Here is a 57671-nt window from a genome sequence, read left to right on the forward strand (position 1 = left end):
GAGGTCCATCGTAGGAACTCAACGCCTGCGTGGATCACCAGCGAACGCACAGCTTCTTTGCGTCTTTCGAAATGAAGGCCCTCGACTCGCTGCGCATCTTTGTGGCCACCCAGAGAAAGGGCAGCCTCTCGGCCGCGGCCCGCAGCCTCAGCCTCTCGCCCGCGACCATCTCGCGGCGCATCAGCGCACTGGAAGAAGAACTGGGCGTGCAACTGGTGGACCGCACCAGCCGCAACCTCAAGGTGACGGAAGCAGGCCAGGCCTTCCTGGAGCGGGCCGAGGCCATGCTCGAACTCATGAGCGAGGCCGAGCAGGCCGTGCACAACGCGCGCCAGCGACCAGAAGGCCGCCTGCGCGTGCATTCGCGCACGCACATCGGCCTGCGGGTGCTCGCGCCGCTGCTGCCGCGCTTCGCGGAGCTCTACCCCGACATCCGTGTCGAGCTCGAACTCTCCGAGCATCCCATCAACCTGGTGGAACACGACTTCGACGTCGACATTCGCACCGGAGAGTCCAACGATTCGGGCTTTGTCATCAAGCGGCTGCAGTCCAGCGACGAGGTGCTGGTGGCCAGCCCTGCCTTCGTGAAGACCTACTCGCGCATCCGCCATCCCAGCGACCTGCCGCACGTGCGCTGCCTCACCTACCGGCGCGAGCGCGAGGTCATCACCTGGAAGTACATCGACCCGGCGGGCGAACAGCAGGAGTTGGCCATCCAGGGCGTGCTCAGCGCTAACAACGGCGAGCTGTTGCGGCTGGCCGCCATCGGCGGCATGGGCGTGGCGCTGCTGTCCGAGGCCACCGTGCGGGACGACCTGCGCGACGGCACCCTGGTGCGGCTGCTGCCCGAATACCGCTTTGCCGTGCGGGCGTTCTCCAACGGCGTCTTCGCCGTCTTCCGGCAAAGCCGCGTGCTGCCGCTGAAGGTCCGGGCCTTCGTGGACTACGTGGCGGATGCGCTCAGAAGCGAGACCCGCTAGACGTCGGCGAAGTGATGGGGCAGACGCCCCGTGGCGGGCAGGCCGGTGATCACGAACAGCCCGCCATCCTGCGCCTGGTTGCCCTCCAGCCGCGCGCTGCGTGAAATGCTGGTCAGGTACATGTGCTCCAGGCGGGGCCCGCCGAAGCAGATGCTCGTGGGGTAGCTCACCGGCAACTCGACAAGGCGCTCCAGCGTGCCGTCCGGGGCATAGCGCGCCAGCTTGGCGGCGCGGGTCAGCACTGTCCAGAGGAACCCTTGTGAATCCACCGTCGCCCCGTCGGGCCCGGAGTCGAAGGCGTGCGTCTTTGCAAACAGGCGCTTGTTTCGCAAGGGGCCATCCGGGTCGTAGTCATAAACCCAAATGGTTCGCTCCAGGCTGTCGGCCAGGTACAGCACGCGGCCGTCGGGGCTGAAGCAAGGCCCGTTGGCAAAACCGATGTCGTCGGCCAGGTGCTCCACGCGAAGGTCGGGGCGCAGCCGGTAGAGCCCGCCCTTCACCGCCTCGCCGGCCTGGCGATCGACGTGCATGGTGCCCGCCAGGAAGTTGCCCGCCGGATCGCATTTGCCATCGTTGAAGCGGACCTTCGGATGGTCCACGGGAATGCGGGCCAGGTGCTCCAGTGTCCGCGTGGCGAAGTCATAGCGCGCAAAGGTGTTGCGCAGCGCCACCACGACGGCCTGACTGCGGCATGGCGCGATCGAGCCCACGGGCGCGTGCAATGGGTGCGGCTCGGGCAGCCCGGCCTCGGTGTTCAACCGCCACAGCGTGCCGGCCAGCGCGTCGATCCAGCTCAGCGCCTGTGCATCGGCATCCCAGCAGGGGCTCTCGCCCAGTTGATCTTTGGTCGTCCCGACCCGGGTGATCTTCACGGTCATCGGGTAAGTGTGCGGGCGCGCTGGCGCCCCTGTCGGCGCATCCCGCAAAGCTGCTTTTCATTCCTTGCAGATCACCACTGGGAGCTGCACCCTAGACTGAATCCAGCGTTCGATTCGAACCAGAACAGGAGACAAGAATGAGCTATCGAAAACTCGTCATGGGGTTGGCGCTGGGTGCCTGCGCCCTCGCCCCGGCCCTCGCCCTTGCGCAACAGGTGACCCGCCTCGTCGTGCCCTTTGCGGCCGGCGGCGGCACCGACCAGTACTGCCGCATCCTGGCCCAGGAACTCGGCAAGCAAGGGCTGAACGTCATTATCGAGAACAAGCCCGGCGCCAGCGGCATCCTTGCCGCCGACTACGTGGCCCGCGCCAAACCGGACGGGCAGACGGTGCTCGTGTCGTCGCTGGGCACGCTCGCGAACAACAGCGTGCTCTACGAGAAGCTGCCCTACGACCCCGTGAAGGACTTCGCGCCCGTCACGCAGATCGCCTACCAGCCTGCCATCGTCGTGGGTCGCACCGACCTGCCCTACAAGAACATCAAGGAAATGGTGGCCTACGCCAAGCAGAACCCCGGCAAGATCAACCGCGGTTCGCCCGGCGCAGCCATCCTGACCAACCTGGCACCCATCGCTTTCGAAAAGGAACAAGGCATCAGCACCTTGCACATTCCTTTCAACGGAGATGCCCCCGCGCTGCAGGCGCTGCTGGGCAACCAGATCGACATCCACGGCACGTCCATCACGGGATCGCTGCCCTACGTGAAATCGGGCAAGTTGCGCGTGCTCGGCGTGATGGATTCGCGGCGCCTGCCGCAGGTGCCCGACGCCCCCACGTTCAAGGAACAGGGCTTCGACATGGAAGCCACGCTGTGGTACTCCCTCTCGGTGCCTACCGGCACGCCCAGGTCGGCGATCGACCGGCTGAACAAGGCCGTGAACCAGGTGATCGCCGACCCCGACTTCGTGGCCCGCGCCCGCGCCATCGGCATGGAGCCGCGCGGCGGCACGCCCGAAGAGCTGGCCCGGTTCATCAAGGTCGAGGCGGACCGCTGGCTTCCGATCCTGCGTAGTTTGAATCTGCCGAAGCAATCGCACTGATCCTCAGGGCCCCATGCACAACGCCCCGGAACTCAAGCCTCAAAGGGCTTCGAGTTCCGGGGCGTTGCTGCGATGGCGCCGGCACCCGAGGGTGCCAACCCAAAATCAGATCGAGATGTCCTTCTGCGACGCCACCTTGTTCCAGCGCTCGAACTCGCTGGACATTCGCCGCTTCATGACTTCCGGCGGCTGGTAGGCGCTGAGCGCGCCGATGTTTTCGAGCCCGCGCTTCGTGTCCGCTTCGGCCAGGATGCGGTGCAGTTCCGAGTCGAGCCGGGTCACCACGCCGACCGGCGTGCCGTTCGGCACGATCAGGCCGCTCCAGCTGCTCACGTTGAAGCCGGCGAAACCCTGCTGCGCCATGGACGGTACCTCGGGCAAGAAGGCCCGGGCATCGGCGGAGCCAAGCGCCAGCGCCTTGAGGCGTCCGCTGCGGATGTGCGGCATGGCCGCGACCAGGTCCACGAACATGGCGCCGATCTGCCCACCCAGCAGGTCGGTGATGGCCGGCGCACTGCCCTTGTAGCCCACGTGCTGCATGGGAAAGCCGCCCATGTCCTTGAGCTGCTCCATCGCCAGGTGGCCGATGCTGCCCGATCCCGCGGTGGAGTAGTTGACAGGCTGCGCATTGGCGGCCGCGATGAAGCCCTTGAGATCGCTCACGCCCGGCAGCACCAGCGGGTTGATCATCAAGACCAGCGGCAAGTCGTAGACCGATGCCACGCAGGTGAAATCCTTGCGCACGTCGTACTGGTTGTTCCTGTAGACGATCGGTGCCACCAGCGCGGGCATGCCGAACATCGACACCGTGTAGCCGTCGGGCGCCGACTTGATCAGCGACGTGGTGCCGATGGACCCCGAGGCGCCGGGACGGTTGTCCACGATGACGGGCTGACCGAGCGCGCCGGTCAGCTTCTGCGCGACCAGGCGCGCGGTCGCATCGGTCGGGCCGCCGGCCGGAAAGGCCACGACCATGCGAACGGTTTTTTCGGGCCAGCGACTCGCCGCGTTGGCGCCGCCGGACAGCGACGCCAGCCAGGGCGCCGCGCCGGCCGCGAGGCACGACTTCAGCAGGAGCCGGCGCGGGGCGGCTGATTCGGTTTCGCGCATGCGGTGTTCGTTCATTTGATGACGCGTCTTTGGCTCAGGGAATCAAGTTGGCCGTCGCCCATGTCGAGCAGCTCACGCAGCACTTCGGCCGTGTGCTCCCCCAGGTGCGGCGGGTGGTGGCGCACGCCCGCGCGTGCGCCGTCGATGATGTAGGGCGGCGCGTGCACGGCCTGCGGCCCCGCCTGCGTGTCTTCGAAGCGGTGCCAGACCTGTGTCTGCGCCGTGCGGTCGGACTGCAGCGCGTCATAGAGGCCAAGCACCTCCCCGCAGGGAATGCCCGCCGTGTTCATGCGTGCGATGAGATCGGCGCGCGAAAACTGCCCGATCTTCGCGAGCAGCAGCGGCAGCAACTCGTGCCGGTGCTTCGAGCGTTCGGTGTTGGTGGCAAACTTCGGATCGACCGGCAGCTCGGGGGAAAAAATCACTTCGTAGCAGAACTTCCTGAACTGGCCGTTGTTGCCGACGGCGATCACCACCGGACCGTCCGCTGCCTCGAACACGCCGTAGGGCACGATCGACGGGTGCGAGTTGCCGAACTTGGCGGGGTCGCCCTTGTTGAGCCAGGCGGTGAGCCCGTAGTACGAGGTGATCATCATCCCACTGTCGTACAGCGACATCTGGATGTGGCGGCCCTCGCCGGTGCGCGTGCGTTCGTAGAGCACGGCCAGGATGGCCTGTGCCGAGTACATGCCGGTGAACATGTCGACCGCGGCAATGCCGAACTTCAGCGGGCCCTGGCCTTCTTCGCCGTTCATGGCCATCAGGCCGGTCTCGCCCTGGATCACGAGGTCGTAGCCCGGCCGCGCCTTTTCCTGGCTCAGCACCGAGTAGCCCGAGATCGAGCAGTAGATGAGCTTCGGGTTGAGCTTGCGCAGGTCTTCGTAGCCCAGGCCCATCTTCTGTGCCCCGCCGTACTTGAAGTTCTGGATGACCACGTCGCTCTGCGCGGCGAGCTGGCGCACGATGTCCTGGCCCTCCTTGTCCTGCAGGTCCACGCAGATGGAGCGCTTGTTGCGGTTGCAGCTGTTGAAGTAGGACGTGTTGTGACTGCCGATGCGCACGCCCCAGTCGCGCGTGTCGTCGCCGCGCTCAGGGTGTTCGACCTTGATCACGTCGGCGCCCAGGTCGGCCAGCGCCATGCCGCACAGCGGGCCGGCCATGACGCGGGACAGGTCCAGCACGCGCACGCCGGCAAGGGGTTGCATGAGAGTTTGGTTCATTCGATGGTTCTCGGGTCTTGTCTTCGATGCGGTTCGCCTGTTCGCCCAGGCGATCGCCGGACGAACGCGCACGGCGCAGCCGCGCGGCCTTCATCAGTTAGCGGTGTAGCCGCCGTCGACCGGCAGGATGGTTCCGGTGACGTAGCGCGCCTGCTCCGAGGCCAGGAACACCACGGGGCCCGCGATGTCCTGCGGATCGCCCGCACGACGCAGAAACGTGCGGCGCACCATCCGCTCGCGACGCTCCGCGTCATCGGCGATGTGGGCGGTCATCGGTGTCATGACCAGCCCGGGTGCGACGGCATTGACGCGCACGCCATGCGGTCCGAAGTCGCGCGCCAGAAACTTCGTGAGCTGACCGACCGCCCCTTTCGACGCGCCATAGGCCATGTGGGCCGAGGTCGCCACGAGCGAGGTGATGGACGCCACATTGACGATGGTGCCCCGCGTCTTGCGCAGGCCTTCGGTGCAGGCCACGGTGAGGTTGAGCACGCCCTTGACGTTCACAGCCATCACGTGGTCGATGTCGTCCGAGAGCGACTGCGCCTCGAACGCCGCGCTGCGGCCACCGACGCCCGCGTTGTTCACGAGCACGCCCACGGGGCCCCAGGCTTGCTGCAGGTCGGCGACCACGGCCTCGCATTGCGCGGCGTCGCGCACGTCCAGCGCGTACGGGCGCACGCGGTCCGCCGCATGGCCCGTGCGCGCGGCGGCCTCGCGCGTTTTGTCGGCGTCGATGTCGGTCAACGCGACGCGACAGCCGGCCTCCAGCAGGCGGGTCGCAATGGCGAAGCCGATGCCCTGGCTCGCCCCGCTGACCAGGGCCACCGTGTCATCGAACAACGGACGCATTCAATGCCCCTGCTTGGGCAGATCCAGGCGCTGAAGCAATGGAACCCAGCGCTCGGTCTCGGCCTTCACATAGGCGGCCAGCGCCTGCGGCGTTCCGCCTCGCGGCTCCATGCCGATCGCCTGGGAACGCGCGATGAAGTCCGGATCGACCAGCACCTGGTTGACGGCGCGATTGAGCTTGTCGATGGTGTCCGTGGGCGTGGCGGCTGGCGCGGACAGCGCGTACCACAGCAGTGCCTCGATGTCGTAGCCCTGCTCCTTGAACGTGGGCGCATCGGGCACCTGAGGCAGGCGCTTGGCGTCCATGACGCCCAGCACACGCATCTTGCCCGCCTTGATGTGCTGCAACGGGCCGGTGATGGAGGTCCCCTGAATGTCGATCTGGCTGCCCAGCAGCGCTTGCAAGCCGGGCGAGTCGCCATTGAACGGAATGTGCGTCGTGCGAATGCCGGCCATGCCCTCGAAGGCCAGCGGCGCCAGGTTGGTCAGGATGGAGGCGCCCGGCGACCCGCGGTTGATCTTGTCCGGATGGGTCTTGGCATAGGCCACCATTTCCTTGATGTTCTTGTAAGGCAGGTCCGAGCGCCCCACGATGATGGTCGGCTGGTAGGCGATCTGCGTGACCGGCGCGAAGCTCTTTACCGGGTCGTAGGGCAGCTTGTCGTACATCACGGTGTTGCTGGCCAGAATGCTCAGCGAGCTCATGAGCACGGTGGTGCCATCGGGCTTGGAGCGCGCAACGTTGTCGGCTGCCAAGATGCCACTGGCGCCTGGCTTGTTGTCGACGATGGTCTGGGTGCCGCGCCTGGTGAGCTCAGCGGCCAGCAGCCGCGCGTACTGGTCGGTGCCGCCGCCGGCCGCAAAGGGCACGACGATGCGAAGGGGTTGCTGGGCCTGTGCCACGCCAACGGCGAGGACGAGGCCGAGCAGAAAGCCGCCGAGGCGCTTCCGCGTTTGCATGGCGATGTCTCCTGAATGAGGTGCCGAGATGGCTTGCCTCAGTTTAGGAGCGGGCGCTTCGCGACATGCATCAAGGCATGAAAAGGTGCTTTGTAGTTTTGGGAGGGATTCGTTCCTCGTGAAGAAAATCTCCACGCATCAACCACGCGCTGTCTATCACCCGTTGAAGCGTCCCGAGCCGCGGAACCACCCGTTCCAGCGCCAGCGGCGCCGAGACGACGGAGCCCACCTGCTCAGTGTGCGCGTGTGGCTGGGGGCTGTCGTGCGCGGCTTGAGCGAACAGCGGACATCATCGGTCAGCATGCATCAAGGATGTTGCTTGGCGTAGCGGAAGAGAAATTTCTTGAAGTCGAGGGCCGCCTTACTCATCCCGTCACCCTTGGGGCTCAACACTCCGATGGATTGGAAGGGGGGCATGTCGACCACATCGAGCATCGCCAGCTGACCCTGCTCGACCAACTGGCGAAAGACGCTATACGGCGCAAGCCCGACAACCCGCTCGCTGCGAAGTTGCGCCATCGCGATAGAGAGCGAGAACGCGGTCACGTTTCCATACCTGGGGTTGATGCCGTGATGGTTCATGAGCATGTCGAGCACCTTGCGAGCCGGAATGGCTGGATGTATTGGCAACCACACCTCGTCGGACAGGTCCGCGAAGCCCAGTGATCGCCGGCGCACCAGCGGATGCTGCGGTCCGGTCACCACAACGAGCCGATCCGGCATCAGCTCCGCGAACTCCCATCCTTCGGGGAGTACTGCGGGCTCACGGCACAGCATCATGTCGATTTCCTGCCTGAGAATCAGCGAGGCAATTCGCGTCACGACCTCCTCCTGCACCTCGACCATCACGTCGGGCCTCGCGGCCACGAAAGGAGGCAATGCCCGTACCAGCAGACCATTCAATGCAGCCTCGATGCCGCCGACGCGCACGATGCTGCGCTCGCTCGTTCGGCGGAAGGTCACGAAGTCGGTCCCTCTTTCCAGCGAGGCCAGTGCGCGCCGCACGAAGGGCAGCAGTTCCTGCGCGATGTCCGTCATCTGCATGCCGCGCGCGTGGCGCAGGAATAGCGCGCACTCGAGCAGTTGCTCGAGGTCCGCGATAAGGCTCGTGACCGTGGGTTGAGATGCGCCGATGGATTCTCCGGCCCTCTTGGCGCTCCCCAACTCGGCGACGGCGACAAATGCCTGCAAGTGCCGAACACGGCCGCCAGACACGAGGCGCCCATAGAGGACTGCTGCTGATGGCGTCATGGCTGAATACCCTCACCGACAAAGAAGCTTTGGCACACATCGCACCGAAAGATGTGACGAGCCATGCAACGGCGCACGCGGCCGATTCAGCGCCTATCGCATCGGCTTTCTCGGCAGAGGCTACACCATGCAAAGCTCCGCCGCCACTTCCACCCTCGTGAGTGAGTGAGGGCGCGCGCTTTGCATCGCCGCTCTCAGGCTATCGCGTCGATGGAACCCGAAGCGATGAGTTGAGCTCCTTACGCATGCGGCCCCGCGGGGAGGATCTCTGTGGGAACTTCTGTGTGCATCGAGGGCGGCAGCGCGGCAATCAGCACCAGAGCGATCCCGAAGACGATGACAGTGATGGCGGTTTTCAAGTTTTTTCTTCTCTTCTTAGCAGGTGCATTCGCTGCGGGGCCGGGATGATATGCGTTGGCAACCATCAGAGTCACCGTTTCGCGTGAAAAATTTCCGCTTGTGAAGACCCCAAGAAAGACGCGACATAACGGCAATGGAAACTGTGAAGGATTTCGTCCCGTCGTGAGCCCTTCGCCACAGACCATGATATTTCCGTTTCGAAACGCTTCTGCGCCACAAGTCGTCCTTCGTCGTGCTTAGACTCGACCCTGTATCCATCCGCGTCGCTGAATCCTTATCAACCCATCCATTGAAAGAGCTCCCATTTTGAATAAGACCGACCTCGTCGCAGCCATCGCAGCAGATACCGATCTCAGCAAGATCGATGCAGCCCGAGCGCTAGATTCCGCCATCGAGAATCTCTCGCGCGCATTGGCGCGCGGCGACACCGTTCAGTTGATCGGCTTCGGCACCTTCTCGGTCTCGGACCGTCCGGAGCGCTCCGGCCGCAATCCGTCGACGGGTGAGCCGATGACGATCAAGGCGAGCAAGGCACCGAAGTTCTCTGCAGGCAAAGCGCTCAAGGACGCAATCAACAACGTCAGCTGAGAGCGGGTCTGGCACCGTCATGGCGGTCGGTCGAGAACAAAGACCTTGCGAGCGTGAATTTTCCTTGCCAGAGCGGAATTAGCTCCCGTGTCTTCGTCATGCCAAAGAGCATCAGGCTTCACAATATCCAGGCTGCTTCACATGGAGCAGCTCCTTGGTAGTTTTGATCGCTTCACCCGCTTCGGCGGGTTCTCTTTTTTTGGGCGCCCTACACGTCGCCCGTGCAGGATATCTAGATGACGATGGAATTTCTGCGGTACTTTGCCGGACAGAAGCTGCCCTGCGAAACGTTCGCCCTCCTGGAAATCAACGCTCTCAGAATGCTCAGGGACGCGGAACTTGTCATGGCATTCATCCCACCGCGCGATGCGGTTGACGACGATGGCCCGAACGACAAACCTGCCACGGTGCTCGCCATCACAAAGAAGGGCCGCCAAGCTCTGCGAGAGGCCTCCGAGCCGGCGCGCCAAAGCTGCGGCGCGTTGTCCGGTAGTGCGCATGGCCGTGTGCCGAACGCCTCGCAACGCCCCAGCACTCTCTGACCACCAGGACCGTCGCTACGGGTGTTGCTTGACGTAGCGGTAGAGGAACTCCTTGAGTCTGCGGGCTGCCTGGCTCATGTCGCCATCTTTGGGGCTGAGCACCCCCATGGGATGGAACGCAGGAATATCGATCACGTCGAGCACCGCCAATTGACCGAGATCGATCAATTGACGAAAGACGCTGTACGGGGAAAGGATCATCAGCCGCTCGCTGCGCAACTGCGCCAGCACCAGCGGGCTCGAGAGCGCCTCGATCTTCCGGAATTTCACAGTGACCCCATGGTGGTTCAGCAATTCGTCGAAGACGCGGCGCGCCTGGGTCGCGGGATGCATCAGTAGCCATGTCTCGTCGCTCAGTTCGGAGAAGCTCAGCGCGCGCTTCGCGACCCATGGATGCTGCGGCCCGACCACCACCACCAGCCGGTCCGGCATGAGTTCGGAGAACGTCCATCCTTCCGGCCGAGCTGCAGGTTCGCGGCACAGCATCATGTCGATCTCCTGCTTGAGGATCATCGTTGCAGTGCGTGGCGCGTTGGCCTCGTGGAGTTCGATCATGACGTCCGGTCTCACACTGGCAAATGCCGGCAGCGCACGCACCAGCAGGCCGCAGACCGCGCCGTGGATGGCGCCTATGCGCACGATGTCGTGTTCGCTCGTGTGCCGGAACGCCACGAACTCTGCGCCTCTTTCGAGAGACGCCAGCGCGCGCCGCACGAAAGGCAACAACTCCGCAGCCACCTCCGTCATCCGCATCCCGCGCGCATGACGCTGGAACAGCGTGCACTCCAGCAGTTGTTCGAGGTCGGCAATGAGGTTCGTCACGGCGGGCTGGGTCAGTCCGATGGCATCGCCCGCGCGCTTGACGCTGCCCAACTCTGCAACGGCCGCGTACGCCTGCAGGTGGCGGATGCGGGCACCCGTCATGAGCCGACCATAGAGCGTTGCCGCGGATGGCGTCATGAGAGATCAACCTCGTCCAAGATCTGACAGCCGCGCCCCACCATCCAGCACCGCCGCACGATCGATGCGCGATCCACGTCATGCATGGAAATTCCAGCCTCTTTTCAAAAAGGCCAAGTGGTCGACGATTGGATCGCACGCATGGCTTGGCCTCCATGCTGCAACGTAAATGACCGTAAATTGAAACGGAATTTTTCCTCGCGGTCCAGCCCTTTACCTGGCAGTTCCGACATAACTGCCCTGCGCAGGTGTAGAACATAGAGGCTGTCACGCACTCAAGTAAAACCTTCTGATCAATTGGATCTCTCGACCCGCTTCGGCGGGTCTTTTTTTGCCTCGCGAAGAACAATGAAGAACATTCGAATCTTCATGAATCCGAGGAACTGTTCGCGCATTTTTTTCGATTATTTCTCTATCAATACGCGCTGTCGTCCTTCATGCGACTTCGTGCGTTGGGCACTCCAATTTCCTCCGAAGGAGGCCGGAATGTCCAGAACCAATCAACGCACCAGTTTCGAGAAAATCAAGACCCAGTTCGGCAGATCGTTTCAGCGCGGCGATCGCGTTGTCTGTGAAGGCCGGACCGGCACGATCACGGGAATTACCTATCCGCATGTGCGCGTGCGCTTCGACGGGCAGCAGATTTCGGTGCCTTGCGATCCCCGCGAACTTCAGCTGAGCACGCTGCACTGAATGCTGCTGCAGCTACAGAGGGGGCAGGTCGAACTTTGCCACGTCGAGCGCGTTCAGCGCGCACACCCCGGCCAGCCACGCTTCGGCGGCGGTCTCGTGCGGCGTTTCATCGGTGAACAAGGGGCGATATGACAGACAGTCGACGGCGTCCGTGATGGCATCCAGCACCGTGAAATAGAACGCGCCCGGCGCCAGCTCATTGATGGTGAGCGCCCAACGCCCTTCCCAATTCATTTGCATCCTGTGGTTCATTCGTGATTTGTACGCCACGACTTCATGCCAGGGCGTAAATGAACATGAAGGAGAGTGGAAGTTTTTCTCGACCTCGCCTGCTTTGTGCATGGCATCGAACGCGGCATCCCGCGCGGCGCTTAAAACAACGGCGCTGCCTTGCTGTGGACGCGGGGCAGCTTTGTGATCGTTGACTGTTTAACCCGCTTCGGCGGGTTCTTTTTTACCCTCTGTCAATCGACCTTGATCTGGAACAGCACGCTACCTGTCGCCCCGGGGTTCAGCGTGCCGGAAAAGATCCAGCTCACAGGCCCTGATCCGCCAGCCGTCTGCGCCGCATTGCAGGCCACCGTGGCAGCGGGTGCCGGGTTGGCCGGCGTCGCCTTGCTGCAAGCCGTGAGCGTGGTGGGCGTCGTACCGGTCGTGCTCGACACGAAGGTGGTGTAGGCCGGCGTGGCGTCGTTCACCGTGAGGTTGCCGATCGGGGTAGTGCCGTTGTTAGTGTAGGTGACGCGGTATTCGAGCGTCTCTCCCGACTTGGCCTGGTTGTTGACGGTGAAGGCCGTGGCCCCCTGCGTCACGTTGCGCACTTCTTTCTTCAGTTCCAGCGCCGACGTGGAGACCGTCGTGATGTCATCCAGCGTGTAGCTGGCGCTGAGCGCCGGGGCCGGCAACGAGTTGGTGAGCGTGAAATTGGCCTGCACCTTCGCATCGTTCGAATAGCCCGGCTGCGCGGTAGCCGGAATGAACTCCTGCACGATCACGCACACGGTCTGACCTGCGGTCACGGTGATCGGTGCCGCCGGTGGGTACAACGTGGCGGCGCCCGGCTGGAGGCTGCCGCTGCAGGTCGGGTCCGCAAAGATCTTCTCGGCCCAACCGGTCAGCGTGGGCGTCGAGGTCGAGGCGTTGATTGCGAAGGTCACGCTTCCACCCGTGCCCGCCACGAAGGTGTGCGCATAGGTCACGGTATTGCCGGGCTGCCCGGTCTTGGCGCCGCTGGTCGCAAAGGTGCTGGGGTCGACGTCGCCGAAGTTGAGGTTGGCATGAGCGCCGCCGCTCCACGTGAACGCGATGCGGTCGGGGCTCCCTGCGCGCGAGTAGGTGTACGTCGTGCCGCCCGCGGCAGTGGTCGTGCCCGAAGGCAATGCAACGTTGCCTACCGACGCACCGGTGGAAATCCGTGCGCCTGTGTTGGTCTGTTCAACACACAGCGGACTGCCCACGGTCACCGAAGCGGGAATGGCCAAGGTGTAGGCGCCGGTGCCGTCGGTGGTCGTCGTGCCGTACACGGTGGCGGCGCAGTTGGTCAGCCGCACGGTGACGCCGGCAATGCCGGCTTCAACTCCATTCAAGACGCCGTCGTTGGCGACGGTGCCTGTGTCCAGGAAGACCCGACCGCTCACAGTGGCGGCCACCACGTTGGTGAAGGTACAAGCCACCGCCGCACCGTCGGCCAGACCGGCAGCGGGCAGCGTCACCGTGCGGGCCGTCACGTCGACCACGGCCGTCGCACCGCCTGCCAGGCCGCTGCACGTCGCACCGGCAAAGGTGAAGCCGGCCGGCATCGACCCGGCGAGCTCAGTGAGCACCGTCTGAGCGTTCGCCGCCAGCGTCTTCACAGCGCCAGCCACCGTGGCCCCGGCCGTCGTCACCTGGATGCTGTCGGTGCCGAAGCCGTTGTCGCCGCTGAACGCGAACGTGCCCGTGCCGCCCATTGCCTGCTTGCTGATCTGCACGGTCGGCAGTCGGCTGTTGGTGTACGTACAGACGATGGCCTTGCCGGCGTCGGCTGCGCCGATCAGCAGCGTGTTGGTGCTCTGGCCGTTGGTACCGCTCAACGCATTGGCCGTCGCACCGCCGTTCGCGGTACACGACAGCACGGTCGTGTAGCTGGTCAGCGTGCCTGTGGTCATCGTCTCCGCCGGGAACGTGAGGACATCGCCCACTGCAATGGCCACGGCCGTGCCGCTGTTGTTTGCCGCTGGCGCGGTCGCCGTAAATGTCGTGGTGTTGCTCGCGCCGCCCGTGCTCGCGCCGATGCGGGCCACATTGCCCGTCGTGCTGCCGACGCCCCAGGCCTTCGCCAGTTGCAGCGTCGCGGTCTTGCGCATGTTGACGTAGGTACAGGTCACCGCGCTGTCCTTGGGCATGACGAAGCCCCGGCTCAGGCCGCTGCCCGTCGTCACGGCCACGGCGCTACCGTCGAGATCCTTGGTACAGCTCAGCGTGGTGGTGTAGCTGGCCTCGTTGCCGCTGATGAAGACTTCGGCAATGGTCACCGCGCTGCCGCTGGCCGCGGTGGCCGTTGCATTGGTGGTAGTGGCGGGCGCGGTGGACGAGCCGGCGGTGATCGCCGTCACGTCGGTGGCGGTGCCGCTGATGGCAAGGCTGACCGCATCGCCTGCATTGGCGTTGGTCCAGGTCTTCGTCACCTTCACCGGGAACGTCTGGCGGGTGTTGGTGGTGATGCAGCTGACGGGGTACGTGAGGTCGCCCACCGTCACCGTGGCACCGCTCACGGTCCATGGGGAACACGAAGTCAGCACGCCGGTGTAGCCGCCGACGTTGCCTGGAGCCAGCGTCTCGGCCAGGGTCAGCGTTTCGCCGGCGAACACCTGCACCTGCGTGGCCGCCGCATCCGAATCGAAGTCGGTGGGCGAGGCCGCATCAGAAGCAAGGGTGTGGAACACCGTGCCGCCGCGCGTCACCGTCAGGGTAGCGTCGTCACCGGGCACCGCGCCCGCCCATTGCTTAGCCAGCCTCAGGAAGCCCGACTTGCGCGTGTTGGTGTAGGTGCAGACGATGGTCTTGCCGGCGTCGGCTGCGCCGATCAGCAGCGTGTTGGTGCTCTGGCCGTCAGTGCCGCTCAGCGCGTTGGCCGTGGCCCCGCCATCGGCGGTGCACGACAGCACCGTGCTGTAGTTCGTCAGCATGCCGGTGCTCATCGTCTCCGGCGGCAAGGTGATGGTGTTGCCCGCCGCGACGTTCACACCCGCACCGCTGTTGGCCGTCGAGGGCGCGGTCGCGGCGAACGCCGGCGTGTTGCTCGCCCCGCCCGCGCTGGCGCCGATGTTCGCCACGTTGCCCGCGATGCTGTTCGCGCCCCAGGCCTTCGCCAGTTGCAGCGTGGCGGTCTTCTTCGTGTTGATGTACGTACAGACGATGGCCGTGTCGGCCGCGCCGACCGTGAGCGTGCTACCCGACAAACCGCTGGTGCCGGTACAGCTCAGCGCGCTCGTGTAGTTGGCTGCACTGCCCGTGGTGAAGGTTTCGGCCAGGTTGATGATGCTGCCCACGGGCACGGCCTGCGGCGCACCGGTGTCGGTCTCGGCAGCCGTGTTGGCCACCGAGGCCAGCGTGGTCAGGCCCGTGCCCGTGATGCTCACCGCGTCATTGACGCTCGCACCCACCCAGGTCTTGGCCAGCGTGACGTTCGCCGTCTTCGCGGTATTGGTGATCTCGCACACGATCGGCAGGCCGGCATCGGCGATGCCCAAGGTCAGCTGGTTGCCGCTGAGCGAGCCACCGCCGGTGCAGCTCCAGGCACTGGCGGCGTAGGAGCCTGCGCTGGTGCCGAATGGCGTCTCCCCCAGCGTGACCGTGTCGCCCACGGCCACGCGTTGCGGACCGCCGGTATCGGTCTCGTTGGGCGTGTTGGCAATCGCCTGCAGATTGGAGGCATAGCCGATGTTGTGGTTCGGGTGCACGGTGCCTGTGGCGGTCAGAGTGAAGGCATCGTTGACCAGCGCGTTGACCCACTTCTTGCGCAGCTGCACGGTCGGCGCCTTGGCGTTGGTGACGGTACAAACGATGTTGGCCCCCGCCGACGTGGCCGCGGCATCCAGCGTGAACTGGTTCTTGTTTTGCGCGGTGCCGCGCGTCACCGTGCCGCCGCTGCCCATGCCGGTACAGCTGACGCCCGTGATGACGTAGTCGGGCACACCCGCGGCAGGCGTGTAGGTTTCGGTGACCGTTGTCGCAACGCCTGGCGCCGTCAGCGTCTGCACCGCCCCATTGACGGCGGTGCCGGCCACGGTGGTGGTGATGGTGTGCAACGCGACGCCGTTGGTGCCCGTGAACTCGAAAGCCGCCGTACCACCCAGCGAACGCTTGGCGATGGTCAGCGTCGGCGGCTTGCCGATGTTGGTGTAGGTACAGACGATGGCCTTGCCCGCATCGGCCGCGCCAATCAGCAGCGTGTTGGTTGCCTGGCCGTCTGTACCGCTCAGTGCGTTCGCTGTGGGGCCTCCATTGGCGGTACACGACAGCACCGTCGTGTAGTTGCTCAGCGTGCCCGTGGTCATCGCCTCCGCGGGCAGCGTGATGGTATTGCCCGCCACGACCATCACGGCCGCGCCGCTGTTGGCGACCGTGGGCGCCGTGGCGGTGAACGCGGTGGTGTTGTTCGTTCCACCCGTGCTCGCGCCGATGCTCGCCACGTTGCCGGCGATGCTGCCGACGCCCCAGGCCTTGGTCAATTGCAACGTCGCAGGCTGGACCACGGCGGTCGTCGCCGTGCTCGCATCGCAGGGTTGCCCCAGCGCCGTCGTACACAGCGGGTCACCACCGTCCGACACATTCACGACGTTGGTGGCACCCGACGGCCCCACCGCGCCCACGGCCACTGTGACCGGCACGGTGATGACGATATTGCCGTTGGCCACGCCCGTGGCGATCGTGCAGCCCGCCAGGTTTGTCGCACCTGCCGCCGGGCATCCGCTCAAGGTGCCACCCGTGGCCGTGACAGGACCACTGGTGGTGATGCCCGCAGGCAAAGGATCCGTCAGCGTGATCGGCGCCGTCGTCGGTCCGTTGGCCACCGTGATGGTGATGGTGTAGCTCTGCCCGCTCGCGCCCACCAGCAGCGGGTTCGCGCTGGCCGTCTTGGTCGTCGTGAGCTGGGGCAGCTTCTTCCGGTTGGTGAAGGTACAGGTGATGTCGTCGTTGCCCGTGGGCGTCACCGAGAAGCCAGTGGTGCCAGGACCACTCGGCAGCACAGTAGTGGAGCCCGCGGCCGCATTGGTACAGCTGAGGCTTGAGACGTACTGCGCCATCGTCGTCGTGAGGTTGCCTCGCGTTTCCGACAACGTGTAGGTGCCACCGGAGTTCGCAGGGAACAAGGCGTTGGTGTCGGCCAGACCCGTCGCCGTGGTGCCATTGCCGAGGGTGGTGAGCAGAACCGTCGAAGTGCTGGCCGTCGCCCCGCTCGGACCGACGATCGACAGGCTGAACTGGTCGGGCGTGAGCAGGCCGTCATTCACGCGCCCATCGGGCAGCAGCTTGGTCAGGCGAAGGCGCGGGCGGGCGTTGGTGAACACGCAGGTGAAGTCGGCACCGGCCTTCACGTTCACTGCGGGAATCGTCAGCGTGCTGCCCACCAGCGTGCCGATCGGGCCCACAGGGTTGCCGGTGGCCGTGCTGTTGGCATCGGTGCAGCTGGCGGAAACCAGCGCCCATCCGGTCAACAAACCGGTCAGCGGCGCTTCGGTCAGCGTCACGGCCGCGCCCGTCGTGGTCACGTTGATCGGCGTCGGCGACGAAGGCGTCGGTGTGTCGGCAGCGATCGTGATGACGCCCGTCGGTGCGCCCGCCAGGTTGGTCTGGCTGAAGTTGAACGTGCCGCCCGTTCCCCCTTGCGTGACCTTCTGCACCTTCACGGTCGGCGTCTTGGCGTTCGTGAACGTGCAGGTGACTGTCTCCCCCGCCCCCACGGTGATGGAGGCCGTGCCGCTCGCCACGCTGCCGCCGGTGGTGCAGCTCACATTGCTTTGCGTCCACCCGCTGGGAAGCGTCGCCTCCTTGACGGTATAGACGGTCGCGCCGGGCGTGACATAGAACGTGCGGCTGTTGGGCAGCGTGGCGTCCGTCGGGTCGTCGTCCAGGTCGAAGCTGGCAGGCAGGTTCGAGCCGCCCGTCGTGGTGAAGCTGAAGTCCTGCGCGTGGTCGGGCTGCGCGTCCTTGACGATGACGATGGTGCCCAGCACGGTGTCGGTATCAGTCGCCGTATTGGTCGCAGGCACGAGATCGGTGTATCCCGCCGGAGCCGTGAGGGTCGCGGTGTTCGCGACCGTGGCGATGCCCGTGCCCACCGTCGCGGTGACGGTGAGCGTCAAGGAGCTGTTCGGCGGAAACCGCGCAATCGTCGCGCCGCCCTGCAGCGCCGTCACGCGCAGCGCCTGGTCGGCCTGCGTCAGGCTGGCCGGGCACACCGCGGCGCCCGTGGTGACCGCGCAGGTCACGTTGGTGAGGGTCAGCCCCGGGGTGGCCGGGTCGGCCACCACGGCGCCGTCGGCAAAGTTGACGGACGGGTTGGTCACGACGATGGTGTACGTGGTGGTCGCGCCCGGCGCCACGGACGTCACGCCGTCGGTCTTGGTGAGCGTCAGGTCCATGCCCGCACGGGTCAGCGTGAACTTCGCCACCTGGCCGCCGGTGGTGAGCGTGGCCGAGCCGTTGCGCGACTGCATCACGACGTTGGGAGGCACCACGCCGTTGCGAAACTGGAACGACGTGCTGAAGCCGTCGGACTCAGTGTTCGTGGTGAAATTTGCCCCGGCGGCCGTGCCGGCGTCGAGGGTCGGGTCGGTATTGATGACCGCCGGATTCGCCACCTCGGTGTAGCCGGCCACCGTGTCGAAGCCCATCGCGCCGCTACCGGCGTAGCCGTTGAAGCCGAACAACAAAACGCCGTCCCCCGCCGCCGTCGGCGCCTGGCCTGCGTCATAGCCGGAGAGGCATTTCGTCCACGTTCCGGGCGTGAGACCCAGCGTCGTGCTGGCGCCTGTCGCGCAGTTCACGTCGGACGTGTCGGCCCCCGAACGAACAATGCCCGTGCCGGCAGTTCCGTCCTTGCGCTGGCTCACATTGTTGAACTGGAGGCCTGTCAGCATGGCCTCATCGCCAGCCCGATGGGGTGCTTGCACATTGGGCAGCGTGACAGTGATCGAACCGCTGCCCGTGCCGCCAAGCAAGGTGCGTAGATCGGCTTCATACAGTGCAAGGAAGTAGCTTTCCTGACTGTAGATCGTGCGGTCGATCGTGGTGGTACCGGGAAGGCCTATCCACCGGTTGGCGAAGCGAAGGTCTCCGTTCGGCGGTGCCAGTGGACTGGACAGCGTCATGGAGCCGCCCGGCCCGCTAGCCGTGAACTGGATCTGAACGTTCGCCCCGTTGTTGGCCACCATGGTGGGGCCGGCGAAGTTGCTGTTGGCCTGACTGGCCGGTTCATCGACGCAATCCGCAACGGTTTCGCTGCCGCCACTGATACAGTGATCCCGCTCAAAAGATGCAGAGAGAAGCACGACGCGGTTCTGCCCTGCCGCCACATTGAACACCAGCGTGGGGGTGCCGAACGCACCCGAGCCACTGGCCGTAGCCGTGGTCGTGCTGGCGAAAGTCACCGTTTGCGCTTGCGCCTGCATCGGTGCCAGGGCCACTGCGGCCAACGCAAGCAAACCGCTCGACAGGGCCGACGCAAATCGCGCGCACAAGGTTCTGGGCATCATTCTTCTCTTCTGTCGGTGAGGCGGCGTGACGACGGTGTGCGTCACGGGACGAGCGGGCGCAGTGCTCGCAGGCAAGAAAATCGGCCGGTAAACGGGCAGCACGGCATCGTGGGCAACCGACTCAGCCGGCCACTTCGATCTCGAGCGGCTGCTTGCGCGCACCGCCCTGGGGCACGGGCCGGTCGGCCTTGACGCGGGCCGAGCTCACGCCCTGCCCCACGAGGTAGGCGGCGACGGCTTCGGCGCGCTGTGCCGGCAGCTCCGGCGCGGCATCGGCCGCGCCTTCAGGCGCGGGGGCACCGATGATCTCGACCACGTCGTAGTGCTCGCTCTTGATGCGCGAGACGACCTCGTCCAGCACGGCGTGGGCGCCCGGCTTGAGCGTGTGTTGGCCGGCTTCGAACAAGGCCTGCGCCTGCAGCGTGATCTTTCCCGGCGCAAGCGCAGCCGCGGGCTCGCCTGTCTTGGCCACCGCCCCCGCGGAGACGAACCCCAGCGCGGTCTCGTCGAACTTGAAGCGCAGCCGCACGAACGCGCCCTTGCTCGTGTACTCGCCGGCGGTCAGGTCGCGGTCTTTCAGGCCCACGACGTTGTAGCCACCCGAGAGCCACAGGTCCTTGTAGACTTGGTAGCCGACCTCGAAGCCCAGCGTCTTCTGCAACGAGCCGCCGCTGCCGTGCAGCAGGCCCGCCTGCACGCCGACGTCCCAGTCCTTGTTGATGTCGTAGGTCAAACGGCCCTGCAGCAGCTGCGCCGAATAGCTGCTCTTGAGCACGCCGTCGTCCTGCGTCGCGCGCTTGGCTGCGAAGCGACCGGTGATGTAGGTGCCGGGCTGCGGGTTCACGTTGACGTGCACCGACACGATGTCGGCCTGGTAGTCGCCGGCCTGCGTGGCGTCGGAGCCGAAAGCGTTGCCGCTGATCGTGCCGAGCGTGGTACCCGCGCCGCGCACGGCTTCGGTCTTGTGCTCGTAGCGGGCCAGCATGTTCCACACGTCCTGTCCCACCGGGCGGTAGGCCACACCCACCTGCTGGCGCGACAACGTGCGGCGGTCGCCTTCGTTGGCGCCCTTGCCCTTGCTGCCGCTGTAAACGCTGCGCACAAGCAGGCTCCAGTCGTCGTCGATCTTGTAGCCCAGGCCCGCGCTCGACAGCACGGTGTTGGAGTCGTCGGCCCAGCGCGCCTCCAGGATCGCGCTCGCCTTCACGCGCTCGCTGGCGTACTCGACACCGCTGACCACTGCAGTGGAGTCGCCCTGGCCCAGGATGCCCGCAGTCGTGGGAGTGCCTCCCATCGCCTTCACATACTCGACGCCGCCGGTCAGACGCCAGCGCTCGTTCAGCTTGAACGTGTTGCGAATGCCGATGGCGTTCTGAGCCGTGGGGCCGTCGACCGAATCGGCCAAGCGGTACTCGTTGTAGACACGCCCGCCTTCCATGTAGTTGCTCTCGACGCCGAGGATGCCGGTGTTGCGCGACTGCCGGCTGTTCAGGTCGTAAATGCCGCCGAGCGTGGAGATGAACTCGTAGCGGCCGTAGATGCGCGTCTTGTCGGTGATGGCGTAGTTGCCGCCGATCGCGATCTGCTTGCCGCTGCTGCGCAGGTCCTGCTCTCCTTCGACGAAGACCTGGGCTTGGGGCAGGCTCGGTACCTGCGCCGTGAGCCGCCCGCGCACGGTGGCGAGGTTGTCCTGCTGCTTGTCGAGCAGCGCGCCCGCGGCATTGGCCACGCCGCCGAGCGTGGTGACCGAACTTCCGACCGTGGGCGAACCCAGGGCGCCGTTGTAGCTGGAGACCTGGTTGTAGTCGAACAGCGAAGCCGACGCGCTCGAGGTGGAGCCATAGCGCAGGCCGAGCTCTCCCGTGAGGCTGTCGTTGATCTTCTTCTGCGCGCTGACGGTCACGCCCTGGGTGTTGCCCACCGCCAGGTTGTCCTTGCTGTAGAGCGCCTCGGCGCGCACCTGCAGCGTGGCGTCGACCTTGTATTCGGCCCGCGCGCTGGCTTCGGTGCGCCCCGCCGCGAAGGTCGCGCCCGGGTTGTCGAAGCCCTTGCTCGTGCGCGCGGCCTGCACCGCGACGCCGAGCGTGTCGTCCTGGTGCCGCAGCTCGATGCGGCCCGCCGAGCCCTTGCCATTCAGGTCGGAGTCGGTCTGCACCAGCTCGGCCGCCGCGCTGGTGTTTTCGCCGAGGCGCGCCAGTGCGGTGACCGCGCCCAGCTTGCGGCGGTTCTCCGGGTTCTGGTCGGTGCCGAGCACCACGCCCAGTTGCAGGTTGTCGGCCACCTTCACCTGCACGTCAGTGCCGGCCACGGTGTACTTGGGGCCGCCCGCGTCGATCTCGTAGGTGACGCGGATCGACTGCGGGTTCAGGTTCGCATCGACCGATGCAATGGGGCGCGTGAACAGGATGCGGCGCGACAGCGGCTCGATCGTGTAGTCCACGAAGCGCGTTGCCGCCACGTTCTGCAGCACCACGTTCGGCTGGTTGCGATCACGCACGAGGATCTCGACGCGCTCGCTGTTCTCCACGAAGTCGCCGGCGCTGCCCGTGCCGCCGCCCAGGTAGTACGGCCCGGAGATGCCGCGCGCGGCGAACTCTTCCACCTGCTGCGTCTGCGACGTGCGCGAGGCGTAGCTGGTGGCGCGCACCGTGTCGGTCTCATACACATGCTTCAGGCCGGTGAGCGTGCGGCTGGTCTGGCTCAGCTGGCGCACGTCGGCGCTGCTCGAGGTGACGAAGTCGCCGTACATCAGGAACGAGCGGTTCTTGTCGATGCGCACATACAGGCGCTGCGAGCTTTGCGCGTCGAAGCCGCGCACCGACGAGTCGCCGTAGACGGGATAGAACTCGTCGGGACGGATGTCGCGGAACAGCCGGTCCTTGCGGTTCTTGTCGGTGTCCAGCGAGGCCGTGAGCAGGTACTCGCCCTTCACGGCGCCCTTGAAGAAGAACGCGGCGCGTGCACCCGCGCGGGTTTCCTTCGGGTCGCTCGACAGGCTACGCAGCTCGGTCTCGAAGGCCGCGCCGGCCGGCATTTCGCCGAGCGCGAGCGTCCCGCGCTTCGTGAAGTCGAGCGTGCCTTCGAGGATGCCGACGCCGATCATCGGGCGCAGGTCGGGCAACAAGGCGATGCGCACCTCACGCACGAAAGCCGAGGTGGACACGCGCACGCGCACGTCGCCCGGCTCGCCCGGCGGCAGCAGGTGGAACTCGGCCTCGCCGCCGTCCATGAAGACCTGCGTGCCGGGCTCGTTCGGGTTCAGGTCTTCCTCGACCCAGCGCCCGCGGTCGGCCTCGAGCGTGAGCTGGGCGCGGGCCGACACCGCCACGCCGGCCGCATCGGTCAGGCGCACCTTCACAGGCACCGGCGTGCGCAGGTCGGCGCGCGCGCCTTCGGGCACCTGCACGGCAATGGCTCCGAGCTTGTCGGGCGCGACCACGGTGATTTCCACCGGCCCGCCGCGCACCCCGCCGAAGTCGTCGCGCACCTCCAGCCGCAACAGGTTGCTGCCGGGCTTGAGCACGAGGCCGATGTACTCCCAGGCGCTCAAGGTCGCGCTGGGCAGGGTCGCCTTCTTGCCGACGCGGCGGCCGTCGATCTTCTCGCCGTTGACCAGCAACTGCAGGTTCGCGCCCGCCGGGCCCTTGACGCGCACGTTGACCGTCTGCGACGCGAGCGTGTCGCGGTCCTTCAACCCGATGAACCCCGGTGTGTTGTCCAGGCCGGGCATCATTTTTTCCAGCTCGATGGTGCCGGGCGCGGACTGCGGCAACAGCGGCTGCGCCAACGGCGAGAGGCTGCCGCTGCGCGCGTTGATGCCGTTGGCACCGAGTGTGCCCACGCCGCTGCCCACACCGCCAGGCAAGAGGCCCGACGTACCGCCGGGCACGCCCACCGGGCTGCTGAAGGCGCCGGCTTGCTGCACCGCGCCCAGCGTGCCGGTCAGGCCGCCGGTCGCGCCGACGCCGCCGACAAAGCTGCCCGCGCCGCCCGCGGGTGCACTCGGCAGCGTGATCAGCGGCTGGCTCGACACCACCGTGGCGCCGATGGCGCCCGAAGCGCTCACCTCGCCCGAGGCCGGTAGCGAGCGCTGGTCGCCCACGGGAACGATGGCGCCCTGCGGGTCGAGGCGCGAACGCACCGCGGCTTCGCCGTCGGCATCGGGCCTCACTGCGATGAGCTTGCGGCGCCGCGCCACGTCGTCCATCACGACCGGGTCGTCGCAACCGGCCAGCGGGAAGTTGGCCTTGTGCAGCTCGCCCTTCTTGAGGTCGACGAAGCGGCTCGCAGGGTTGTTGGCGTTGCGGTTGTCCAGCAGCACGATCTGCGCCTGCGGCGGCAGCGTCGTCTCGTCAAGTCTCAGCACGTGCGTGACGGGCTTCAGGCCGTACAGACTCCACTTGCCTTCCACGTCGGTCACGACACTGGTGCCGTCTTCCATGTACAGGCGCACGCCGGGCACGCCGGGTTCGTCGGCGCCCTCTTGCGTGCGGTCGCGCTTGCAATCCATGTAGACCTTGCCGAAGGCAAAGGCCTCGTCGGAGAAGACACCGCCCGTGACGCGCACCGTGAAGGTGGCCAGGTTGGACTGCAGCGCGCCGGAGTTCGCAAGCGCGCGATTCACCACGTCGCCCGACACGGGTGCGCCCACGCCCACTCGCACGCGGTAGCGCACCATGACCGACTGGTCGATGGCCAGCGACAGCGCGGGATAGCTCCAGACCAGTTGCGGACCGGCGCCACCGCGCGGGTTGTCGGTGGCCACGCCGTTCAGCCGCGCGCTGCCGGGCACGTATGCCAGGCCGGGCGGCAGCGTGTCAACGACGTCGAGGCCGTGGACGGGAAAGCCGGTCTTGTTGGTGACGGTCAGCGCGTAGTCGAGAAAGTCGCCGAACTCCACCTGCCGCTTGCTGCCGTCCTTGCGCATCACCAGGCCGGTGAGCGAGCCCGGATCCATCGGCACGTGGTTGTGGGCCGCGTCGCAGGCACTGCCATCGGCGTTGAAGCCGGTCACCACGTTGAAGTAGTAGGTGGTGGGCTCCGCGCCCTGCGGCGGCGCCGCGTTCGGCACGACCTGGCCGCAGCTCGCGAAGCTCCCTGCCCGGGCCGGCAGCAGCAGCGACGGCGCGACATAGCCGCTGCCCGCGGGCGGCGTGACAGCGATGGCGTAGGTGCATAGCCCCGTCACCGGCGGGTTCTGCAGCGGGAACTGATACGTCCCATCAGCGCCCGTCGACATGGAGACGCTGGCGTCGGCATTGAAGGTGTACACGCCCGTGTCGGCCCCGACGATCTCGCCCGGCCGAATGGGCGTCACCGGCCCCGCGTTGCACGACTGGCGCGTGAACCTGACCACCGCGCCCGCCACCGGCAGGCGCGTCACGGCGTTGTAGACCGTGCCCATCGGGTCCATCAGCACGGCGCGCGCGGAACCGACGGCCGCGGCCAGCAGGTTGGCCGGCGAAACGTTGACGGTGTTCTGCGCGAACGCCGCAGCCCAGGCCTTGTTATCAAGCGTCACGCGCGTGCTGTCTGTTGCACGCTTGGTGGTCACGCGCACGGTGAGGGCGAGCTCTTCGCTCTGGCCCGGCGCCAGTGCCCTGCTGCCGTCGACCAGGCTCAGCGCGACCTCGGTCGGCAGCTTGTAGGGGTCGGTGCTGGCCGCGGTGTCGCGGTTGCAGGTGGCGCGGCCGGTGAAGCCCGACGACGGCGACAGCAAGCCGTTGCGCGCCCTCACCGGGCCCGTCAGCTGCCACGACGCAATGCGGCCATCCGATCGGTCCACGTCGAAGGTGCAGTTCAGGTTGTCGATGACGCGCAGGTTGGGCGCCGGGCCGTTGCCGGTGTTCGTGACCTTGAAGCCGTAGTCGATCTCGTACACGCCGTCGCCGACGCGGCGGGGCTGCGACGCCGTCTTCACGATCGACAACGAGGGCCCCTGCGTGGAGATGGGCGTGGGCGAGGCGTCGTTGCCGGGGTTGCCGTCGCCGTCGGCGTCGGGGTTGCTTCCGTCGACCGAGTCGTCGAACACCTGCGGCGCACCGCCCGGCGTGAGCGAGGCCTCTGCGCGGGCCGTGTTCAACAACATGCCCGTGCGGCCCGTGAAGTTGATCCGCACGTCGAACTGCACCGTGAACTCCGCGCCCACGGGTAGCACCGCGCCCGGTGCGAGCAGGCCGCGCGCCGCGGCCTTGCCGGTGAAGCCGGTATTGACGGCAGCGACCATGCCCCCGCCGGTGTTGCCCACCACGCGTAGCGTGCCGGGCACGACCGTGTACTGGTTCGCGCCCGGCACCGCGGTGGCCGTGTAGCTGCCGAACTGGGTGGCGCCCGTGCCCTCGAGCAGGTCGTTGACCTGCACGCCGTACAGCCAAGTCGTGCCGTAGTTGCGCACGTGCAGGCTGAAGCCAACGGTCGCTGTGCCGTCGGGCGAGCCGTCGGCGTTGCGATGGATGCGCGGCACCGTGGCCGCCTTTGCCACGCCAATGCGCGCGGGCGACAGGGGGATGACCACCGTGTTCGACTGCGCGAGCGTGTCGACCGCGCTGTCGTTGTAGTAGCTCTGCGCGTTGTTGCGGATGTCGCCTGCCACGTCGGCCTTGGCCTTCACGGCGAACTGCATCGCGATCGAGCCGTTGCGCACGAGCGCCGTCGGCACGCCGATCGCCACCTCGATGGCGGCCGCGTCGTCCGTGGTGCGGTAGTTGAACGCCGCGTCGCCCGGCAGGCGGTACAGCCGGACCGCACCCGCGGCCGTGCTCTGCAGCGTGCCGGCCATATAGACCGTGCCCTCGGGAATCAGGTCGCGCACCAGCACCAGCGACGACGCCACGCCGTTGACCCGGATCGCCGACGGGCCGGGCACGGCCGCGCCGGTGGGCTGCGCATCTTGTGCGCCGATGTTGGAGCCCTTGACGGTGAAGTCGATGCGCGTGGTCCCCGGGACGATCACGCCGGAGTAAGACGCCGACTTGACCAACGAGATCACCGCCGCGCTGCTGACGGTGATCACGTCGCGATTGGTGGCCGTCTGCGATTGCAGCGCCGTGGTGGCCGCCAGCGCCAGGCACGCGGTCCCGCCCGATGCCGCGGGCAGCGTGCCCTGCACCAGCAGCGAAGCGGTTTCGCCAGGCTTGAGCGACAGCGCACCGGCGCTGCCCAGCGGCAGCACCGGGTCGCCCGCATCGACCACGCCGTTGTTGTTGACGTCGCGCACGACGCGCAAGGCGCTCAGGTCGAGCTGGTCGGGGCCGCAGCCGCCGGCGTTGTTGGCCCAGGCCAGCGTGTAGCCCGACGTCACGTTGCCGACGTTGCTGAGCAAATGGCTCAGCGTGACCTGCGCGTTCGGCGGCCGGGTCACGCTCTGGTCCTGCGTGAGCAGCAGCGCCTCGACGGGCAGCACGGTGGCCTGCACGGCGTTGGAGCTCGCGGTTTCCTGCTGGGTCATGCCTGCCGGCACGTAGGTCGCGGTGGCGACGTTGCGGATCGAGACGCCGGCCGGCACAGGAGCGGCCGATGCCGGCGCGGGTGCCATCGAAAAAGCGAACAGGCACGCCGCCACCGCCAGTGCCCCTGCGGCTGCCGGGAGGCGTGACCAGAATTGACGGTGGTGGATGACGTGTCGCACGAAAGGGGTTCCGAATCGGTTGCGTCGCCGTGCGAATACGCACGCGCGCCCAAGGCTCTTTCCTGCGCTGCCTGGCCTCGACAGCCAGGCGCACAGTGCGGTTCACAGCGCAGGAAAGAGCAGAAGCAGCGCCGCCTGAGGGGCGCCCTTCTGGGTGAAGCTCCCACGCCCGCGAAAGGCGTGGGAGGTCGGGTCGATCGACCGTTACTGGTTGATCTTTACGGCGAAGATCAACGTCGCCGTGCCGCCCGGTGCCAGGGTGTTGGCCGCGCTGCCGCAGCTCACCGTGGTGGCCGGTGCCGTGCCTGCATAGGTGACGGCCGTTCCGGTCAGGCCCGTCGACGAGCACTGCGTGGCCGCCGCGGGTTGCGTGGCACCCGTGAGGCTGGTGTACGCAGGCACCGCGTCGGTGATCTTCAGGTTGGAGATCGGTGCCACGCCTTCGTTGGTCGCCACGATCCGGTAGAGGACGCACTGGCCCGGCTTCATCGTCAGCAGCGCGGTCGAGAAGTTCGCGGGCGTGGCCGCTTCGGTCGCGTCGCAGTTGACGTCTGCCGCCTGCGTCTTCACCACGCGCACTTGGCCGCTGATGACCGTGCTCACGTCGGTGGCCGAAGGCGTACCGCACGAGCCGGCCCCCGAGGGGAACGTCACGGTCACGGTGGCCGTGTCGGTAGCGCCTGCCGTTGCGCCACCGGGTGCGAACACCTTGACGAGCAGCTTCTGCGAGGTGCCGCTGACCAGCGGGCCGGGGATCGTTCCGGTGATCAGCGGATCACCGCCGTCGATCTGGCCGTCGCCGTTGGCGTCGATGTACACCGCGGTGGTCCATCCTGCCGTCATGTCTGCCGAGGGCAGCGTAACCGACACGGCGTAGGGGCCAACGCAGCTCTGCGTGCCAGTGGCGGTCAGCGTGTGGGCATACACCACCGAACCGCCGGGTGCGACCTGGCCGCTGTTGTCCGGCGTCAGCGTGGCACCGAGGGTCGAGGCGGCAATCACCGTCACCGCGTCGGTCTTGGTGTCGTTGGCGGGCGCCGTCGTCGACGTGGGCTTCGTGGAATCCACCCGGAAGTAGATCTTCTGCGCCGTCACAGGCGTCTGCGTCGCAGGCGGCGTGACGCAGACGTCGACCTTGCCTTGCGCCCCGACCGCCACGTCGATCTGCGTGATGGCGGCTGCGGTCGCACAGGTCTCACCCGCCGCGCCGGCCGTACCGGCGGTGACGAACTTGACTGTCCAACCGGCCGGCAGTGTGCCGGGGAAGCTCGGCGTCTGGCTGGCCGACAGGTTGTAGGTATTGGCCAGCGAGTCACCGTTCTTGACGAACAGATTGAAGAACGCTGCGCTGCCTGCTGCCACGGTCCGGGTCGTCGTCGGGTTCGGACTCGGGCCCGGGCCCAGGTCGCCGCCAGCGACCGTGCCGGTGCCCGTGCCGCCTGCGCTGTTGGTCAGGTCGACCAGCGAGCCGATCACGGCGGTCACGATTTCCTTGGTTGCATCCACGGCAACCGCCGGATTGCCCGCCGACTTGCCGGTGACCAGCACGGTGAACGGACCCGAACCGAGGGTCGCGGTGGCCGGTACGTTTGCGCGCACCACGATGTCGACGTAGCCGCCGGCTGCGATCGGTCCCGTGTCGGGAATGCCGTCGCCGGTCGTGTCGAGCAGCGGCGTAGCGCCGTCCACGGCCAGCAAGGTGAACGTGGTTCCTGCGGGGAATGTGCTGCCGCTCGTCGCGAGGTTGATCGCGTCGGTCGCATTGCCGGTGTTGAACACCCGATTCGGGAACGAGACGCTGCCGCCGGGGATCACCGAGGGTTGCGTGGTCGTGTCCGCGCTACCGTCGGCGGCGCCGGGGATCACGTCCTTGGCCGTCACGGCGGTGGACACGGTCGGCAGGTTGGTACCGATCGCGAAGCCGTAGCTGGCCAGCACGGTGAAGGCCGCGGGGTTCGACGTCGAAGGCAGCGAGCCCGGCGCCGTGGAGCTGGCGCTGGTTCCTGCATCGATCGGGTTGTACTTCACCGTGTTGGTGGTGGTCGTCACGCCGATGGCCGCCGTGTCGTTGACCAGCACCACGAAACTGATGGTCTGCGACACATTGACGGGCAGTGCCTGGATGACCGCCGTGATGGTGTTACCCGACGCCTGGTAGTCGATGCCACCCAGATCGGCCGTCGAAGCATCCGTGAGGGCCGTACCCGCCGTAGGCGAGTTGCTCCACACGGCCGAGCCGGCAACGTAGGTGAAGCCGCTCGGGAGCGTGTCCTGCAGCGCCAGGGCGCCGACCGCGCCGCCGGTGTTGCTCACGTTGATCGTGTAGACCGTGTATTGGCAGGTCGGGGTCGACGTCATGCCGGCCGCCCAGGTCGTCGAGCAGCTGGCCAACGACGAACGCGGACCGCTTGCGGCCGCCGTGGGCCAGGCGCCACCGCCCGGTGCCTTCACGGCCGGCACACCGATCGCCTTGGTGACGTTGAACGCCGCCTCGGTGGTCAGGTTGACGTTGTCGCGGTCGGCCGCCGACGTGCTCGCATACGAGCCGAACACCGGCGACGAGGCGGGGACCGTCGCGGTCACCGTGCCGTAGCTGTACGGCGTCGTCGGCGTACTGGCCGTCGAGGGCAGGCTGTAGGCCACCACGAACTGGAACACGCCGTTGTTGCCGGCGACCGTCTGCGTGGGCACGCTGCAGGTGGCGGCAGGAATGGCCGTGCACAGCGGCGTCGTGCTGTCGGGCAGGCCGTCGCCGTTGGCGTCCGCGAAGACCTCGACGCGCGAGAACCCGCCGGCTGCGGCGTCGACCTTGATGTCGAACACATCGCTGCCGTTGCCGGTGTTGGTCAGCACGTGAGGCGCGTACACAGTGGCACCGGCCGCGCCGGTCTTGTTGTTCACGACGTTGGTCGTGACCGTGGTGTAACTGTCCAGGTTGAACGAGCCCACCTGCTGCACCGTGGTCTGCACGAGGTTGGAGGTGGCCAGTTGCTGGTTGCCGCCGACATCGGAGTACGTTGCCGAGGCCTGGTTACCGATGACGGTGTTGGCGGGGGGAGGCGCTGCAAACGCGACCGAGGCTCCAAATACGAGCCCCAGGTACACGGTTGCCTGAGCCACCCACGAAGCAATCGGCCTGGAGCCGGCTGCGCCTGGGAATGGATGAGGTTTCACTTGGTTTGTCCTATTGATTTGTGGATGCGTGACGGAACGAAAACGAAAACGGGAACAGTCGACTTGCTACGAAAACCCGACCTGCGAGGCCGGGTGGCGCCCGGCGCAGATCGAACGAAACACCTTCGGGAACGCCTTCGCACTCACGGCTTCGACGTCGAGGGCGCGGCCGGTGCAGCACCGGGAACCACCTGCACCGCGCCTTGCGTCAGCGGCGCCTTGGGCACCACCACTTCGACCTTGGCGCGCGCGCTCACGGCGGTGACCCCGCCTGCGGGCAGCTGGCCCAGCATCCAGCGCAACGCGCGGTACTGGCTGTAGGGCAGCGGTTCGGTCTTTCCGCCGGGCAAGGCGCGCACCAACGGCTCCGCAGCGAACACGCCGTCATCGGCCGCAGCCTTGACCAGCGAAGCGCCTGGCTTGGCACTGCGCGGCAGGTACTCCAGGCCTTCGGGAATCGGGAGGTTGCCGACCAGGCCGGTCACGGCCTTGGGCGACTTGTTGGTGTAGGTTGCGCGGTACTCGATGACGTCGCCGGGTTTCACGGAAGCAGCGTCCACCAGCTGCTCCTCGCCCTTCTCGTTCTTCGTGACCTTGTGCTGCGTCAGTTCGACGACCACGGCAGCGGCAGTCGCAGGCCGCGCCGCCACGGGCGACTTGGCCATGGCGGGTTGCGCGAGCGCCGACACCCAGGCCCCGCACAGAAGGCTCAAGACCACGGCACCGCGAACATGCCACCGCGTTGCGTTTCGTTGTACCTGTTGGGTCGCGTGTGCACCTTGCGATGCGGAAGGAATCGAACTCATGAAGTACCTCTGAATGAAAGAATGGCCAAGTGAAGACGTGAACCGGCATGAACGCGTTGCGCCATGCGAGGCATCGCCAAGCCTGCAAGCAACCTTCTCATCGGCATCCACGCATATCTCATGGAAGCCGGTCGCGACTGTAGAAAGAAAAGATCTGGAAAAACTGTTTACTAACATTGCTTAATATTCGTATAACTTAAAGTGTGAGAAATTCGATCAGCGTGTTTCATCCGTGATCAAAGTTTGAATATCTGGGAATCGTCGCCCCATCTCCTCGAGATATTGGCGCAACACTTCCAGCCTCTAAAAGGCTTCTTGAGTGCTTCGGGCAGGCGCGCACCCGCAACGAGCCTTGCGGTCTCGCGTATCTTGAAAAATGAAAAAATGCCACACCTTGGTGGCGACGAAGGCGACTTCTCAGTGCCTTGCCAATCACCTCGTCATCACCTGATGCTGGAAGTGATTTCTCTCTGGCGTCGGGAGCGTCATCGACGCCTCATGGCGTAAGATGTCCCGGAACCATCGGATCCTGGCGTCCGTGCAACCTGTGCGATGTCGGAGAGGACAGCAGATGCCCGACGCAACGCGCCGCGCCTCAGCAGTGGCAGCAGACGGCCAGGACTCAGCCTCCTCCGGACTCCCCGTCGCGTGCCTCCCAGACACCAAACGACGGCCGGTCATCGGGAATCAGCGTTCCCTTCGCACCCTCGAAATAGAAGTTAAGGCGATAGCCTATGTTTCTTACGCTTTGAAGCTCACAGCCGTTGGGCTCTCCGATTTCCAGCTTTTTTCTCAGCCGCGCGATGTGAACATCGAGCGTTCTCGTGTCCGATTCATCCGTACGCACGCGCGTCCACACAGCATCGAAAAGTGCCTTTCGCGAATGCACCAAGCCGGGGTTCCTGAAGAAATGCAATGCCAAATCGAACTCGATCGGCTGGAGCTTGATCTGCCGGTTGTTGAAGCTGACAACTCTCCCGAGCGCCTGAAAATGATAGGCCCCACAACGAAAGTCACCGTACAACTCGGCCGAAGCGCTGAGTCCCTTGAATGCCAGCACTCGGGCTTCGAGCTCGACCGGATTGCACGGCATCACGATGAAGTCTTCACTCGCACCCTTCATCAAAGAAGAAACAGCACCCAGCTGCGCTTTTCGAACCATCAGCAACAACGGCGCCTTCGGTCCCAGGACACTCCTCAGCATCTTCGCGCCAGACAGCAACCTGTTTTCCGAACCATCGAAGCCCGCCAGGAAGAGATCGAAGCGAGATCCGCGCATCAGCGCCGTCATCAGGTCCTCGCTGCAGTCGAACTGGACGGCCTTGTAGCCGAGCGAACTGACGATATCGCTCGCGCTTTCTCGATCCTGCTTCTCCACATCGAGAACGGCTGCCGATTTTTGAGGTTCCCCGGCATCGACTCGTCGCGATAAAAATGACAAAACGTTCGAACCCTCTAACGCAAGGCGCGCTGCATGGAGATCATTTCCGGAAGGAATCATGGTTATCAATTTCAGCCATCCGGAGCAGGATCGAAGGCTCATTCATCGGTTTCGGACCATCCTCCCCAAAAGCGCACAAGCCTGCTCACCTGGCGCGCAACGACTCACATCACCCATCTCCGGACAGGCGCATCCAAGGCCGACTCTGCGGGACGGTGCCGACTGACGTGGCCGGCGTGCTGCGGGCGGACGCCCGAGCGAGGCTCTTGCATGGCCTCGATTTGTCTCACTCTCCCTTGCGTGTCCAGCTCGTCGGACTGATTCGTTCAGCCTTCTTCTACCGAGGACTCAATTGTCCCGTTCTGAACCTTTCACGACAAATAAGAATTCGTCCGAAGACATCAGTACACGCTATACGTGAGGCGGAGCGCGCTCCTCGCCAGCGTCGTCCGTCCCTTCGTCTGCCTAGGGATGCTGGCTGACGTAGCGATAGAGAAACTCCTTGAGATCCAGTGCTGCCTCGCTCATCTCGCCGTCCGCGGGGCTCAGCACGCCCAGCGGCTTGAACGGGGGAATGTCGATGACGTCGAGCTGGGCCAGTTGGCCCAGTTCGATCAGCTGACGGAAGACGCTGTACGGCGCCAATACCAGCAGCGGCTCGCTCTGCAACTGGGCCAGCACCAGCGGTGTGGACAGCGCATCGATCTTCCGATACTTCGGACTCAGGCCGTGATGCTCCGTGAGCTGGTCGAACATGCGGCGCGCATGGGTCGCGGGGTGCAGCAGCAGCCATGTCTCGTCGAACAGGTCGGCAAAGCCCAGCGAACGCCTCGCGACCAGCGGATGCTGCGGCCCAGCGACCACGACAAGCCGGTCGGGCATGAGCTCCGAAAAGCCCCACCCTTCAGGCTCCACCGCGGGTTCGCGACACAGCATGAGATCGATTTCCTGCTTGAGGATCAGCGAGCCGATGCGCGGCACGTTGGCCTCCTGCACTTCGATCATCACTTCGGGCCTCGTGCGCGCGAAAGGAGGCAGGGCCCGCACCAGCAGGCCACAGATGGCGCCGTGGATGGCGCCGATGCGCACAATGCTGTTGGCGCTCACGTGCCGGAACGCCACGAACTCCGCGCCTCTTTCGAGCGAGGCCAGTGCGCGGCGCACGAAGGGCAGCAACTCCTTCGCAATGCCCGTCATCCACATGCCGCGTGCATGGCGCTGGAACAGCACGCATTCGAGCAGCTGCTCGAGATCGGCAATGAGGCTGGTTACCGCGGGTTGCGACAACCCGATGGCATCGGCCGCGCGTTTGACGCTGCCCAGTTCGGCGACGGACACATAGGCCTGCAGATGGCGGATGCGAGCACCAGACGTGAGGCGCCCGAAGAGGATTTCTGATGATGGCGTCATGGTGGGTTGAACGTGCAGTGATCCCGACACCGGGATCACCCCCACGCAACAGAACCGCATGCGTGAGACGCAACGCTTGCACATGGAAAGTCCCGGCCTGCGAGCTATCTCTGCGATTCTTCTCCAAAAGACTGTGTCGCTCGGATGCACATCCTACAAACGTCAACAAAGTGTCAACTTCCTCACTGTCTCGAGACGCAATGTGGGGATTTCAACTTGATTTTTTTATGAACAAACATTAACGCCACCTCGCGAAATTGAACGAGCCGGCAACAACGATTCGAAGCCGTCTACATTCGCTGCGCCTCGTTGTCCACGACCGCACCAGTGCATCGCAAACTTTGTGACCAAGTCCACCATCTGCATCGGAATCTCGTTCACGACCCACGGCCTCTCCTGCAAAATTTAATACGAAAGAAAACGCACCCAAAGTTATCTCGCCCCCCTCCCCCCGAGACGCATGCATGTTTGAAATCATTCAAGGCGGAAAGTCCCACACCGAAAGCAGAACACCGCCTCCCCCGGACTGGCACGCCAAGCTGCGGCAGTTGCAACGCATCGACTGGCGCCGCAGGCAGCGCATGTTCAGCTCTGTCGGCCCGCGCACGAGCAAGGCAGCGGTGGTTTCGGTGACGGCATTCCTCGCAGTGCTGGCTGTCTCTCGCTCCCTGGAGTGGCTCGGGTGGGTGCCCGTAGCGACCGCATTCGGCATGCGTTGCTCGGGCCTGATCTCCGTTGCAGGCGGGGCCATCGCTTATGTGCTGGTGCAGCTGTGGAGTTCGGCGCCAAGAACCTGGAGTGCGCTGCTCGATGTGGACCTGGCAGCCTACGAACCAGTGGATCGCGACGCCTACCGGTACCTGCAGGACCGCACGCGTTCCACCGGTTATTTCGAACATACCGCCGTCGCGTCATGGCTGCGCGAGGAGCGGGATGCCGTCGAGATGGCGGCAGGTTGGCGCAAGCCCCGGAGCAGTGCATTCCTGAACAAGAAGGTGTGAGGCACGCGCGCGCCTCGTCGTCGAACTTCCGTGATGAGACTTCCCTACTTCGCCTGCCTGTGCCACATCAAGCATCTGGCGTGGTCGCCACGGCAGGGATGGATACGCCTGTTGCCCCGCGTGGGCCTGTATCGCTGCGCGAACTGCGGCAAGTCGCAGTTGTTCTTGCAGCAAGCCGCCGATGAAGCGCTCGCCAGGAACGCCGGAGCTCCCCAATCCACCCGGCATTGACCCCGCAAGGAGACCCAAGGACATGGCACGCTGGACCTCGTCGATCGATGACATCCTGAAGATCAGGCTTGTTGCCCGGCAAATCCCCCTGGATGGCATCGTACGCATCGTGCTGCTGGACGACACCGCGATCGAAGGCGTGATCCGCGAAGTGAACGTCGGCAACAGCGGTGGCCACGGCGGGTGGCAGTACTACGGCGAATGCCAGATCGAAACCAGGAAGAAGAAATTGCGCACAGTCGACTACCTCGACGTGCGCTTTGCCTCCAGCATTTGGAGCAAGGACACGGCGGCGGAGTACGAACGGCTCGGCCTGCTGGTCAACGTGCAGCGGACCTGAGACGGGCACCGTTCGTGGCGGCAGCGGGCGCAATGCCTGCTGCCGCGTCTACCTCAGAACCTGAGCTTGATGCCCACTGAGCCTTGCGCCGACGACTTCACCCGCAAGGCGCCCCCGCCCGCGTGGAAGAGCTTGCCGACTTCACCGTACACGCTGGTGGTCGGCGTCAACGTCAGGGTGAAGCCACCCGCCACCTCCACCGACGAGTAGCCGATGCCGTTCGCGAACGACGTCGTACCCGCTGGGCCGACGAAGCGCGTCGTGTCGGTGCCCTTGAAGCCATGCCACAGGTTCAACCGCGCGTAGGGCTGCAGCCGTCCGGCGCGCGTCATGACGTCGCCGGTGAGCCGCACGCCCAGGCGGCCAATCACCGCGCCGGCCGTCTGCTGCTCGACCCGTGCACCGCCGATGCCCACATCGCCCATGTTCAGGCGGTTGTAGATCAGCTGCGCCTGCGGCTCCACGCCCCAGCGCTCGCCGAGCGCGAAGCGCTGCCCGACTTCGGCGGACGCCGTGATGCTGTGCCCGTCGGTGCCGGTGCCCGGGCCCATCGCGGTCGTCATGCCCGACACGTCGTGCATGCCGTACTGCAGCACGAAGTCGGCATAGCGACCGTCCTTCGCATAGGTGGCGTAGCCGCCCAGGTACAGCGCTTCCGCATCCAGGCGGCCGGCCTGGGCGCCCGACAGGTTCAGCCCGTAGATGCCGTTCACGCGTCCGTCGCTGTGTAGTTGGCCCACGTACAGGCCGGCATTCCAGGCGTCGTTGGCGAAGAGGTCCACGCCCGCCTGGAAACCGCCCATGCTCACACGGCTGCTGCTGGCGACCGGCCCGCCCTGGGCGATCGAGGTGTTGCTGCCGATGGCGCGACCCCAGCCGCGGCGGTTGGCACCGCCCCAGCCCGACGCGGCCTCGCCGCCGGACGCGGACGCGTCGGCCTTGATCGGCGTGCTCTCGTCGCCCATCCGGCGATGCAGGTTGGACAGCATGGCCAGGTCGCCCTGGCGCAGCATGTTCGGCAGCGCCGAGTAGAGCGGGACGTCGGCGCGGTAAGTCGGCACGGTGATCGTCGGTGATGTGGGCGACGCGGGCGTGCCCGGCGTAGCGGGTGGGGTCGGTGTGCCGCCACCGGGCACGGTCGTCGTCGAGCGCAGGTACCAGTTCTCGCCGGTGCCGTTGGCATCGGCCGCATGCAGGCGGTACTCATAGGCGCCGGCATCGACGTGGCCGCCCGCCAGAGAGAACGCATCGCGCGTGGTCTGCGCCGTGGTGGTCGCGCCGTTCTGCGCGGTGATCACGTTGATGCCGTTGCCGGTGGTCAATGCACCGAGGCCGCCGATGTTGGTGACCTGCACCGTGGTCCTGCCCGTGGCCGCGGCGCCCGGTCCGTTGAGCACCAGTCGGTCGCTCACGCTGCCGCTGTCGCCCAGCGTGGTGCCGAGCTTGAGCAGGCCGCCACCACCGACGTAGTTGCCGTTGACGGTGAGCGTCGAGCCGGGCTTGGTGCCGACGAGCGAGACCGTGCCGCTGTTGGACAGCGAGGCCACGGTCTGGTTGAAGCCGGCGGTGTCCAGCGTTGCACCCGCGGCCACGGCGTGGGCCGAGCCGGGGCTGAAGACGCTCGCCGCGCCGGCCTTGAACGTGCCCTGTGCCACCTGCGTGGCGCCGCTGTAGGTGTTGGGGCCGGTCACGATCAGCGTGCCGCTGCCGTTCTTGGTCAGCGTGCCGCCGCCCGTGATCGCGCCCGACAGCGTTTCGGTGAAACTGCCCGTGTCCACGATGGGGTCGGCGATGCCTGTGAGCAGGATCGGGTTGGCGACGTTCAACCCGTCGGCCAGGAAGCCGAGGGTCGTGCCTTCGTTCATGGCCAGCTGGCCGCTGCCGAGCGCACCGTTGCTGCCGACGTCGATGCGCCCCTTCACGAGCGACGTGCCGCCGCTGTAGGCGTTGTCGCCCGTCAGCCGCGTGGTGCCTGAACCGATCTGCGCCAGCGAGCCGGTGCCGATGATGCCGCCGTTCAAGGTCACAATGCCGCTCTGGTTGATAGCCAGCACGCCGTTGTCGACGATGGCACCGCCGCCGGTGAGCGCACCCGTGGAGCCGCCGTTGCCGAGCTGCAGCGTGCCGCCGGCGTCGATGGTCGTGGTGCCGGTGTAGCTGTTCGTGCCGGTGAACACCGTGGTGCCGGTGGCGGCGCGCGTGAACGTGCCGGTGCCGCTGATCGCTCCGCCGTAGGTCTGCGTGTCGAGGTTGTCGAAAACCACCGCGCCGTTGTTGGCGATGTCGTGGGTGCCGACATTGCCGGCAGTGGTGCCGCTGCCGCCGACGCGCAACGTGCTGTTGCCGCCCACCTGGAGTTGTGAGCCGCTGCCGGCCAGCACCAGCGGATCGATGACGCGGACATCGGCGCCGTTGGTCAAGGCCAGTCGGTTCCAGCCGGTGCCGATGTTGGTGCCGCGTGCCACGTCGTCCGCAGCCAGTGAGCCGACGCTGCGCTTCACGCCGTTGAACTCCAGCAGGCCGCCTGCGCCGGTGCCGTTGGTGATGTGCGTGGTGTCGGCCAGCGACACGCCCTGCACCAGCACCTTGTTGCCGACACCGTTGCCGGCTTCGATGGCGCCGGCCAATGTGCCGCCCGTGAGGTTCACGGTGTCGGTTCCGTTGCCGGTTCGCACGACACCGGTGACGGCGCCGCCGCGCAGGGTGTAGGTGTCGCTGCCGGCATTGCCGGCCACTGCGACGGCGCTCGTGCTGGCGGCCTTGATGGTGCCGGTATTGTCGAACACCACCCCGCCGCTGCCGCCGAGATCGACCACGGGCGATGCCGTGCTGGCCGACACCAGCGCGCCGGTGTTCGAGACCGACGGCGAGTTCTTCGCAACGAGCGCCGGACCGCCCGTGGCGCTATTGACCGTCACGCTCGCTCCATTGACGACCGTGCCCGTGGTGTTGGCCACGACGCCCGAGCCTGTGCCGCTCGCCACGGTGACCGCGTAGCCACTTCCCAGTGCGAAGTTGCCCGTGGTGGTGGTGCCGTCCGCGTTCTGGAAGGCAAAGCCCGTGCCGCTGCCGGCCACGTTGAGCCGCACGCCCGTGGACGCCGGGTCGAGGCTGGTCGCGGTGCGGATGCCCGCGCCATTGCTGGTGTTGATGACGAGGTTGGTCAGTCGGATCGCGCCGATCTCGGCCTTGTTCTCGATGCCCGATCCCGTGCCGGTGGCATGGATGACCGCGTCCTTCGCGCTCAGGCTGGCAGCGCCCGTGTCCACGAGGATGCCGGCCGCCGTGCCGCCCACACGGATCTGGCCGGCACCCGAGAGGGCCAGCGAAGCGCCGTTGCCCGCCAGGTGCACGGCCGCCGTGCCGTCGCCGGCCTCGATGGTGCCTGTGTTGGTGAGTGTCGCGGTGGCGCCCGTCACCAAGGCGCCGGTGCCGTTGCTGACCTGCAGCACCGCGCGGTTGTCGACCGTGCCCTGCATGCCGACCACGACACCGGTGGAGCCCGCGCCGGTCAGCTGCACGTTGCCGTTGTTCACGAGCGTGCCAAGGTTCTGCGCCACGAAGCCGGTCACCGCGCCGGTGCTCGACGCGATCAGCGCGTGGTTCGTCAGGGTCGTCGCCACGGGCGCGCCATTGTTGGCGTTGGCCAGGTCGTGGGCCTGCCCGTCCACGACGCCTGCGGTGGCGCCGGCGGCGTTCAGGTGAATCGTCGTCGCAGCATCGATGGTGCCCGCCGCGCCGCCTTCGTTCACGATGGCGATGCCGTTCGCGCCGTTGACGTTGTAGACCGAGTTGCCCGTCGAGAGCGTGGTGCCCGCATCGGTCGCGACCACGCCGCGCGCGCCCGCGCCGTTCACGTTGATGGTCAGCGTGCCCGCCGTCGAAGAACCGGTGTACGCCGCACCGCCTGCCACGCGGAACATGGTCGAGCGGTCGGTGGCCACGTCGAGGCTCTGCGCACTCACGTTGATGCGCGAGCCGGGTCCGTACGAGAAGAAACCGATCTGGTCGGTGCCGTTCGAGAACACGGGCACCGCGTTGGCCGAGACATCGACGACCGAGGTGCCGCGCGCATGCACGCCGATGGCACCGGTGCCGGTGAGCCGGATCTGTCCGTCGACCTTGGCGGTGGCCGTGTGGCCGTTCAGGCCTTCGGCCCAGATGCCGATGTTGCGCGTGCCCGTGGCCACGTTGGCGCCGCCGGCCACGCTGATGGTACCGGTGCTGGTGTGGCTGAGGGTGGCGTCGGCGCTGGCGGCCATGGCCTGCATGGCGATGCCGTTGACGCCGTTCAGCGAGATCACACCGTCGTTGCGCACGGTGGCACCGCCGCTGCTGTTGGCCTGCATGCCGATGTTCATCAGCGGGCTTGCGGCGTTGGCGGCGCCGTTGACCGCGATGATGCCGGTCGCATCGTTGACCAGCTCCAGGTCGGCCGTGCCGTCGCGCGCCGTCAGGGCCACGGCATTGCCGATGCCGCTGCCGATGGTGATCGTGCCCTCGTTGTGCACCTTCGCCGAACCGGCGGCTTCCACGCCGCGAATCGCCACCAGGTTGCTCTGCACATCGGTCGCGCCCTGCCCTGCTGCGTACTGGCCTGTACGGCCGATGTACATCGTTCCCTTGTTGGTGAACGTGGCGCTGTCGACGGCCTGCACGCCGTAGGTGTCGCCCGGATTGCCCGTTTCGTTGACGCCGATGTTGATCACGCCCTGCACCTGGTTGACGGCACTGGCACTGCCGGCCGCACGCAGGCCGATGTTGACGCGGGCGAAGTCGGTGCGGTCTGTCACCGCGTTGGCCACGTTGAGGAAGCCCTCGTTGCTGAATGTGGCCTGGTCGTTCAACAGCACGCCGAACGACCCCACGCGGTCGCCCTTGCCGCTGTTGATGCCGGTGGTGCCGTTGGCGGTGTAGGTGTCGGGGTCGTAGCCGACCGACAGCGAGCCGGTGTTCCTGATGGACGAGTTCTGCGACGCAACGATGTCCGGGTGGTTGCTGCCCGTGGTCTGCGACGACAGGTGGCCCGCGTTGTTGAGCGTGGCGCCGTTCACGAGGTTGGCGGTCGAGCCGCCGCTCCACCAGCTGGCATTGTGGATGTGGCTGTCCTTGTCGATGTTGACGGTGCCGCCGTCGGACTCGATGAGGTTCACCCGGCCCAGCGGCATCCAGGTCTTCATGCCGGGCGTCTGCGCGGGCGCGGCCTGGTACTGCACCTGGAACGACTGCGTCGAGTAGCTGCTTGTCAACCGGCTCGCATAGTCGGCGGGCGACAGCAGCCCGGCCTGCACCTGGCCGATGAGATAGTTGTTGTAGCGGCGGTAGCTGTCCAGGTCGGTCACGTTGCCGCCGGCCACGGTTTCCTGCTGGCCAGTGAGTGGGTTGGTCCACGTGCCGCCGGCAAAGCTCACGCCGCGGTCGAACTGCTGCGTGAGCTTCGTGACCGACGCGATGCCCGTGGCGGGATCGACGTTGCTGGGCGGCGGGGCGAGGTCGCCGCTGCCGAGGTCGAAACGCGTGTTGGTCTTGTAGTTCAGCGTGCTGCCGCTCTCGACCTTGAACACGCTCGTCTGCTTGGACAGCATCGAGAGCTTGTTGGCCGCGCTGGCATTGGGCAGCGCCGCCGGGTCGCCGATCGTGACGTCGAGCGTCGAGCCGTTGGCCACAGTGGCGATCCGGCCGTCGACATAGACGTCCATGTCGCCGGGGCCCCACAGCTTGCCCACGGTGTTGCCGCTGGGTGCCAGTTGCGAATAGTTGTAGACCTGCAGCTTGCCCGCGTCATAGACCGTGGCCGTCTTCGAGGCGCCGGTGATCGGGTCGCGGTAACTGATGTTGAGCGACGGGTCGTCGTTGTAAACCAGCTGGCGCCCGGCCACCGTGCCGCTCGTCATGAGATTTGCGGCCTCGATGGCGCCCAGCGTCGGGTACGAGTAGTTGGTGGCGCCGGGCTGCACGCTGGCATAGCTGCCGGTGAGCGTGTGGGCGGCCCCGTCGGAATATGCCTGCTGACCGGTCTGGTTGCTGTTGGCTGCGGGCGTGTAGGTGCCCAGCACGTCCTGCGCATGCGCCAGACCTGCAGTGCCGCCGAGAAGTCCGGCCATCACGAGCAGCGAGGGCAACCTCGCCGTGCGACTGGATTTCGACTTGCCACGCGTGACTTCGGACGTGGCAACCCACGTACCCGACACGTCACTCCAGATGCTCTTATGTATTTTGTTCAACTTTTGCTCCCTGAAAGTGCACACTGAATAGATATGTCTTCATAACTATCTATCCGCGCACTTTCGCACTGCTCGGGAGCCTGCCGAAGGAAGGAATGCTCACAAATGGTGCGCTTGCAAATTGGAAGCAACTATTTGTTCACGCTTTTGCACTCAATTTTTGTGTTCTTTTGGTAACGCGACGAACAACACTTTGTCGTGCCGTGCTTGGGAATGAGAAGAAGCGAAGCGAGACCCGGCCATCGGCCGGATCGCTGCGGGCGCACGCGCGCCGTGTCGGCGTGGGGTCAAACCATCGTGTGCCGCGATGTATACAGCGAAGCGACCGGAAGCGCCGCGCGCTACTGTTTTTTTCGCTGGTCGACGATGTGCTGCAGCGCGGCTTCGAGGGTCGGCCAGCTCGCAAAGAGATAGACCTGCTCCCCGTGATCGAAGCGGCCGCCGAACTCCGCCAGCACAGAGGAGTGGTCCGACACGCTACCCAGCAGCGCCGGTTTCATGCGGCCGTAGGGCTGGGGAAATTCGCCCACACTGCAACCGAGTTGCGTTGCAAGAAACTGCACCCTGTCGGTGCCGTCGGGACGAGTTAACAAAACTCAGAACACCTGCATGCACTGGCGGATTTCGCAGACAACGCGCCCCGATCGGTTCGTGTCTGTGTGATCGCTTCCGCCATTCCCGACGACACCGGTCGAGGTGGATCAGGCCGCCGATGCGGTCGCTACGGCCATCGCATCCGGCGATCCCGCTTGTCCGCCCCAGGCCCACTGGGTCTTGGAGCGGCTGCGCGTACGGCCGATGCGCGTGGCGGCCCGGGGATGCCCTGCGAGGAAGGCCGAGACGATCGCGGCCGTGGATTTCGTGGAGGCCAGCACCTGCGTCATCTCGACCTGCAGTGGCGATGTCAGCCCACTGGTCCCGCAGACGCGGCGGAATTCAACGAGGACCTCGGCGGCCAGTTCACTATCTGCGCGCGGCTGGCCGTGGGCATCCATGACCCACCGCTCCACCCGCGCTGCCGCCATCGTGCGAAACACCCCGATGACCTCCAGGCGCCGATGCGTCGATCCCTCGACGGGAATCGGCAACACGAAGTCGTAGGAGAAAACTTCGGCCTGGGGCGACGAAACAACGGCCATGTCCATGGAAATTCAACGCCTTGCTTGATGTGAAAAATCTAAGCAAAAAGTATCCGCTTTAAATGACAACGAACTGCAACGGAAATCTCAACCTTTGTGAACTTTCGCGCATTCCGTGCGGCGGCTCCGCACGCGCCGCCACTCGTTTTCGCGGGTGACGCTCACTCGGCCGTGATGTTCGCGGCCTTGATGATCTGCGCCCACTTGCGCGTTTCGCTGGCAATGAATGCACTGAACTCGGCGGCACTACCGCCACGCAGTTGCAGTCCCGCCGCCTCGGCCTTGCGGCGGACGTCCGCGTCGGCCACCGCCGCGTTGATCTCTGCATTCAGCCGCTCGACGATGTTGGCTGGCGTTCCGGCCGGCGCGAGCATGCCGTACCAGCCATAACCCACGACGGAAGGCAGGCCCTGCTCACGAAAAGTCGGTGCGTTCGGGTACAGCGGCGAGCGCTCTTCCGTGGCGACGCCCAGCACCCGCAGCTTGCCGGCCTGTATGTGGGGAATCGCGGTCGAGATGGCCGTCAAGGTGGCGTCGATCCGCCCGGCCAGGAGCTCGGTGTAGGCCGGCGCATCGCCGCGGTACTGCACCACGATGCCCTTCGTGCCGGAGGCCCGCAACAAAAGCTCGGCCGTCAGGTGCGGGGCCGAGCCCGCCCCCGGCGATCCGAAGGTTGCGCCCTTCGGGTCGGCCTTCATCTGCTTGATGAACTCCGCGACCGTCTTGTACGGCGCGTCGGCATTGACCACCAGGAACAAGGGCGCAATGGCCGTGCTGGCGATCGAGGCGAAGTTCTTGTGCACGTCGTAAGGCAGGCCCTTGTACAGCGCCTCGCCGATGGCAATGGGTGCGGCCGCGTGGAGCAGCGTGTAGCCGTCTGCCGGCGCCTTGGCCACGAAGTCGTTGGCAATGCGCGTGCCGGCACCGGCCTTGTTCTCGATCACGATGCCCTGCCCGAGCCGTCGTCCGAGGAAGTCGCCGAGCACGCGCGACAAGATGTCGTTCGACCCACCTGCACCGTAGGGAGAGACCATGCGGATCGGCCGCGCCGGCCAGGCCTGCGCGTGGCTCGATGCGCTCCAGGGCAAGGCCAGGCCGACTGCGGCTGCGAGAAGGTGTCGGCGGTTCATTGTGGTCATGCGTGCGTGTCTCCGTTGATTTTGTGAGTGTCAGATCGGCTGGATCGGCGGGTAGTCGAACCGCAGTTCCAGATGGTCGGCATGCGGCTGATACAGCCGCAGCACGACGTAGAACAGCTCGCCCTTCGGCGCCGGAAGCCAGTTGACACCCGGCCCCGGGTCGTCGGCCTGCAGCCGCAGGGCCAAGCTGCCATCGGCGTCGTGGTGCAAGCCGGGCGTGCGATCGCCGATCGAGTACCGGTGGATGAGGTTCGCGACAAAAAGACAGTCGCTTCGGCGGTACATCGTGAGCGACCAAAAAGCGCCCACCTTCAGCCCCTTACCCGGCGCAAACCGCAACTCGTAGCGCAGCGATCCATCGAGCGGCGCGCCGCGCGCGTCCACCTCGGCGGTGGGATACATCGCCTCTTCGACGCCCAGCGCGCCGATGAAGTTGCGCGCGATGCGCGCACGCGTCAGGTAGTCGTCGCCCCAGTGGGTCTTCACCATCACCGGGATCGCCCAGCCACCGCCCAGATCGTGCGGCTGGTTGCTGGTGCGCAGCCGTTCGTAGACGGCAGGCAGCGACGCCTGCAGCTCGACTGCGGCAGGAGGCCACACCTCGCACTCCCCTGCCATCGGCGGATTGCGGCGCAGCGCGGCACTCACGATGGACAGGTACAGGTCCGCAGCCGGAGTGCCCGCATCGCGCCCGTCGTCCATCCACGTGTCCACCCGCATCGCCGCGTCGCTGCCATCCAGGCGCACGAGCCGCATCCTGGCTTGCGTCTCACGCACGCGCGTCGCATCGTCGCCGTCGTCCTCCACGAGATGGCGGCCGATCAGCCACACGTCGTCGCCCGGTGCGGCAATCGTCTGCGTGATGTCCGAAGGGACGACGCCGCGCCATGCGGGGCCATGCACCAGCGTGCGTTGGGGCCGGTTGCCCGTCGTGCGACGCCCGACGTAGGCGAAGGGATTTGTCCACGCGTCCAGCAGGCCGAGGGTCCAGTAGCGGTCGCCCATCTCGGGCGACTCGATGATGACCGGCCCTTCGGACAGGTCGAGCCAGGCGTTGCTGTAGACCGTGTCGTTGTTCGGGCTGACGACCTCCTTGTCGTCCGGGCCGAGGCGGCGGTGCGTGTGGGTGAACTGGTTGACCCACCGCATGGCCGACGCTGCATCTGACGCTGCGAAGCCGAGCACGGGGTGCCGGCGCGCGGTGGTGGCCGCGCGCATCCGCATCATCTCGAACAGCGGCAGCGTCTGGATCACGACGGCGTCGCAGCCGTGCGAGATGGGATCGATCTTCGAATTCATGAGGGGTGTCTTCTCTTTCTGCGTCATGCCACTGCGCCGGCGCGGCGAAGCTCGTCGATCTCGTTCGCTGCGAGCCCGAGGTCGGCCAGGAGCCGATCGGTGTCGGCCCCGCACGCAGGCGCGGCGGGCGGCGTGGCTCGTGGCGCGTCGCCCAGCCGATAGGGCAATGCGAGCGACGGGTAGCGTTGGCCGTCCGCGCCCAATGCATCGACCAGTATTCCGCTGGCCTGGACGTCCGCGCTTTGCAGCACCTGTTGGTAGCTGCGCACAAAACCGACCACGATCTGGTTACGGCTCAGCAGCGCCACGCATTCTTCGCTGGTGAAGGACGAGAGGCATTCACGCAGCACGATGCGCAACTCGCTGCGGTGCTGCACCCGCAATGCGTTGGTGCAAAAACGGGGATCGGTCGCCAGCGGCTCGCGTCCCATCACACGACAGAATCGTGCCCAGTGTTCGTCCGCATACGCAGACAGCACGATGTGGCCGTCGCGCGTGGGCACCACTTCGGCTGCAGGCGCGTTGTTGGGCTGGCCGTCGCCGATGCGCGTCGGCTCGGGTGCGCCGCCCAGGTAGTCGCACCACGTGGTGGCCTGCAGATGCAGCGCCACCTCGAGCAGCGACGTGCGCAACGTCTCGCCGACACCCGTCTGTGCGCGCCCGTAGAGTGCAGCGAGCACCGCCTGGGCACCCAGGTGCGCCGCGGCCGCATCGATGATCGGCACCCCCACCTTCTGGGGCAGGCGGTCGGGCTCGCCCGTGACCGACATCAAGCCGCTCTCGGCCTGTGCCGCGATGTCGTAGCCGGGACGCGTGCTCGAAGGGCCCAAGTCCCCGAAGCCCGAGATCGACAGGTAGATGACCTTGGGAAAGCGCTCGCGCACCGCGGACGGGCCCAGGCCCAGCGCATCGACGGCGCCGGGGCGCAGGTTCTGGATCACGACGTCGCTGTTTTCGATCAGCCGCCACGCGATCTCCCGGCCTGCGTCGCTCTTCAGATTGAGCGCGATGGACTGCTTGCCGCGGCTGTAGGCGCGGATCATCGACTCGCCGTAGCGACCGATGTGCCGGGCCTGGTCACCCGCCAGCGGTTCGATCTTGATCACCTGCGCGCCCAGCTCGGCCAGAACCATGGCCGCGCCGGGCCCGGCGATGTACTGCCCCAGGTCGATCACGCGCACGTTCTTCAGCGGAGCTGCAGGGGCGGATCCGCTGGTTGTCTCTTTGGATTCGAAGTTCATTGGGCGCGACGTTATCGCCTTCCCCGATTCTTGAAAATTCGATAATCGTGAGGGAGTGATCACAATTAGATATATGCCGTGGAGCCTGAAATGGACACCAAAACCGACCGCCTGGTCCGCACGCTGCGCCTGAGACACCTCGAGCTGCTCGTGGCGCTGTCCGAGACCCCCACGATGCGCGGTGCCGCGGCGCGGCTGCATCTGAGCCAGCCCGCCATCAGCAAGATGCTCGGCGAGCTCGAAAGCTGCTTCGGGGCCCGGCTGTTCGAACGCAGCCATCTGGGCATCCATGCCAATACGCTGGGGGCAAGCGCGGCGTTTCGCGCACGCGCCGTGCTGCATGAACTGGCCCGCGCCACCGCGGACGTGGACGCCATGCAAAGCGGCGTGACGGCGGTGCTGCGCGTCGGCGCACCGTCGGTCACTGCTGCCGTTCCTGCAGCCATCGTCAGGCTGCGGGAGCGGGTGCCGGGCGCCGCCGTGCAGTTGCGAGAAGGCCGCGTCCACGAGCTAATCCATCGCCTGCTCGAAGGGGAGCTTGACTGCGTCTTCGGCGCCATCACGCCCGAGCTGATCTCCAGCGACATGATCCCGTTGCTCGAGCCCGTCGTGCTGCTGAAGGACGAGCTGTGCGTGCTTGCGTCTATTTCAAACCCAAGCGTCGGCCTACGCAGGTTGCAGTGGGCCGACCTGCGCGCCGCTCAGTGGGTGCTGCCGCCGAAGGAAACGCTGGTCAGGCAGGCGTTCATGACCGTCTTCCTGAACGGCGGCGTGACGCCGCCCGTGCCGGTCATCGAGGCCATGTCCTCGGTCACGATCGGCACCGTGCTTCGCAAGGACCCTTCGCTGCTGTGCGCGGTACGGCTGGAGCACGCGCTGGACGAAGTCGCCCGGGGCGGCGTGCAGAGGCTCAAGGTCGGGCCCCAGGTCGTCCTGCCGTCGTTCGGCCTGTTCTTTCGACGAGACGGCATGGCGCGCCCCGCGATCCTCACCGCGTTTGCAGATGCCATCCGGTTCGTCAGTGGGGCCATTGCTCCAAAGAGGTGAACCGGTCTCCGACGATTCTGGGGTAGCCTTGGGATCGGTGTGTGTGCTGCCGCAGCGCAACTGACTAAACCGCAAAAACTCCGAAGCGCTGACTTCGACCCCCTTCATCGCCTGAGGTGCTCAACCGTCAGATGTTTCAGCCGAGGCAGTGCACCTGTGTTCAACGCTTTTAACTGGGCATCGGTACTTTCCCATGGCACTGAGTGAAGAGTACGTTGAGTCGTTGTCCAACAAGAGCATTCTTCCGTTGCTCTCAACGGAGCCCACAGACCTTTAGCGACGTGTGCAAGACCGAATCGGCAGGCGCGTAACGTGGCCGCAGCTAGATGCTCGCCCTCGTCCGCAATCGCTTCGGGGATGGCATCAATGCCAACTCACGGAACCGTTGCACCGCCGGATTAAGGCCATCGACACTGGTTGCCATCGCCAGCGCGATGTTCGACGACGGCGGCAAGCCCTGGACCGGCCGGAAGACCACATCACGCGCGGCGAGCCGCGCACTGACTGATGGCACGAGTGCCACACCCAATCCGCTCTGCACAAGACTGATGACGGTCTGCACCTGCGTCGCCTCCTGAGCAACTCGCGGCGTCAGCCCGGCCTGCTGGAACACCGACATTACCAATGCATGAAGGCCGGGGACGCGCGTGGAGGCGTAGTCCACAAATGGCTCGTTCGAGAGTTCGGAAAGCGTGAGGCGTTTTCTTCTTGCGAGTGCATGCTGTGTAGGAAGTACGGCGCAGAACACATCCCGCTCCACAACCTCAAACCGCAAACTGCTGGGAGAGCCGGTCGGATAGCGCACCAAGCCGATGTCGAGTTCACCGCTCTCGACCATGGCCAGTAGCTCCAGGTTTGCCGATTCCCGCAGGACCAGTTCGACGCGCGGAAAGCGTGCGCGGAATTTCGGCAACAGCTTCGGCAACAGTGCATAGGTGGCGGAGCCGACAAAGCCGATCCTGAGCGTTCCGCACTCGCCCCCGGCAGCCGCTTGTGCAGCCTCGCGCAACGCGTTCGCATCGTTCAGGCAGCGTCGGGCCAAGCCAAGAGCAGCCGCGCCGGCTGCTGTGAGAGCGACGCCGCGCGCCTGGCGTTCGAACAGCCGGGTCCCGAGTTCCTCCTCCAATTTACGGATCGCGACCGACAAGGGAGGCTGCGCCATGTGCAGGCGCTCGGAGGCGCGTCGGAAGTTCAGCGTCTCGGCCACGGTAACAAATTGGTGCAGCTGGCGTAGATCCACGATGCTTACTTCTTATGTATATCTGATGACATGAACAGTATTGGACGCATTAACTCTTCATTTCTACCATTCATGCATTCCCCAATAACGGGCGGCCCGAGACACCGCCATCCACGATGACAACTGCATCGAGCCTTCCACTGGAAGGCATACGGGTCCTCGACCTGAGCTCCGTCGTCCTTGGTCCTTATGCCAGCCAGAACTTGGCTGAATACGGCGCTGACGTGATCAAGATCGAACCGCCTGAGGGTGATTCCACCCGTCGGACAGGACCCAGCACCGAGCCTGGCATGGGCGCCATCTTCCTCGGGGTGAACCGGGGAAAGCGCAGCGTCGTGCTGGATCTGAAGAAGGCCGATGCGCGCGCCGCATTGCTCAAGCTGGTCGATACCGCCGATGTGCTCATGCACAGCATTCGTCCGCAGAAACTGGGCGCCATCGGCCTGGATCCGGACACACTGCTGGCTCGCAATCCGCGCCTGGTGTACGTCGGCCTACACGGCTTTGGCGAAGATGGCCCCTATGGCGGGATGCCTGCATACGACGACATCATCCAGGGACTCTCGGGCTGCGCCGCGCTGATGGAGCGTCAGTCGGGCGCGCCGCAGTACTTCCCAACGATTGCCGCGGACAAGACCTCAGGCCTTGTCGCCACGCATGCCATCCTCGCGGCCCTGTTCCGACGCGAACGCACCGGCAAGGGTGGCTACGTCGAAGTACCGATGCTTGAGTCGATGGTGTCGTTCAATCTGGTCGAGCATTTCTACGGCCATCACTTCTCCCCGCCTCTGGCAGAAACCGGCTACCCGCGGTTGTTTGCGAAGCACCGACGCCCGTATCGCACCGCAGACGGTTACTTGTGCGCCATGCCCTACACCGACGCGCACTGGCAGCGCTTCTTCATCGAAGGCGGAATTCCCGAAGCCGCGGCCGACACGCGCTTTTCCAACATCACCGAGCGCACGAAAAACATCGACGCGCTGTACACGCTGGCGGCCCAGGTGATCGAGACGCGCAGCACCGACGCCTGGCTCGAAGTCTTCGCGCGACTCGAAGTTCCGGCGTCGCGGATGAATCGTCTCGAAGACCTGGTGGACGACCCGCACCTGAAAGCCACCGGCTTCTTCCAGACCATCGACGACCCCCGCATGGGCCAGCTGCTGTTCCCCAACGCACCCGTACGCATCGACCGGAGTCGGCTACCGGTCGGTATGGCACCGCGACTCGGCGAGCACACGCACCAGGTCTTGGCCGAAGCCGGCATCGCCCTCCTCGACTCCCCCTCTCCAGAACTCCAAGGAGCTCCGATATGACCTCGCACGCCTCCAGCCATCCATTGCTGGGCCACGGCTTCTTCTGGCAGGACCTTGTCATCGGCCAGAAATTCCAGACCTTCAAGCGCACCGTGACCGAGACGGACCTGGTCAACTTCATCTCCTGCACCGGCATGCTGGAGATCATCTTCATCGACGCCGAAGGAGCGGCCAGTGCGATCGGTGGGCGTCCCGTCCCAGCCGCCCTGACCTATTCGCTGATCGAAGGCTTCATCCTGCAGACCATGATCCAGGGCACCGGCATGGCAATGCTCGAATGCACGCAAAAAGTGCTGGGGCCAGTGCGCGTGAACGACACCATCCATGCAGTGATCGAGGTCGCGGGCGTCAAGCCGACTTCGAAGGGAAACCGCGCGATCGTGGACTCGACCGTGGATGTCTTCAACCAACGCGGCGAAGCCGTCATGCGCTACACAGCGCGCCGGATGCTCGCCGGTCGTCCCGAAGCGTCCTGAAAATCGAACGAGAAACACCACCATGAACACCGTTGTCCAAGCCCGTCCCACGTCCGTGCGCGATCGCGTCAGCGAAGCCGAATGGAAAGTTCGCACCGATCTGGCCGCGTGCTATCGCCTGGTAGCGAAGTACGGCATGAGCGACCTCATCTACAACCACATCACGGCCAAAGTACCGGGCGAAGCCAACCATTTCCTGATCAATCCGTTCGGACTGCTCTACACCGAGATCACGGCGTCGTGCTTCTACACGCTGGACCTGGACGGCACCGTCGTCGACAAGCCGGAGGGCGAGTTCGGTGAGTTTCCAGTGAACCGTGCCGGCTTCATGATCCACAGCGCAGTTCATGGCGCGCGCAGCGACCTGAACTGCGTGATGCACACCCACACCCGCGCCGGCATGGCCGTGTCCGCGATGAAGCACGGCCTGTTGCCGCTCACGCAGACCGCGATGCGTTTCTATGGCGCCATCGGCTTCCACGACTACGAACAGCCGACCGTCGACATGGGTGAGCGCGACCGGATCGCACGCGACCTCGGACCGCACAGTACGCTGATCCTGCGCAACCACGGCCTGCTCGGCTGTGGTCCCACCGTACAGGACACGTGGAACCTCATGTACTGGCTCGAGACCGCCTGCAAGGTACAAGTCGATGTGCTCGCGAGCGGCGCTGAGGTCAGCATGCCCAGTCCGGAACTCGCCACCACGATGGCCAAGCGCTACGGCCCCGAGGGAAAGATCAACTTCGCTCCGATGGAGTGGCCTGCGCTGCTGCGGCAACTCGATCGTGAAGACCCGTCCTACAAGACCTGAGCGGTCCAGTTCCCCCTCACCCTAGAAAACCCGGAGACAAGTCATGTTCAAACCCCTCGTTATCGCACTGGCCGCCACGACCACATTCGCGGCACCGCTCACGCAAGCGCAAGAAAAGTACCCGTCGAAGCCCGTCAAGATCATCGTGCCGTACGCGCCCGGCGGCCCAAATGACATCGTGGCGCGCTTGCTGGCAGCGAAGCTCGGCGAGATCGAGAAGCAGCCGTTCATCGTCGAGAACAAGCCAGGTGGTGGATCCAACATCGGCGCCGACTTCGTGGCCAAAGCCGCGGCCGATGGATACACGCTGCTCATTGCTGCCACTTCGCACGCCATCAACATGACCCTGTTCCCGAAGGAGCAGCTCAAGTACGACTTGCTCAAGGATCTGGCGCCCGTCTCGATGATCATGACCGGCCCCTTGGTGCTGGTGACCCGCCCCGATTTTTCTGCCAACAACCTGAAGGAGCTGGTCGCTGCCGCCAAGGCCAAGCCTGGTGAGTTGTCGTTTGCCTCCTCGGGCACCGGCTCGTCCACGCACCTGGGCGGTGAGATGCTCAACAGTGCAGCCGGAATCAAGACCATTCATGTGCCGTACAAAGGCAGCGGGCCCGGCCTGACCGACGTCATGGGCGGCCAGACGACCTACATGCTCGACACGATGATCTCGGCCACGCCATTCGTCACCGGCGGCAAGCTGAAAGCACTGGCGGTCACCGGAAAGAAGCGCTCACCAGCACTGCCCAACGTGCCCACCGTGGCCGAGCAGGGTTATCCAAATTTCGAGGCCGTGGCTTTTATCGGGATGATGGCGCCAGCTGCCACGCCCAAGTCGATCGTCGACAAGCTCAACGCCGACCTCCAGAAGGTACTCGCCATGCCCGACATCAAGGACAAGCTGGCAGCGCAGGGCTTCACCTCCGAATGGATGAAGCCTACAGATTTCGGTAGCTACCTGGCGAAGGAAGTGCCCAAGTGGGGCGCTATCGTCAAGGGAAGCAACGTCAAAGTCGACTGAGCGCTGAGGAGAGCTGCTGGCACCTCAGCAACCGCGCAGCCTCACCTTTCGCGATGGGAAAAGGCGGTAGAGGCAAGTTGCCCAAACGCTCGCACACGAGCCGCAAACTGGTGCCGGTGAGAGTACACGGCATAGGTATCCGCGGGCAGCATCTCGTATTTCGCCACCAGACGCCAGGGAAGATGCCTGGAAACGTCAGGCACGAGACCCGGGTTCCGGTCGATCTGTCGATCACGGACAAGGCCCCACGGCCCGGCATCTGAGGCGCCTCAATCGATCTTGATCCCTGCCGCCTTCACGACGTCCGCGTACTTCTTCAGGTCCGCCTGGATCTGTTGCCCGAATTCTGCCGACGTGTTCCCCACCGACGTGATGCCCAGTTTGGCCAGGCGCTCCTTGACCGCCGGCTCGTTCACCACGGCATGCAGCTCGCGCTGGATGCGGTCGACAATGGGCTTGGGGGTCCTGGCGGGCGCGAGGAGCCCGATCCACGAACTCGCTTCGAAGCTGGGCACGGTTTCGCCCACGGTCGGCACGTTGGGCAGCGACGGCAGCCGCTGCGCGCTCGAGATCGCGATGGCGCGCACCTGCCCTCTTTCGATAAAGGGCAGCGCACCGGCCACGGCGGTGTAGAGCATCGGCAGCTGGCCGCCGACCACGTCGGTCATGGCCTGGCCGCCGCCCTTGTAGGGCACGTGGATGAACTCTGCGCCCGTCTTCACCTTGAGCATTTCAGCGGCGATGTGGGGCGTGCCCCCCGTGCCGGAGCTGCCGTACGACAAGCCGCCCGGGTTGCTCTTCGAATACGCGATGAGTTCGGGCAAGGTCTTCGCGGGCACCGAGGGGTGCGTGACGATGACGAGCACCGCATCACCGATCTTACTGACAGGCACGAAGTCTTTCACGGTGTCGAACGGGACTTTCGCGAACACGTGCGGGTTGATGACCAGCGTACCGTCGAAGCCCAGCACCAGCGTGTAGCCGTCGGGCGCCGCGGCCGCGACCATCTGCGTGCCGATGTTGCCTGAAGCACCGGGCCGGTTGTCGACCACTACTTGCTGGCCCAGCCGCGCACCGAGGCGCTCGGCCACGACGCGCGCGCCTGTGTCGGTCACGCCGCCGGGCGTGAAAGGCACAACAAGGCGGATCGGCTTGTTCGGGTAGTCCTGCTGCGCGTGCGCCGGCGTTGCGGTGAAGCCGATCGCAAGCGCACCAGTGGTCGCCATGGCCAGTGCCAGCAAGCGGCGACGCGAGGCGTTGTAGTTGTTCGTCATGGTTTTTTGTCTCCGTTCTTTTGTTGATTGAATCTTCAGCGCGCCCAGCGTTTCTCGAAATCCCATACGTCCTGAAAGCCGATGAGACCGCAGAACTCGTTGAAGTCGAACAAGGGAACTTCGGGCACTTGGCTCGTGCCGCCGTGCTTGAGGTGGCTCAACGCACGCTCCATCGCCGCGGCGGCCGACAGGCTAGTGAGCGAGGGGTAGATGGCCAGCGCAAAGCCGATCTCCTCCAGCACGTTGGCGGGCAGGATAGGCGTCGTGCCGCCATCGGCCATGTTGGCCAGCATTGGCCTATCGAAGGCGGCGCAGGCCTTGCGCATTTCTTCTTCGGACTGCGGTGCCTCGAAGAACAGGATGTCGGCGCCGGCCTCTGCATACGCTTCCAGGCGGCGCATCGCCTCGTCGACGCCGAGCGAAGCGCGTGCATCGGTGCGGGCGATGATGAGGAAGTTGTCCTTGTCCTCGCGCGCCTCGGCGGCCACCTTGATCTTGTCGACCATGTCCTGCATCGGCACGCAGCGCTTGTTGGGCGTGTGGCCGCACTTCTTCGGGAACTCCTGGTCTTCGAGCTGGATAGCCGTGACGCCGGCCGCCTCGTAGCCGCGCACCGTGTGGTGCACGTTCAGCAGTCCGCCGTAGCCGGTGTCGGCATCGGCGATGACGGCGCCCTGGCTCGTGCGCACCAGCGTCGCCATGCGGTCGAGCATCTGCGTGTAGGTGGCGATGCCCGCGTCGGGCAGGCCCAGGCTTGAGGCGGTGAGCCAGTAGCCCGTGCCGTAGACGATGTCGAAGCCGACCTTGTTCGCCACGGTGGCGGCGATCATGTCGTGCAGACCGGGCGCGATGACGAATTCGCCGCGGTCGAGCTTCTGTCGGAGGATGGGATTCGCCATGCCGCTTACTCCGCCGCGATGCCACCGCGCTGCGCGACGAGCGCCCACTTCTTCGTCTCGCTCGCGAGGAAGGCGCGGAACTCGGCCGGCGGCGTGAGCGTGATGTCGGCGCCCTGATCGTGCATCTGCTTTTGCACCGCCGGGTCGGCCGCGACCTTCTTCAGGTCCTGATTGATCTGCGCCACGATCGAGGCCGGCAGGCCGGCCGGACCGAACAGGCCATACCAGCTCAGCGACTCAACGCCATTCAAACCCGCTTCCTTGAAGGTCATCGCATCCGGGAACAGCGGCATGCGCCGATCGGCCGCGACGCCCACCACGCGCAGCGCACCTGAGCGCACGTGCGGCAGCGCGGTCAGCACGCTGGTCACACCCATGGGCAGGTGGCCGCCGATGATGTCGACCATGATCGGCGCGCCGCCCTTGTAGGGCACACCGGTCAGCTTGAGGTGACCGACCTGGCGGATCAGCTCGCCGGTCAGGCGCGTCTGCCCCTCCGAGTAACCGCAGCCCAGTTCGTCCTTGCGCGCCGCCGCCAACAGGTCGGCCAGCGTCTTGTAGGGGCCGTTGGCCTGCACCACCAGCACCGACGGCGAGTTCGCGATGTTGGTGATGGGCGTGAAGGCCTTGTCGGTGTCGTAGGGCAGCGACTTCATCAGCACCGGGTTGACCGCGTGGGAGCCCACCACCAGCAGCAGCGTGTGGCCGTCGGGCGCCGCGCGCGCCACGGTGCTGGAGCCGATCACGCCATTGGCGCCGGTACGGTTGTCCACCACCACCGACTGGCCCCACAGCTCCGACAGACGCTGCGCCATCAGGCGCCCGACGATGTCGGTGCCGCCGCCGGCCGAATACGGCACCACGAGCGTGACGGCCTTGCCCGGGTATTTCACGCCCTGCGCGAAGGCATTGCCGGCCGCGCCGACCCCGGTGAGCGATGCGAGGCCGGCGAGCATCTGGCGGCGGTTGGGATGAGAAAGATGGAAGGTTGGGGTCATGCAAGTCTCCTGGTGTTGTCTTGTGTGTCCTTGTCCCGCTGGCGGCGCAGCCAGGTGATGGCGCGGCCGCCGAGCGGTTTGCGCAGTGCGTCCTGCGCGAAGTCGACCGCCGCGAGCAGGCCGGCAAGCGAGATGCCGGTGGAAAAGCCACTGCGCTCGGCCATGAGCACGAGGTCTTCCGTCGCGACGTTGCCGGCGGCGCCGGGCGCGAACGGGCAGCCGCCGATGCCGCCGACGCTCGCATCGAAGCGACGCACGCCGGCTTCAAGCGCCGCCCATGCATTGGCCACGCCCATGCCGCGCGTGTCGTGCAGGTGCACTGCGAGGCGCTCGATCGGAACCACGCCGCGCAGCGCCGCCAAGCGCTGCTTCACCTGGCCCGGCGAGGCCGAGCCGATGGTGTCGGCAATGACGATCTCGTCGGCCGCGGCCGCGTGCATGCGGGCCGACAGGCGCAGCACCTCATCCAGCGGCGTCTCGCCCTCGAAGGGACAGTCGAAGGCCACGGCCACATAGGCGCGCGTGCGCAGGCCCAGCGCGCGCGCGGCGGCCAAGGTCTGCTCGCTGACCTCGGTCGCCTGGTCCAGGCCCATGTTGATGTTCTTGCGGTTCATGGTCTCGGTGGCCGAGAGCACGACGGCGATCTCCTTCGCCCCGGCCGCGTGCGCGCGCTCCAGTCCCTTGAGGTTGGGCACCAGCACCGAGGTGCGCAGCGCGGCAAAGTGCGCCTGCACCTGCGCCACAAGCTCGGCGGCGTCGGCCATCTGCGGCACGGCCTTCGGCGAGACGAAGCTGGTCGCCTCGATGCTGCTCAGGCCGGCCTCGACCAGCAGCTCGATCAGGCGCAGTTTGCCCTCGGTACCAACGTGGACCGCCTGGTTCTGCAAGCCGTCGCGCGGCGCGACGTCGGTGATGTGGATCGCTTCCTTCGCGCTCATGCAATCGCCCCTTCGGCGCGCAGCGCTTCGAGCTTGTCCGGTGCGTAGCCGACGAGGTCACCGAGCACCTGGCGCGTGTTTTCACCGAGCGCCGGCGGGCAGGTGAACCCGTTGCCCTGGTCGGCCCCCGACAGCTTGATGGGGTTGCCCGGCATGCGCACGCGCTCGCCAGTTTTCAGCGGCACCTCGACGACCATGTCGCGCGCCAACACCTGCGCGTCGTTAAGTGCCTGCTCGAAGTTGTTGACCGGGCCGCAGGGAATGCGCGCCTCGCGCAAGCGTTCGAGCCAATGGGCGGTGGGTTGCTTGCGCATCGCTTCGCCGACCACCGCATCGATCTCGGCCTTGGCCGCAAAGCGCACCGGCTGCTGGCGGTACTCGGGCTTGCGCAGCGCGGGCAGGTCGATGAACTCGACGAAGCGGTCGAAGAACGGGTCGCCGATGCAAGCAATGATCACGTGCCCGTCGGCCGTCGGGTAGCTGTTGTAAGGCACATGCACGAAGTGGCCGTTGCCGATGCCTTCGGGCACGTGGCCCGACAGCAGGTGCATCGTCGCCATGTAGTTGAGCAGCGAGATCTGCGCGTCGAGCATCGAGATATCGACGTGCTGGCCCACACCGGTCTGCTCGCGCGCCACCAGCGCGGCCAGCACGCCCATCGCGCCGAACATGCCGCCGCCGAGGTCGCCGATCGGGATGCCGCTGCGTGTGGGCCCCGTCTCGGGCGTGCCGGTGATCGACATGCCACCGCCCATCGCCTGCACCACCTGGTCGAAGGCCGGGCGCTGCGTGTGCGGGCCGGTCTGGCCGAAGCCGGTGACCGAGCAGGTGACGATGCGTGGGTTCACCCTGGCGAGCGACGCGTGGTCGATGCCCAGCCGCTCGGTCACGCCGACGCTGAAGTTGTCGAACACCACGTCGGCCTTGCGCACGAGGTCCAGAAACACCGCCTTGCCGGCCGGCGTCTTGAGGTCAACGCACACGCTCTGCTTGTTGCGGTTGAGCGTGAGGTAGTACGCCCCCATGCCGTCGCGCGAATAGTCTGGGTCGTTCTCCAGCAGGCGGCGGGTGCCTTCGCCGCTGCCCGGCGGCTCGACCTTGATGGTGCGCGCGCCCAGGTCGGCCAGCAGCATGGTGCCGTAGGGGCCCGACAGCATGTGTGTCAGGTCCAGCACGGTGATGTGTTCGAGTGCCACGTTCAATGTCTCCGAAAGGTTGGCGAATGTCCAGCTATCGCAGGTGCCGTGCCAGCGCTCGGAGCGCATGCAAGTGCTTGATTTGAAAGGGATTCACCGTCCACCAGCTGCCACGCCGCGTTGCATTGCGACATCAATGAAACATGAATGTGT

General features: G+C 65.8%; 39 protein-coding genes. 12 read left to right on the forward strand and 27 right to left on the reverse strand.

All coding sequences use genetic code 11. The annotated features are described in order from the left end of the window. The first annotated feature begins 71 nt into the window (after positions 1–71). A complete protein-coding gene (locus AC07OH_RS11585; RefSeq protein ID WP_062473426.1) occupies positions 72–980 on the forward strand; it encodes a LysR family transcriptional regulator in 909 nt (302 codons plus the stop codon). Here AC07OH_RS11585 and AC07OH_RS11590 read toward each other — a convergent pair. Beyond that, positions 977–1858: an SMP-30/gluconolactonase/LRE family protein gene (locus tag AC07OH_RS11590; RefSeq protein ID WP_495300729.1), complete on the reverse strand. Its 882-nt coding sequence runs from the start codon at positions 1856–1858 to the stop codon at positions 977–979. The two genes, AC07OH_RS11585 and AC07OH_RS11590, sit on opposite strands and share 4 nt — an antisense overlap. A gap of 137 nt (positions 1859–1995) precedes the next feature. Between AC07OH_RS11590 and AC07OH_RS11595 the strand changes: the two genes are divergently transcribed. Continuing rightward, positions 1996–2958 carry a Bug family tripartite tricarboxylate transporter substrate binding protein gene (locus AC07OH_RS11595; protein ID WP_495300730.1) on the forward strand — a complete coding sequence of 321 codons (963 nt, stop codon included), beginning with the start codon at positions 1996–1998 and terminating at the stop codon, positions 2956–2958. Between the two features lie 105 nt (positions 2959–3063). Here the strand turns inward: AC07OH_RS11595 and AC07OH_RS11600 are convergent, their stop codons facing one another. The 6 genes from AC07OH_RS11600 to AC07OH_RS11625 form a co-directional block, all read right to left on the reverse strand. Continuing rightward, positions 3064–4083, reverse strand: coding sequence for a Bug family tripartite tricarboxylate transporter substrate binding protein (locus AC07OH_RS11600; protein WP_495300731.1), 1020 nt, complete (start codon positions 4081–4083; stop codon positions 3064–3066). After that, entirely contained in the window at positions 4080–5273 is a 1194-nt protein-coding gene (locus tag AC07OH_RS11605) for a CaiB/BaiF CoA transferase family protein (RefSeq protein ID WP_495300732.1), read from the reverse strand. Before AC07OH_RS11605 ends, AC07OH_RS11600 begins: the two co-directional genes overlap by 4 nt. A 108-nt stretch (positions 5274–5381) precedes the next feature. Further along, positions 5382–6140, reverse strand: coding sequence for an SDR family NAD(P)-dependent oxidoreductase (locus AC07OH_RS11610; RefSeq protein WP_495300733.1), 759 nt, complete (start codon positions 6138–6140; stop codon positions 5382–5384). Further along, entirely contained in the window at positions 6141–7100 is a 960-nt protein-coding gene (locus tag AC07OH_RS11615) for a Bug family tripartite tricarboxylate transporter substrate binding protein (RefSeq protein WP_495300734.1), read from the reverse strand. A gap of 306 nt (positions 7101–7406) precedes the next feature. Next, positions 7407–8351 carry a LysR family transcriptional regulator gene (locus AC07OH_RS11620; protein ID WP_495300735.1) on the reverse strand — a complete coding sequence of 315 codons (945 nt, stop codon included), beginning with the start codon at positions 8349–8351 and terminating at the stop codon, positions 7407–7409. 239 nt (positions 8352–8590) lie between these two features. Then, entirely contained in the window at positions 8591–8776 is a 186-nt protein-coding gene (locus AC07OH_RS11625) for a hypothetical protein (RefSeq protein WP_495300736.1), read from the reverse strand. A gap of 241 nt (positions 8777–9017) precedes the next feature. Here AC07OH_RS11625 and AC07OH_RS11630 point away from each other — a divergent pair, with 241 nt between their 5' ends. Together AC07OH_RS11630 and AC07OH_RS11635 are read left to right on the forward strand one after the other, a co-directional pair. Beyond that, positions 9018–9299 (forward strand): HU family DNA-binding protein, encoded by a 282-nt coding sequence (locus AC07OH_RS11630; protein WP_495300737.1) that lies wholly within the window; start codon positions 9018–9020, stop codon positions 9297–9299. A 236-nt stretch (positions 9300–9535) separates the two neighbouring features. Continuing rightward, positions 9536–9841 carry a hypothetical protein gene (locus tag AC07OH_RS11635; RefSeq protein WP_495300738.1) on the forward strand — a complete coding sequence of 102 codons (306 nt, stop codon included), beginning with the start codon at positions 9536–9538 and terminating at the stop codon, positions 9839–9841. Between the two features lie 15 nt (positions 9842–9856). On the opposite strand, the gene AC07OH_RS11640 is transcribed toward AC07OH_RS11635, so the two are convergent. Beyond that, a complete protein-coding gene (locus AC07OH_RS11640) occupies positions 9857–10801 on the reverse strand; it encodes a LysR family transcriptional regulator (RefSeq protein WP_495300739.1) in 945 nt (314 codons plus the stop codon). A gap of 486 nt (positions 10802–11287) precedes the next feature. On the opposite strand from AC07OH_RS11640, the gene AC07OH_RS11645 reads away from it, so the two are divergent. Further along, complete coding sequence (locus tag AC07OH_RS11645) at positions 11288–11494, forward strand: hypothetical protein (protein WP_492676410.1); 207 nt, start codon at positions 11288–11290, stop codon at positions 11492–11494. 12 nt (positions 11495–11506) lie between these two features. Here AC07OH_RS11645 and AC07OH_RS11650 read toward each other — a convergent pair whose 3' ends face one another. The 7 genes from AC07OH_RS11650 to AC07OH_RS11680 all read right to left on the reverse strand — a co-directional run bounded on the left by AC07OH_RS11650 (position 11507) and on the right by AC07OH_RS11680 (position 33691). Further along, a complete protein-coding gene (locus tag AC07OH_RS11650) occupies positions 11507–11836 on the reverse strand; it encodes a hypothetical protein (protein ID WP_495300740.1) in 330 nt (109 codons plus the stop codon). A 122-nt stretch (positions 11837–11958) separates the two neighbouring features. Continuing rightward, the gene (locus AC07OH_RS11655) at positions 11959–18618 is read right to left on the reverse strand and encodes a prealbumin-like fold domain-containing protein (RefSeq protein ID WP_495300741.1); all 6660 of its coding nucleotides are present in this window, start codon (positions 18616–18618) and stop codon (positions 11959–11961) included. 736 nt (positions 18619–19354) lie between these two features. After that, positions 19355–26767: an OmpA family protein gene (locus AC07OH_RS11660; protein ID WP_495300742.1), complete on the reverse strand. Its 7413-nt coding sequence runs from the start codon at positions 26765–26767 to the stop codon at positions 19355–19357. A gap of 297 nt (positions 26768–27064) precedes the next feature. Then, the gene (locus AC07OH_RS11665) at positions 27065–29980 is read right to left on the reverse strand and encodes a hypothetical protein (protein ID WP_495300743.1); all 2916 of its coding nucleotides are present in this window, start codon (positions 29978–29980) and stop codon (positions 27065–27067) included. 197 nt (positions 29981–30177) lie between these two features. Further along, the gene (locus AC07OH_RS11670; RefSeq protein WP_495300744.1) at positions 30178–30753 is read right to left on the reverse strand and encodes a hypothetical protein; all 576 of its coding nucleotides are present in this window, start codon (positions 30751–30753) and stop codon (positions 30178–30180) included. Positions 30754–31462: 709 nt separating this feature from the next. Next, the gene (locus tag AC07OH_RS11675; RefSeq protein WP_495300745.1) at positions 31463–32383 is read right to left on the reverse strand and encodes a response regulator transcription factor; all 921 of its coding nucleotides are present in this window, start codon (positions 32381–32383) and stop codon (positions 31463–31465) included. A gap of 363 nt (positions 32384–32746) precedes the next feature. Then, the gene (locus AC07OH_RS11680) at positions 32747–33691 is read right to left on the reverse strand and encodes a LysR family transcriptional regulator (RefSeq protein WP_495300746.1); all 945 of its coding nucleotides are present in this window, start codon (positions 33689–33691) and stop codon (positions 32747–32749) included. A 464-nt stretch (positions 33692–34155) separates the two neighbouring features. On the opposite strand from AC07OH_RS11680, the gene AC07OH_RS11685 reads away from it, so the two are divergent. Both AC07OH_RS11685 and AC07OH_RS11690 read left to right on the forward strand, forming a co-directional pair. Then, entirely contained in the window at positions 34156–34692 is a 537-nt protein-coding gene (locus AC07OH_RS11685; RefSeq protein ID WP_495300747.1) for a hypothetical protein, read from the forward strand. A 253-nt stretch (positions 34693–34945) separates the two neighbouring features. Then, positions 34946–35263 carry a hypothetical protein gene (locus tag AC07OH_RS11690; RefSeq protein ID WP_495300748.1) on the forward strand — a complete coding sequence of 106 codons (318 nt, stop codon included), beginning with the start codon at positions 34946–34948 and terminating at the stop codon, positions 35261–35263. Positions 35264–35316: 53 nt separating this feature from the next. Here the strand turns inward: AC07OH_RS11690 and AC07OH_RS11695 are convergent, their stop codons facing one another. From AC07OH_RS11695 to AC07OH_RS11720, 6 genes are all read right to left on the reverse strand, one after another. Continuing rightward, entirely contained in the window at positions 35317–41511 is a 6195-nt protein-coding gene (locus AC07OH_RS11695; RefSeq protein WP_495300749.1) for an autotransporter domain-containing protein, read from the reverse strand. Between the two features lie 317 nt (positions 41512–41828). Further along, positions 41829–42050, reverse strand: coding sequence for a hypothetical protein (locus AC07OH_RS11700; RefSeq protein ID WP_495300750.1), 222 nt, complete (start codon positions 42048–42050; stop codon positions 41829–41831). A gap of 138 nt (positions 42051–42188) precedes the next feature. After that, positions 42189–42632 (reverse strand): hypothetical protein, encoded by a 444-nt coding sequence (locus tag AC07OH_RS11705; RefSeq protein WP_495300751.1) that lies wholly within the window; start codon positions 42630–42632, stop codon positions 42189–42191. A gap of 155 nt (positions 42633–42787) precedes the next feature. Then, positions 42788–43765, reverse strand: coding sequence for a Bug family tripartite tricarboxylate transporter substrate binding protein (locus AC07OH_RS11710; RefSeq protein WP_495300752.1), 978 nt, complete (start codon positions 43763–43765; stop codon positions 42788–42790). A 30-nt stretch (positions 43766–43795) separates the two neighbouring features. Then, entirely contained in the window at positions 43796–45064 is a 1269-nt protein-coding gene (locus AC07OH_RS11715; RefSeq protein WP_495300753.1) for a DUF1254 domain-containing protein, read from the reverse strand. A gap of 23 nt (positions 45065–45087) precedes the next feature. Next, a complete protein-coding gene (locus tag AC07OH_RS11720) occupies positions 45088–46305 on the reverse strand; it encodes a CoA transferase (protein ID WP_495300754.1) in 1218 nt (405 codons plus the stop codon). Positions 46306–46395: 90 nt separating this feature from the next. On the opposite strand from AC07OH_RS11720, the gene AC07OH_RS11725 reads away from it, so the two are divergent. Further along, entirely contained in the window at positions 46396–47352 is a 957-nt protein-coding gene (locus tag AC07OH_RS11725) for a LysR family transcriptional regulator (RefSeq protein WP_495300755.1), read from the forward strand. 322 nt (positions 47353–47674) lie between these two features. Here AC07OH_RS11725 and AC07OH_RS11730 read toward each other — a convergent pair whose 3' ends face one another. Continuing rightward, on the reverse strand, positions 47675–48592 hold the full coding sequence (locus AC07OH_RS11730) for a LysR family transcriptional regulator (protein WP_495300756.1): 918 nt from the start codon (positions 48590–48592) through the stop codon (positions 47675–47677). A 116-nt stretch (positions 48593–48708) separates the two neighbouring features. On the opposite strand from AC07OH_RS11730, the gene AC07OH_RS11735 reads away from it, so the two are divergent. From AC07OH_RS11735 to AC07OH_RS11750, 4 genes are read left to right on the forward strand one after another with little or no spacing between them, the layout of a single operon-like run. Next, a complete protein-coding gene (locus AC07OH_RS11735) occupies positions 48709–49905 on the forward strand; it encodes a CaiB/BaiF CoA transferase family protein (RefSeq protein WP_495300757.1) in 1197 nt (398 codons plus the stop codon). Continuing rightward, a complete protein-coding gene (locus AC07OH_RS11740) occupies positions 49902–50381 on the forward strand; it encodes a MaoC family dehydratase (protein ID WP_495300758.1) in 480 nt (159 codons plus the stop codon). Before AC07OH_RS11735 ends, AC07OH_RS11740 begins: the two co-directional genes overlap by 4 nt. 22 nt (positions 50382–50403) lie before the next feature. Continuing rightward, positions 50404–51195, forward strand: coding sequence for a class II aldolase/adducin family protein (locus tag AC07OH_RS11745; RefSeq protein WP_495300759.1), 792 nt, complete (start codon positions 50404–50406; stop codon positions 51193–51195). A gap of 43 nt (positions 51196–51238) precedes the next feature. Further along, positions 51239–52213 (forward strand): tripartite tricarboxylate transporter substrate binding protein, encoded by a 975-nt coding sequence (locus AC07OH_RS11750; protein ID WP_495300760.1) that lies wholly within the window; start codon positions 51239–51241, stop codon positions 52211–52213. A gap of 269 nt (positions 52214–52482) precedes the next feature. Here the strand turns inward: AC07OH_RS11750 and AC07OH_RS11755 are convergent, their stop codons facing one another. The 5 genes from AC07OH_RS11755 to AC07OH_RS11775 are packed head-to-tail and all read right to left on the reverse strand — an operon-like array spanning position 52483 to position 57518. Then, the gene (locus AC07OH_RS11755; protein ID WP_495300761.1) at positions 52483–53487 is read right to left on the reverse strand and encodes a Bug family tripartite tricarboxylate transporter substrate binding protein; all 1005 of its coding nucleotides are present in this window, start codon (positions 53485–53487) and stop codon (positions 52483–52485) included. Positions 53488–53522: 35 nt separating this feature from the next. Beyond that, positions 53523–54386, reverse strand: coding sequence for an isocitrate lyase/PEP mutase family protein (locus tag AC07OH_RS11760; RefSeq protein ID WP_495300762.1), 864 nt, complete (start codon positions 54384–54386; stop codon positions 53523–53525). Positions 54387–54391: 5 nt separating this feature from the next. Further along, the gene (locus tag AC07OH_RS11765) at positions 54392–55384 is read right to left on the reverse strand and encodes a tripartite tricarboxylate transporter substrate binding protein (RefSeq protein WP_495300763.1); all 993 of its coding nucleotides are present in this window, start codon (positions 55382–55384) and stop codon (positions 54392–54394) included. Beyond that, positions 55381–56322 (reverse strand): hydroxymethylglutaryl-CoA lyase, encoded by a 942-nt coding sequence (locus AC07OH_RS11770; RefSeq protein WP_495300764.1) that lies wholly within the window; start codon positions 56320–56322, stop codon positions 55381–55383. Before AC07OH_RS11770 ends, AC07OH_RS11765 begins: the two co-directional genes overlap by 4 nt. Beyond that, positions 56319–57518 (reverse strand): CaiB/BaiF CoA transferase family protein, encoded by a 1200-nt coding sequence (locus tag AC07OH_RS11775; protein ID WP_495300765.1) that lies wholly within the window; start codon positions 57516–57518, stop codon positions 56319–56321. Before AC07OH_RS11775 ends, AC07OH_RS11770 begins: the two co-directional genes overlap by 4 nt. Positions 57519–57671: the final 153 nt, after the last annotated feature.

It is taken from the genome of Variovorax sp. GW821-FHT10C12 (genome assembly GCF_059415405.1).

What these genes read in the sequence shown, in the direction of transcription:
- AC07OH_RS11585 (WP_062473426.1), top strand. Translation starts at nt 72, where the DNA reads ATGAAGGCCCTCGACTCGCTGCGCATCTTTGTGGCCACCCAGAGAAAG.
- AC07OH_RS11590 (WP_495300729.1), bottom strand. Translation starts at nt 1,858, where the DNA reads ATGACCGTGAAGATCACCCGGGTCGGGACGACCAAAGATCAACTGGGC.
- AC07OH_RS11595 (WP_495300730.1), top strand. Translation starts at nt 1,996, where the DNA reads ATGAGCTATCGAAAACTCGTCATGGGGTTGGCGCTGGGTGCCTGCGCC.
- AC07OH_RS11600 (WP_495300731.1), bottom strand. Translation starts at nt 4,083, where the DNA reads ATGAACGAACACCGCATGCGCGAAACCGAATCAGCCGCCCCGCGCCGG.
- AC07OH_RS11605 (WP_495300732.1), bottom strand. Translation starts at nt 5,273, where the DNA reads ATGCAACCCCTTGCCGGCGTGCGCGTGCTGGACCTGTCCCGCGTCATG.
- AC07OH_RS11610 (WP_495300733.1), bottom strand. Translation starts at nt 6,140, where the DNA reads ATGCGTCCGTTGTTCGATGACACGGTGGCCCTGGTCAGCGGGGCGAGC.
- AC07OH_RS11615 (WP_495300734.1), bottom strand. Translation starts at nt 7,100, where the DNA reads ATGCAAACGCGGAAGCGCCTCGGCGGCTTTCTGCTCGGCCTCGTCCTC.
- AC07OH_RS11620 (WP_495300735.1), bottom strand. Translation starts at nt 8,351, where the DNA reads ATGACGCCATCAGCAGCAGTCCTCTATGGGCGCCTCGTGTCTGGCGGC.
- AC07OH_RS11625 (WP_495300736.1), bottom strand. Translation starts at nt 8,776, where the DNA reads ATGGTTGCCAACGCATATCATCCCGGCCCCGCAGCGAATGCACCTGCT.
- AC07OH_RS11635 (WP_495300738.1), top strand. Translation starts at nt 9,536, where the DNA reads ATGACGATGGAATTTCTGCGGTACTTTGCCGGACAGAAGCTGCCCTGC.
- AC07OH_RS11640 (WP_495300739.1), bottom strand. Translation starts at nt 10,801, where the DNA reads ATGACGCCATCCGCGGCAACGCTCTATGGTCGGCTCATGACGGGTGCC.
- AC07OH_RS11645 (WP_492676410.1), top strand. Translation starts at nt 11,288, where the DNA reads ATGTCCAGAACCAATCAACGCACCAGTTTCGAGAAAATCAAGACCCAG.
- AC07OH_RS11650 (WP_495300740.1), bottom strand. Translation starts at nt 11,836, where the DNA reads ATGCACAAAGCAGGCGAGGTCGAGAAAAACTTCCACTCTCCTTCATGT.
- AC07OH_RS11655 (WP_495300741.1), bottom strand. Translation starts at nt 18,618, where the DNA reads ATGCTGACAGGCCTCCAGTTCAACAATGTGAGCCAGCGCAAGGACGGA.
- AC07OH_RS11660 (WP_495300742.1), bottom strand. Translation starts at nt 26,767, where the DNA reads ATGGCACCCGCGCCGGCATCGGCCGCTCCTGTGCCGGCCGGCGTCTCG.
- AC07OH_RS11675 (WP_495300745.1), bottom strand. Translation starts at nt 32,383, where the DNA reads ATGAGCCTTCGATCCTGCTCCGGATGGCTGAAATTGATAACCATGATT.
- AC07OH_RS11680 (WP_495300746.1), bottom strand. Translation starts at nt 33,691, where the DNA reads ATGACGCCATCATCAGAAATCCTCTTCGGGCGCCTCACGTCTGGTGCT.
- AC07OH_RS11685 (WP_495300747.1), top strand. Translation starts at nt 34,156, where the DNA reads ATGTTTGAAATCATTCAAGGCGGAAAGTCCCACACCGAAAGCAGAACA.
- AC07OH_RS11690 (WP_495300748.1), top strand. Translation starts at nt 34,946, where the DNA reads ATGGCACGCTGGACCTCGTCGATCGATGACATCCTGAAGATCAGGCTT.
- AC07OH_RS11705 (WP_495300751.1), bottom strand. Translation starts at nt 42,632, where the DNA reads ATGGACATGGCCGTTGTTTCGTCGCCCCAGGCCGAAGTTTTCTCCTAC.
- AC07OH_RS11710 (WP_495300752.1), bottom strand. Translation starts at nt 43,765, where the DNA reads ATGACCACAATGAACCGCCGACACCTTCTCGCAGCCGCAGTCGGCCTG.
- AC07OH_RS11715 (WP_495300753.1), bottom strand. Translation starts at nt 45,064, where the DNA reads ATGAATTCGAAGATCGATCCCATCTCGCACGGCTGCGACGCCGTCGTG.
- AC07OH_RS11720 (WP_495300754.1), bottom strand. Translation starts at nt 46,305, where the DNA reads ATGAACTTCGAATCCAAAGAGACAACCAGCGGATCCGCCCCTGCAGCT.
- AC07OH_RS11725 (WP_495300755.1), top strand. Translation starts at nt 46,396, where the DNA reads ATGGACACCAAAACCGACCGCCTGGTCCGCACGCTGCGCCTGAGACAC.
- AC07OH_RS11735 (WP_495300757.1), top strand. Translation starts at nt 48,709, where the DNA reads ATGACAACTGCATCGAGCCTTCCACTGGAAGGCATACGGGTCCTCGAC.
- AC07OH_RS11740 (WP_495300758.1), top strand. Translation starts at nt 49,902, where the DNA reads ATGACCTCGCACGCCTCCAGCCATCCATTGCTGGGCCACGGCTTCTTC.
- AC07OH_RS11745 (WP_495300759.1), top strand. Translation starts at nt 50,404, where the DNA reads ATGAACACCGTTGTCCAAGCCCGTCCCACGTCCGTGCGCGATCGCGTC.
- AC07OH_RS11750 (WP_495300760.1), top strand. Translation starts at nt 51,239, where the DNA reads ATGTTCAAACCCCTCGTTATCGCACTGGCCGCCACGACCACATTCGCG.
- AC07OH_RS11755 (WP_495300761.1), bottom strand. Translation starts at nt 53,487, where the DNA reads ATGACGAACAACTACAACGCCTCGCGTCGCCGCTTGCTGGCACTGGCC.
- AC07OH_RS11760 (WP_495300762.1), bottom strand. Translation starts at nt 54,386, where the DNA reads ATGGCGAATCCCATCCTCCGACAGAAGCTCGACCGCGGCGAATTCGTC.
- AC07OH_RS11765 (WP_495300763.1), bottom strand. Translation starts at nt 55,384, where the DNA reads ATGACCCCAACCTTCCATCTTTCTCATCCCAACCGCCGCCAGATGCTC.
- AC07OH_RS11770 (WP_495300764.1), bottom strand. Translation starts at nt 56,322, where the DNA reads ATGAGCGCGAAGGAAGCGATCCACATCACCGACGTCGCGCCGCGCGAC.